The sequence below is a fragment of the Candidatus Gracilibacteria bacterium genome, from assembly GCA_041660965.1.
Lineage (GTDB): Bacteria > Patescibacteriota > Gracilibacteria > BD1-5 > JAGOOR01 > JAGOOR01.
Genome location: JBAZVH010000001.1, coordinates 57,672 through 115,342, shown reverse-complemented (window position 1 = coordinate 115,342; position 57,671 = coordinate 57,672). Strand labels below are relative to the sequence as shown.

The window sequence follows — 57,671 nt, the reverse complement described above, 5'->3', positions numbered from 1 at the left end:
TCCTCGTGGGGCACACCATGGGCATACACATGATGAAAATGGAGAAGTCTCTGAGACTGACCTTGCGATTCAAATGGGTGATAAAGTGATGGTAAATGCTGTCGGATATGATAAAAAAGGTGGAACAACTGATGATCGTATGAAACTCAATGATTTTGAGATCACTATCGGAGCGAAAATGATGATTCCTGGCTTCGAAGAGGCACTTGTGGGTGCAAAAGAAGGTGATGTGGTAGAATTTGAGGTGAATTTTCCAAAGGACTACCACAGCGAAGATTTTGCTGGAAAGAGTGCATTCTTTGTGACCACAATTCTCTCTGTCCAATATCCGCATACACCAGAATGGAATGAAGAACTTATCGAGCGAGTATGGGGCAAAAAGCTCTCATTCTCAGATTTTAAGACAGAATATCGTGAAGCGATGCTGACTGATAGAGCTGAAAAGGCACGAACTGAAGCAGAAGAAAAACTCACACAAGAACTTATTGCTATCAATCCCGTCGCAGTAGGCCCAAAAATGGTCGAGCGAGAAGTCGAAAATCTCTGGATTCACCATAATCGTGAGATAGAGAAACAGGGGATGGATGTGAAGACGTATTTAGAGCATTTAAAAACCTCAGAAGATGTATTTAAAAAAGAACATATCGAACCAGTTGCTCTCAAGCGTGTCCAGGCAATGCTCATCATGGAAGCTCTCAAGAAACACTATGCTCCTGAGATTGCTGACGATGTTGTCGTGGCTGAAATCCGAAAGGTATTTGCTCGGTACGCTCACAATGCTGATTTTGAGACCCGTGTCCTCGAGCTCGCAAAGCCAGGAACTGAACATTTCAATGATGTAAAAAACCGCCTCGAGTACCGAGCTGTTATTGATCGATTTTTGAAGTAAACCCTTTTCTCCGTCATCCGCCTAGGCGCGGATCTATCCTGTTTAGTTAAAAATAAGCCCACCGAAAGGTGGGTTTATTGCTATCTCTAAGTTAATAAATTTCTACAAAACGAGATTATTATGCTTGTTCATCCGTATATGGTTCCCAAATATGATCTACAATGTCATATTGCTCAGGTGTATTTTTGTTATTGGTATTTCGTAATGCTAAAATTCCCCCATATTTATCTTTTTTAATTTCAAAAGGTTTACCTTCTGCATCTATGAACTTCCCAGGAGTTCATGTAAGTAAAGCATTTCATACATCTAATTTTCGTATTTCCTCTTTTGTATTATCTGTTTTTCATTTTGCTACACTTTCTACTTCAGGAGCATAAGGTTTCCAAATATTATTTAATGGATCATATTGTTCAGTATGATTGGTGGTAACGTTATTTCTTAATGCTAGCGTTTTTTCGTCCTTACCTTTTTGAATTTCAAAAGGTTTACCATTTTCATCTAAATATTTTCCTGGTGTTCATGTTCGAAAAGCATTTCAGGCATCTAATTTTGTTGGGGGTGTATTTTTCTCATTCCCTTTAACATCTATTTTAGAGTCATCAGCAGACATTGCTATATCGAGTGATTCAAGTGTTTTCCATCAGAGAATCCCATCTCATTTCCCTGGGGTGGCTAATTTATTATCTTCTTGATATTTGCTTACTGCATTTATTATTTCATCAGGTTTTGAATCTTTCTTAAGTCGTAATTTTGCATACGCTTTTTGTATCATATCTTCCGTAAATCATGCCTTCTTCATCCACTCCTGTGACAATTTCATTTTTCTATCACTGTCAAGATTTCTGATAGCCTCGGCTCTTTTTTGAGGATCGAGTTCTTTTATGTCACTTGTTATTGATTTTCGCATTGCTACAAGGGCTTCTTTTCTTTTACTTTCATCTTTTAGAATGTCTTTAGTAGATATTTTTGGTTCTGAAGGGGTTTCTGCCATATAAATATATTAGAAATAAAATGACATATTTATCTTACTCTACCTTTTCCTGTAATGCAAACTTTTCGATAGAGAAAAAATAAAAGAGAAGAGAGAAAAAATTAGGACTTTTGTTTTATCATAAAAAAATCCAGTGATTGCTCACTGGATTAAATTATATTTTTTTGATATTATGCCTCGTTATTGATGATTTTATCGATAAGACCGTATTTGAGTGCCTGTTTTGCATCCATAAAGTTATCACGATCACAGTCTTTCTCGACTTGCTCTATGGGTTGACCAGTGTGTTTTGAGAGGATTCGGTAGAGTATGCCTCCAGTTTTCAGGATATGCTCGGCTGCAATCTTGATCTCTGTTGCTTGTCACTCTGCACCACCAAGTGGCTGATGAATCATAATCTCAGAATGAGGGAGGGAATATCGCTTTCCTTTTGCACCTCCAGCGAGGATGATAGACCCCATGCTGGCTGCCATACCGATGGCGACCGTGATAACATCAGGCTTGATATATTGTATCGTATCGTAGATAGCGAGACCAGCGGTGACATGTCCTCCTGGAGTATTGATATACATCGTGATGGGCGCTTTTGAATCCTGCTTTTCGAGGAAGAGGAGCTGTGCGATAACAGTATTGGCTACGTGAGAATCGATAGCTTCACCGAGGAAGATAACGCGATCCTCGAGGAGTCGTGAGTAGATATCATAGACGCGCTCGCCACTTGGTGTTTTATCGATAACTGTGGGGATAAGAGTGTCACCAATCTTTTTTGATGATTTTTTGAGTGTAGTAGATTTGTACATGAGAGAAAAAGAATATAAAAACGAAGATTATTGTTGTGATTCCTGCATTATTTTTTGAAATTCTGGATTATTCACAGTTTCTTTCACTGCTCCTTTTACATCATCGATGAATTGAGAATTGTCTGGATTTGCGACCTGAGCCACAGTCCCAGCCGTCATAGCTATACCTCCGATACCCATAGCCACGATAGCGATAATGCCTAGTACCCATGCAAGGGTGGTTTTACGACCATTGACGGTCAATCCAAGCCATGGAATCATAATAGCAGAGAAGAATATGAGAAGTAGGGTAGTCCCAGTTCCTCTTTTAGTTCTTTTTGAGAGACCATTATAAACAAAAATAAGCCCTATGAGCACTACTATACCTCCTATAACTGGCACAAATGATCCAAGGAGTAGTACAGCAATCATCCAGAGCGGTTGCTCGGAAATCTTTACGAGAGGGTAGACGTTTGCTACTGGTATCCATGACCATGCAGGATGAAGTGTTGGCTCATACTTTTTTACCAAGAGATGAAGGCCATAACACATCGAAATATACATAGCTATTCCGCCGATGAAGAGCAGCCCTCCTCCGATCATTATCCCGATAATTGAGAAAGCGTTAAAAATACTTGGTTCCATAAAAGAAGATAAAAAATAAAGCATCATTATGCTATTCTAAAAATCTCATAAACAAGACATATGATCATTATTTACTCTTTTCAAAATTTGCTAGAGTGGTGTAGTAAAAGATTCTCCGAGTTCTCCAGTTTGAAACTCAGAAAAAATCTCTATACTTCTCCTATGTCTCCATTTAAAAATCTCCTCACAAAGTGAGTTTCTCGTGTTATCGATGAAAAAAATCTGATTAAGCGTCTTGAAAGCGGGAAAAAACTCCGCATCAAACTCGGTATTGATCCCACGGCACCCATCGTACACCTTGGCCATGCTGTGACTATTCTCAAGCTTCGTGAGTTCCAAAAACTCGGTCACCAAATCATTGTCCTTATCGGTGACGCGACAGCTCAGGTCGGCGATACATCAGACAAAAATGCCGAACGACCGATGTTGAGCCGTGAAGAAACACGAAAAAATGCAGAAAGATATCTTTCTCTGTATGGGAAAATTCTCGACCTCAAAGATGTCGAAGTATACTATAATAGCGAATGACTCGATAAGGTGAATTTTTGTGGAGTAGGGGAGCTGGCAAAGCATTTTTCAGTCGCTGAAATGCTTGACCGCGATAATTTCTCAAAACGATATAAAGCAGGAGAACGCATTAGCTTACAGGAGTTCTTATATCCATTGATGCAAGGATATGACAGCGTTCTTCTTCATGCAGATGTTGAAATTGGAGGCAATGACCAATACTTCAATCTGCTTGCTGGTCGTACTCTCCAGGAAGCGTTTTGACAAGAAAAACAAGATATTATCACGATGAATCTCATTATGTGAACTGATGGTCAGAAGATGAGTAAGACGAAAGGGAACTTCATCCCGCTCGATATGACAGCCAATGATATGTTTGTAAAGATTATGGAAATACCCGATGAGCAGATTATTCCGTATTTTGAGAGCTGTACTATGACCGATATGGCAGATATTGAGAATATCAAGAAACAACTTTCACAAGGTGAACATCCACGGACTATCAAGAAGAAACTCGCTCGAGAGATTGTAGGACTCTACCACTCGGCTGATTTAGTTGATCATGCAGAGGAATATTTCGAAGCGACGATTGCAGGATGATCTCGTCCACAAGATACAGATATCCTGATGTATCATTACAAAACTGGAGAAATTCCTCTGGTGACCCTTATTCGTGAAATAGGTATGGTAGGGAACTCGACAGAAGCACGAAATGCTATTATAGGTGGAGGCGTCAAGGTGGACGAAGTCGTTATCTCTGATGTAAAAACGACAATCGTTGTTTCTGTGGATAAAAAGCTGATTCAAGTGGGGAAGAAAAAGTTTGGATATGTAGCTGAATAAAGTCTAAAAGAGTTTTTCAGACTTGCATTTTGTGATTTTCCTTTATTATCAAGGCACTTATTTAATTTTTTACTGTATTTTTATGGCAAGTATGGACGATGTAAAGGTCGGGAAGCGTATTCTCGTGGATGGACAACCCTATGAAGTGATCAAATCAGAGCATCTCAAGGTCGCAATGGGAAAGGGTATGGAAAAATGTATGATTATCAATCTTCTCACAGGTAAGACGATTCCTATGACATTTCATGCGGTGGATAAGGTCGAAGCTGCTGATATACAAATGCGAGATGCGGACTATCAGTATTTTGATGGTGCGGCATATCATTTTATGGATATACAAAACTATGAGAGTTATTTTATCAATGCTGATGTGATCGGGGATAAAAAATATTTTCTTGTCGATGGAAATAAAACGACGGTGATGTTCTGGGATGGCAACCCTATCAATGTACAGATTGATCCTTCTGTGACACTGGAAATCGTAGATACTCCACCAGGAGAAAAAGGTAATTCTGCATCCAATAATCTCAAACCTGCTACGACCAATACTGGACTCCAGCTCAAAGTGCCACTCTTTATCGGTCAAGGCGAAAGAGTGCGTGTGGATAGTAGGACGTATGAATATCTCGGGAGAGATAATACGTAATGTAATTCCAATTCCTGGCGTCATTCTGGTACTTTTGGTGGCAAAAGTACCCAAAACCATTGAAAGGAAATAAACTCGCTCTCCAGTCCGTCTCACTCTTCTCTTATTCACGACGCTCAAACAGTATTTCCTCTCAAGCTCTCATTTTCTGAGGAGCAAGAAGGAAAACAATAGGGCTTAAAATTGTGGTGTCGGATTAAAAAGAATAAGGAATCTTTTCGCAGGAATGACGGACGCAAAAACAGGAATGACGATGAGTTTATTTCTTCATCAAAAAAGTAACTGGCTTGAAGAAAAAGGCAAGAAAGGTGATGATATTGAAATAAACACTGAGTGTCAAAAAACCACAAAGAACAGAGATCCAGAGTGCAATGTTGTGATCAAAAAACTTTGTCACAATATCTTTATCGCCTTTTGTAGGGGTAGTGACTGCTTCTTTTGCTTTTTCTATTCCAAACATTTTTGCGATTTCCTGGTAGGCCGTTGTATTGGTGATAGCATCGAGAGTATTTCCTGTTTTTTTGACCGCTATTTGGCTACTAATATAGACTTCTTTGATACCTGTCACAAATTGGCTCACAGGAGTATAGATGGTCACCGAGACCCACGTAGAGAGGATAAGTCCGGCTATCAGAAGAATAAACTTCATACAGAGAAAAAAATAAAGAGAGTAAAATTCTTTAGTTGCAAGCAGGAATAGGAGTAGGTCCAGCTCTTTCAAAGGTCATCCCCGTTCTTCTATCAATATGGATTTCTCGGTAGACAAGATTACGACCGATTTGGAGGATAAGGTGCGGCGTGGCACCACCTAAGGTAGTTGGTTCTAAAATTTGCATAGTATCTCAAGTAAATTCGATGGTGAGTGTGGATCCGAGAGATGGCGCATACGGGCAAGGAAATACATTTAGTCCTAATCCTACAAGGGGCCAGGATTTTGTGTAGGAGGTTATATTGTAACTTCCTTCATCATCTTTTGCCAAGTCCGCCTTTGCTATATAATTTATAGTGTTATTGCCAAAGCTTATTTCAATTTTTCTCTTTCTTACTATTTCTCCTCACTCAGTTTTTCCGAGGAGAGTATTTGTTTTTTCTTGGTCGATGAGGCCTATGAGATTGACAGCGAGTTCTTCTATTCGTGCATTTTCTCTCCGGGAAAAGAGACCTCACCAGCTTCCGAGCGCGAAAAGCATACCAATTATTAGAATGACTACCATCATTTCGACAAGAGTAAAACCAGCATTTTTGATATTTTTAAATTGATTGTCTATCATGAATGGGGTAGAGTAAGGATATATTAACTTCTTTCCTATGTACAGGATATTCATTCTTTCATTTCTTGCAATAGTTTTCGCTACTTTTGCAGTTGAACCTTCTCAGATTATTCTCAGAGCAACAGAAATTCGTGGTGATGCTATGGTCTTGGAATGGTCACCTATTGAGTGAGCGGCACAGTATAAAGTATTTTATGATGAAGCAACTCTTGTCAATCCAAAAGCACCTGATCCTATGCTCGAGTCACCAACTACGGATAAGACTCGCATTGAAATCACGAAAATGCTCGAATGAGCAGAATACTATTTCATCGTACGATGATATGATGCACAAGATGTGGAAGTAGGAAAGACTATACCTCTGCATGCGAGCACACTCAATATACCAGTTTTTGGTCTCAAAGAAGCAAAAGTCATCGATGACCAACATATTCAACTCTCTTTTTCTCGCCCTGTCGATATAGCACAGACGCAGATAGAGATCATGAATACAGAAACAAAAAATGTCCGTGAACAAGCAGACATGCAATCTTCTGTACAAGATCTCCGAATTATTGATATTACTCTCAGAGGTAAGCTGGAATTAGGAGTTTCTCATGATGTAGTCCTCAAAAAAGTCACGAATACTGCTGGGGAAACACTTCCTCTTGATGCTAGTAAAAAAACAACTATTACATTCGCTGCAGCAGAACAAGCTCCAGTATCACCTGTTGTTGCTCCGGTGATAGAAGCTCCAACAGTCACAACTGTGGCAGTTGCTCCTCCAGTCACAGAAACGCTAGAAGAAGCCCAGACAGTAGATACATCTGCAGCAGAGACATCAGCATCAGATGTGGCACTCGCTGATCTCAAAAAAGATGTCGCAGTTATAGCGCCAACTGCCCCTGAGACGTCATCTGACAACATCGCTCTTCTTCCGCTCGAAATCGAAGAAGATATAAAGACCCCAGTCCCCATCGATAAGCTGCCTCAAACAGGGGCGCCTGCTTTTGTATTCCTTTTGATGGCACTGACTCTCGGCACTGCTCTGTCCTATAAGAAAAAGACATCAGTATAAAATGTATCAAATAACTCTAAAAAATCCTCTCAGACATGAGGGGATTTTTTTATAAAAAAACACTTTATACGAAGAAAAATGGAACTACTGTTTTGAGAATCCACGGTATCAGAGTCAAAGCAACAAGTCCTATAATGATAGCAATGATTTTTTCTTTTGCCATAGTCTTTATCTCCTCGGTACTCACACCAGAGATAGAGTATCCGACACCGAAAATGACCAAGAAAAGTACTCAGAGAATCAGACTGATAAAAAAGATGTATTTGTAAATATCGGCTACAAATTCTACGAAACCAGTTTTTGATTGCACACAACATCTATATCGTGACATCTGTCCAGAGGTGCCTCCGATGAGACCTCATTTACTGGAGAGCCCACATGGCTCACTGGTGATGGTACAAATCTCTGAGGGCATACCGACGTATTGATTGACTCCATCATAATTACTATCTTGTGCAAATCAAAAGATGCTGCTCGTTCCGATGAGTGTTATGAGGAGAAGAGTTTTTTTCATATGAATTTAATTTTCTTTAAAAGATATTGAGACCAATAATCTCTATCAAAAATGTGTATCCCAGAATGAGCATAATAGTCGCAAAGGCAGTATACATCAGTATCTTTTTTCCTTTGTCTGTCCGCTCTTCGTTACCACCAGAGGTGATATAATAGTATCCACCTATGATTATATAGATAATTGCGATAGGTCCAGCAAAGTAGAGAAAGAACTTCGCTCATGTTATGAGGACACCTATTATTCCGTTTGCCGTTCAGGTGAGATTTGATTGAAAAAATACAGCTCGATAGATCATTTCTATAAATCCTGTAACCAATAGTACTATAATACCATATCAAAGGCGATGTTTTGCTCTGTCGTTTGTTTCTTCATTTCCAGATCAAAAGAACATCATAAATCATCCCCATGTAAACATAATGACGGCTATGACGAGCATCGTCATTTCCAAAAACTGAATTACCGATGTGCTACTTCCAGATCCAAAGAAATTTTGTGGGCAGAAGAAAAAATTGCATCTTTCAACAGCATTTTCCGATATGCTTGTTGCAATTCCTCCCTGGCCGAGACTGTCTCATACTCACGTTATTTTATTATAAAATCCAGATGTTCTATAGTCACTTCCTGTAATAATTTGGTAAATAACGTCTGGGATATTGATGATAAATAGTCCGAGAAACACGAGCATAATTCTATTTTTTCCATCTGATGTTTTTTCTTCATCACCCATACTCGTGATCCACAAAAAACCGACATAGAGCATAGCAATGAGTGCGACTCAGTTGAGTACCAGTCTCGCAAAATCGAGTAAATACCACAATATATTCCTCGCTGTATCAAAGAAGTTTCCTCATCATTCCCCGATATTGATGATATTTTGGATAGTACCACGATCAGGGCTTACGATGCCCGCAGCATACACTGTTCCAAGGCATATACTTCAGACGATCAGGGCTGTTTTAGTGAGAAGGTAGGGATATGTATTTTTCATCAATATCATAAAAATGTTTTAGATATCTTGGTTGGTAAAAAATCATTCATAATCTTCTTTTTGAATAATGCCCCTTTTCTCTAATTCTTGTGCATGGAGGTACATAGGTATCATACCTTCTGCACGACCATTTTCGATAGCATTGGTCATTTGTCACATATCTCCGGATCGTATGAGATTTTTTATACCTGGATTCAGGAGCATCAATTCAAATATTGCGATACGTTTTCTTGTTCCATCTCTTCGCATCAGGAGACGTTGAGAGAGGACTCCGAGAAGACTATCCGCGAGACGTCAGTATATCTGCCTTTGCTGTTCTGCAGTAAAAAATTGTATAATACGACTAATAGTCTGTACACTTCATGATGTGTGGAGCGTGGAAAATACGAGATGACCAGTTTCTGCCAGGTTGAGAGCTGACTCTACTGTTTCTGCATCGCGCATTTCTCCTATGACGACAATATCCGGATCTTCTCGCATAGCAGCTCGGATAGCTGTAGAAAATGAATGGGTATCTCTCCCCACTTCTCTCTGAGAGAAGTTTGATTTTTTATCCGTAAAGATAAATTCTATGGGGTCTTCGATGGTGATAATATTATCTCAACGTAAATTATTTATTTCCTCAAGCATGGCGACAAGTGTTGTTGATTTACCTGATCCAGTGGGACCTGTAATCAGTACAAGTCATTGCTTAGCATGTATAAATTTTTCGATACTTTTCGGCAGTCATAGATCTTCACAGTTTTTTGCCTTTTTTTCGATTCTTCTGAGAGAAAAACCCAGTTTTCCAAGTGACCAAAAACCATTCACACGAAATGAAACCTGGTTTTTTTCCGAAATGTATCAAAAATCCGCATCATGTTGAGTTTCCAGATCATTCTTTATTTTTGGGTGAACACTTAAAAATACATTTTTGATATCGTCGATATGTTTTTCTGTCAACACTGGTTCTTCGGTGAGTGGTATGAGAATACCCTCGACTCGATAGGTAATATGCTTTCCTGTGTGTAGGTGGATGTCAGAAGCATTTGTCACAATAGAATACTCAAGTATTTTATTGACATTTGGTATTGTTTTTGCTTCATCCATAAAAAACGACCACTTTTCTTCACTTTTTACGTCTGCCAAGACAGTAGAGATATCATTTTTGTTTTTTTGTGTCAACACGAAATCGATGACATGCGGAAAGTGTTTTCTACAATATGAAAGCGCATTTTCGAGCGTATCAAATGTTTGTACTTTTTTGGAAATACCAGTTATTTCTAATACGTCGCCTGCGTCTCCTCGTACAATCACGATATCTCAGCCAGATTTTTCCAAATATTTTTGCACCACGAGTAGTCCATTCAAAAAAGCAGTTTTCACTCACTCTGTCTTTGTGAGGTCACAAATGACAATTTGAGGGGCTTCATGGGTGTATTTTAAAATCTCAGCAAAAATAGGAGGAGACGTCTTGTCATCTAAAATTCCAATCCCTGTAATGATCAGGACACCTTCTTTGTGTCAAATACTTGTTTGAGTGTATTCCATACAAGCATTTTAGCATACTTTTTTCTGAAATACAAATAAAATCACTATAATTCAGAGAGGTCGAAATCGAGGAATATCAATGCGGTAATACTGATAAGATCAATGGTAATGAGTGTGACGAGTTTATGGAGAGATAATTCTGCGCCAAGAAAGAGAAAGTCGAGAATATTCCACAATCCCCACCAATAGATGATAATCAGACTGGCAGAGAGGATATGGTACCAGGATTGTTTCTTTTTTTGAAAAAATGTTGAGAGAATATTGTGCATTATGCTCACAGTATACACGTATTTTTTTCAAATTTCAAGAGATTCTTACTTTTCTGCTTTTTTGATGCTTTCGTAGAGGATTTTTTCAGCTTTTGAGATTTTTTCGGGAATGAGTATTACGAGAGTGATAATGAGATCTCCATGTCATTTTTTTCCAATTATAGGCATTCATTCGCTCGTGAGTTGTATTTTTTTCCCATGCTGGGTACCAGCCGCTATTCTGATTTCTCGTTCTCCGAGAAGAGGGAAGCGGACCTTTTTATTGACTCATAAAACCGCTTCTGCTGGGCTTATTTTCACAGTACTATGGAGATCATTGCCCCGTCGCAAGAGACCATCTTGTGACTGTTCGACATGACAAACTATATAGAGATCACCATTATTATGTTTTCCTGCGTGCCCCTCATTGTTCATTCGAATAGTCATACCATCATCGATACCAGCTGGTATCTCGACTATTTGTGATACTTTTTTCTTGATACGACGTTTTCCGTGGCATTCTGAGCATGGATGCTCGATAATACTTCATTCCCCATGACATTCCACACAAATAACTGTTTGTTGCATCATACCAAAGATGCTTCTAGTTGCTTTTGTTACATAACCAGATCATCGGCACTGAGTACAGGTTTTTGGCTCTTTTCCGTCTTTTGTTCCGTGACCATCACAGGTTTCACAATTGGTCATACGATCGAAAGAAATATCTTTTTTTATTCCAGAAAAACTCTCAGCAAATGTGATTTTTAGGTCATATTGTATATCCTCCCCACTTTCATCCCTTCTGGTTTGTTGCTGACGACCAAATCATCCCATATTTCCAAAAACGGATGAAAAAATATCCTCAACATTGATATCGCCAAAATCAAATCCACCCATTCCACCAAATCATCCACCTCCATCAGCAGAGCCAAATTGGTCATAACGAGTTTTTTTGCTGGAATCCGAGAGAACAGCATACGCTTCATTGATTGTTTTGAATTCTTGTTCTTTCTCAGCATCGCCACCATGTCTATCTGGGTGGTGATCCATTGCTTTTTTTCGATACGCTTTTTTTATATCTTCAGCGGAGGCATTTCGTTCGATTCAGAGGACGGAATAATAGTCTTTACTCATACGAGAGGATTGTATGGTTTTTTGGTTTTTGGCAAGAAAAATTTAATTCTCCGTCATCCTGAACTTGTTTCAGGATCCAGGTAAAAGGACTCCTTGGATTATATGGATCCCCGTGTCGCACTCATTCCTTGCTTCGCAAATGAATTCATTTGCACGAGGATGACGGAGATGGGGGAATTGTTTAATTTTTCTTTGCGAGTTGTTCGAGAGCGGTCTGTTTGAGATAGTTTTCTTCTGCGGCGAGGTATTCTGCTGTATTGTGTAGTCAGTCTTTTTGCGCTTGTGTCATAAACTGTTTTGCTTCTTCCTTTTTCTTTTGGATGTCTTCATGATTTATTTCAGAATCTTTGGCTACCATATCAGCGATAATTCGTATCCCCTCAGCATCGACTTCATAGATGCCAGATCCGAGAGCATATGTTTCTGGTTCTTTCGTGCCAGCTTTTACGACTTTAAGAATACCGGGTTTTGTGACTCCGAGGACAGGGAGATGGTGGGGGAGTACCTGTATTTCTCCTTGTATGGTAGGAATAGTGACAGAATCAATCTCGATGGTGTCGAGAACTTTTCGGGTGGTGGAGATAAGAGAGAAGAGCATATGATGCTAGATAAAAAAGAAGAAAGAAAAAAGAATAAAGATGGACTTTATTTAACTTCTTTTCTACTTTCCTCAAAATCCTTAATTACTTGTTCGATAGACCCTTTGTAGAGGAAGTATTTTTCAGGGATATGGTCGAGTTCACCAGCGACGATCATAGCAAATCCTTTGACTGTATCTTCACGTTTTACATAGACACCTGGCGTACCAGTGAATTGTTCTGCGACGAAGAATGGCTGTGAGAAGAATCTCTGAATCTTACGAGCTCGAGAAACAGCGAGTTTATCATCTTCTGAGAGCTCATCCATACCGAGGATGGCGATGATATCTTGGAGTTCTTTGTATCTCTGGAGGATTCTCTGAGCAGCACGAGCAGTATCATAATGATCTTCACCGACGACACGAGGCGTGAGGACGGTAGAAGTAGAGTCGAGAGGGTCTACAGCAGGGTAGATACCGAGCTCGGCAATACTACGGTTCAAAACGACAGTTGAGTCGAGGTGAGCAAAGGTGTTTGCAGGAGCAGGATCTGTGAGGTCATCGGCTGGTACATATACTGCTTGTACAGACGTGATAGAACCATTTTTTGTTGAAGCGATTCGTTCTTGGAGAGTACCCATCTCTGTTGCAAGGGTTGGTTGGTACCCTACTGCTGAAGGGATACGACCGAGAAGGGCAGAAATCTCAGAACCAGCTTGTGTAAATCGGAAAATATTATCAATAAAGAGAAGGACATCACGATGCTCTTCATCACGGAAGTATTCAGCCATTGCGAGACCCGTCAGAGCTACACGAGCACGAGGACCAGGTGCCTCATTCATTTGTCCGAAGACCATCACGGTTTTATCGATAACACCTGAATCATTCATTTCGTGGTAGAGGTCATTTCCTTCGCGAGTTCGCTCTCCAACACCCGCCACAACAGAGTATCCTCCGTGTTCTGACGCGATATTGTGGATCAATTCTTGCATAATAACGGTCTTACCGACTCATGCTCCTCAGAAAAGTCCTACCTTTCCTCCTTTGAGCATAGGAGCGACGAGGTCAATAACTTTAACCCCTGTTTCAAAAATCTCTGCTTGTGTTGTGAGTTCTTCGTATGCTGGAGCTGCACGGTGGATAGGGAGCTTCTTTTCAGTATGTGGAGCTGGCTTTTCATCAATAGGGAGGCCGAGGACGTTAAACATTCGCCCAAGTGTACCTTCACCAACAGGTACCATAATAGGGGACTCAAGAGCTTTGACATCTGTTCCTCTCTGGAGACCGTCCACGGGGTTCATAGCAATAGTTCGTACGACACCATCTCCGAGCTGTTGTTGGACTTCGAGGATAATCCGGTTTTCATCCTGTACTTCGAGCGCGTCATAGATATTTGGGATATAACCATCTGAGAATTCTACATCGATCACGACACCGATGATGGATTTGATCTTGCCTGTATGCATAAAGAGATAAATAAAGGATAAATAAAGTTCATTGCTTTGTTTTGCACTCTAAAAAAGCATTGTCAAAAAGAGATGCGGGGATTATAAAAAGAAGTCTTATAAATGCAAATTTTTCCTCCAGCACAGAAAATAATATTGACTAAATACTATATATGCTATAATAATTTCACAGTAATATTTAAACTTTGTTTTTTTTATGAAACACCAAGTTTATAGAGGTCCTTATGATCCTGTACCAAAATGGGAAAAACGGAATCCCGTTCCACCACAAGTTCCAGAAGATCCTTGGGAACATATACCACGTACGGCCGATCAGGTTACAAAGTTGGCTTCTCCCCTTCCAAAAACACCAAATATTCAAGAATCTGCCATTACAGATAGTGAACGTTTTATTGTCTATAAGCTCATGGGTCTTCCAGAACGAGAAAGACTTATTTTGGCATGTCGTGATCCTTCAGGAGAGCAATTTTTAGCACTCAGTGCTTCTGTAATTGATGAAGTGAAAAATGTTATCGAAGGTGAGACAATTCATCCTGAGCATGTCCTTTTTTTACTAAGAAAAGAGCTAAAAATAACAATATCATAAAAATGAGCTTTGCTAAATTCTCTGGGTAAAATCCTTGTGGAGGTACTTTACTCGTTACGGGATTCTATTGAGATTTTTCACTTTTCTCAATATTTATTTTTTTGATTGTGTATTCCTTGATTGTTCTATCATCGCTTGATCAAAGACAGCTTGTTTTTGGAGTGTTTCTGCATCGACTTTTTCTACTGTATCTACAGGGCTTTTTGTGGTCTGTCCACATCCGACGAAAGCGAGAGTACTGATGGCTACAAATATGATCAATATTGTGGTGTTTTTCATAAAAAAGGAGATAAAATATAATTTATGATACTTGGTATGCATGGACCCATCGCTCAATATCTTCACGTATCTTCTTATGCTCTCCTCTGTCTTGAAGACGGAGGGCGTATTCTGTGATGTCACATCGTGTAATTCCAAAGTCTCTACAGGTCTGCAGAAGAAATATAAAAAAATCACTGAGAGTTGCCGTATCTTTTTGGAGGATAGATTTGAGGAGCTGAAAGAGTTTTGGATAGGGGAGTCAATGAGGAAGAAGCGCGTAGAGTACAGAGACGCTCCATCCAGCGATATCATAGATTTCATAGGTTTCACAGGGTGTAAAAGACTCAAGGGTATATATCTGGGAGAGAGTATTTTTTTCTTTGGTTATAATACGTCCCGTAAAATGTGTGAGCGTATCTAGTTTTGGGCTTCCTTTGGTTTCACCGTGGAATATATCTATTTTTCCATACTCACTCGAAAAACATGAGATGACCCATCTGTGTTCATCAATACGATTTTTTTTGAGGACTATAGCCTCAAGAGGATATATCATACTAATTGTTTGGGAAAATATGAATCTTGTTATCTGTGACGGAAAATTTTGTAGAGTAGATATCACTTTTTGGACTTCAGAAAAATATCTCACGTACATCACCAGATTGCTGGATGACTATATCGCTGATGATGATATTTTGGACATCGATTTGTCCTATATAAGAAAGTGATTTGACATCGCTAAAGCGTTTGGAATTTGGGACAAAAATCCATATTCGATTATCCGCGAGGATATAAACCTCTTGATAGGATGGATCAGCATAAATCTTTGTGACAGAAGGATCTGTATTGACAAATGTATTGATGCCGAGATTGTTCATCACGATACCCCGTCTTTCATACTTTGGAGCTGTCAAAATCTTCTCTGTCTTGATACTATTTGTGCCAGAAAGGAGCCAGACGCTTCCATCGATATCCATATTGATAATAGGGCTTGTCTGCGTCTCTGGCGTGATAACGAGTGATTTTCCAGTATACATATTCTCGGACTGTTTTCTATGTTTGTAGATTTGTCTTTTGTCGCTTGAGAGCAAGTAGATATTTGAATTATAGACGCTGATATCACTACTTTTGTCCCATCCTCATACTTGTTGTACACCGAGAGAGGTAAGAGTGCCTTTGTCGAAGAGATAGATTTTATCTTTATCTGTTGTGATATAGATACGTCCGTCACCATCTATATCTGAGGAGAGGGAAGAAGCACCTTCTGGGAGTGTGGATTCTTTTGTTGCCTGACCTTCCACATAGGGTCCTATGACACTTTTTTGTGTCACAAAAAAGAGTTTTTTATCGGCGACGTACATTCAAAAGGGAAGTGATTCAGTACCATTCGAAAAAGTATATACCTTTTTGTATTGCTCTGGAGTAAGAGAGATGACTTTATTAATACTTTTTTCTAGTACAGCAAGTTCTTTTTCGATTTGTTCGACATCGACTTGTAAGACATTTTTACTTTTTACTTGTTGTAAGAGCTCACGTGTACGTACTATCGCTGGTCAGAATTGTTCTGGCTTATCGAGTGCTTTTGAAGCATTGGTCATCTCGACTCGTGCTTCTGCGAGGATGTCTTTGTACTTTTGTGGTACAAAAATTGCATACTGTGATTTCAAGAGCCCAGAGAGAATAATATAGAGAAGTATTATACTGACAAGAAGTCCAGAGATCAGCATCCAATTTTGTGCCTTATCACTCAAAGAGCGGAAAACTCACTGTATTTTATCGTTCATGTTTTTTGTGTTTGTTTCAAACACGGCAGTAATCTTATGAGAGAGCGGTGTGATCTTCTCAGGTTTCCATGCGGTTCGTTCTTCATCTTCTTCACGTCATATCGCGAGAATGATGCCTTTGTCGTGATTACTCCTTTCTACACGTTCAGCCAAGAGCTCACATCGTTTGCCGATATTGAGATGATCGAGTGTTTTGGATTCTTGTTGTACGATATGGAGGTCAATCTTTGGAGCGAACACATAGATAGACTCATTAAGCTGTATTTCCCCATGAGAATCATAGGTGAAATGCCCCTCATGATTATCCATTCATTGAAATATATCTTCTGTATTTTTGGGTGATACGAGCATACCAGTGAGATTTTTCCCAAACATGGAAAAATGAATATGATTGTCTGAAATGAGTCCAATAAACAGAGATATGTCAGACTTTTTGTGCGTTGCAGAGAGCTCATCGAGATGAGCATTGAGATGTTCTAATATTTCTGTAAAAGTCACAACGGGATCTTGTTCATTTATCTCGTAGGCAAGAAATGTGTCATTGCAATATCTATGGAGCGCATCAGTGAGGGTCGAGTGAGCCGTATGACACACACAAACGAGAGTGTTTTTGGTATCTTTTTGTACAGACGAAGAAAGGGTTTCTTTGGAGAGAACGTCTGATAAATGTTGTATATAAACAGCGTGCATATTTTTAGTTTACGAATCTTCCATTTTCGTCAATATAAGTTCCAATAAAAAGACTATACAAATCAGTAAAAAACTTGTCAAAAAATTAAATGATCCATAAATATACACCAAAAAGAGTCATAATATCAGGAGCATAAAGAGGAGACCGTGACGAAAAGATCGAAAAGCATCCATAGGGTAAATATACCCTCTTCTCATAATTTTTTTCACTCCCAAGATTATCAGCCCCATGAGTGATCAGAATCCGAGTAAAAGTGATATAGACATCATCGTGACCGATAGCGCAGGGTAATATGTCGGGTCAAATCCATAATAGAGTATGGAACTCGCGATAAGACCAAAGATACAGAGGACAGTCATCAGTGACACAAAAACCCGGGTATACATTTTAGAAGAGAATTAGAGATTAAAATTTGGACTAAGACAAAGTCTAAGTAATAGGAAGGATTTTTTATCTAATATCGGTGATTTGACTGAGTTCATCAAGTATCGTCTCAGCTTCGTGAAGACTCGTCAGAGAGGCAAGCCGTTTCCGATATTCTCTTACGCCATCGAAACCGTGTAAATAGTGTACGAAATGTTTACGAATTTCAAGGCAGGATCTTTGTTCTCATTTTGTGAGTATCATTCTCTGCATATGTTCCTCCATTACCGTAATCCTCTCTTTCCAGGTTGGCACATAATTATCAGGGAGAAAGCACCAAGGATTTCCAAGTGCTCCTCGAGCAATCATAAAGCCAGCTAAAGCAAGTTCCAAGTTCAGAGTTCCAAGTTCAGAGTTTGTAGTCATTTCTCGTCACTCGTTACATGGCACTTGTATTTTTTGGATTCCATCGTTATAGTTCTTGCAATCTCCATTTCCGAGCACGGGTATTGTGAGAGTTTTTTGTAGTTCATAAATAGGTTCCCAATTCGCCTCACCGGTATATTCTTGTTGAAAAGTCCTACCGTGAACGGTGATAAGCTGTGTGCCAGCATTTTGAAGTGCCTGTCAGAATTCGATAAGTTCATCAGCATTGGTCCATCCAAGTCGTGTTTTGACACTCACTGGGATATTGAGGTTTTCGGCTAAAATACTTACAATTTTCATTGCGCGATCTTGGTCTATCATCAATCCTGAACCATAACCACATTTTACGACTTTTTTTGCAGGACATCCCATATTGATATCGACTCATTGGGCACCATAGGACTCAATCAGTTTCCCAGCTGCAAGAAAGGTGTCAGGATTATTTCCAAATATTTGAAAAATAAGTGGATGCTCTATCGGGTCATGGGTGAGCACTTTTTCTGCGAGTTTTGGATTATGAAAGAGCCCATCAGCACTATAAAACTCCGAAAAGACCACAGTCTCTGGCGCAACTTTTTTACAAATAGCACGAAAAGCACTATCGCAGTATCCATCCATCGGAGCGAGGGCCACAATAGGTTTTTTTTGAGAAGTAAGATCAGTTATCCAGGACACAATAGAAAAAATAAGAAAGAAGAAAGAAGGATTATTGTTTGATTACTTTTCATCTCCAAAAGAGAAAAAGCGTAAAACTTCATTCAGTACATAAGAGGAATGCAGGATATACCCAATTTACTGGAATCCAGGTTTCTACTGCTAACAACGAAAATAAAAAACTAAAAGTCCAGAGAAAATATGAGAGTATATTTTCTTCATAGGGCTTTTTGTAGGATTTTTTCCAGGTAAAATAATATGCTATAGTATCAATAAGACAGATGAAGAGTATAGATATGAATCCTTCTTTTGTGAAAATCCAGAAAGTTAAAATCAAAAGAGCTATACAGAGCAGTATCCAATCTTTCTTGTCCATTTCCGATACACCATATTTTAGTGAAAGTAGAAAGATTCACGCCATAGATATTCATCCTATCAATGTAATTATTGCAGACCAACCAGCATTATGTTGTAACTGGATAATAGCTGTTAGGATCGCTAAAATACTCCAGGGGAGCCATGAGAAGGCATGAGGTCGTGTGTGACGATGCAGTATATCACGGATATACACGATATAACTAATAAATGCACATATTGACCCTATAATTCCCAACACAAGAGAAGTGTCCATGAGGAGAGTATAAAAAGAATGTTCCTTTATCAAAAAAATTATATATAATCTCCTCTATGAAAACTTTTGTTCTTTTTGGCTCGACGGGTGACCTCGCAACTCGTTATGTGCTTCCAGCTCTTGGAAAACTCCTTGAAAAATGAGTCTATGACCATCTTATTTGTGTTGGCCGACGAGATTGGTCACGCGATGATTTTCGCAATTTTCTTGCTGCATACCCAGACTTATTGAATCACACGGAGACTATTTCCTATGTGCGTATCGATGTTGACAGCACAGATTATACCCCGCTCAAGACACAGATTGAATCCATCGGAGCTCTCGATGGAGAAATACTCTATCATCTCTGCCTCAGTCCTGAGCATTTTGCTCCTGTAGCCAAAGGAATCGCATCAGTGTGACTCAATACTTCCCAATCTATTTTGATGATAGAAAAACCCTTCGGTCATGATCTCGCGACAGCTATTTTGCTCAATCTAGAATTGCAAAAATATTTTGATGAACATCAGATTTATCGTGTCGATCATTATCTAGGAAAAACTTTTGTTCGTGAACTCTTTGATTATAGACTTTCTCAGGGTGAGAATTGGTATAACAAAAGAATTTCCTCTATTTTTATTACCGCTCGAGAAATTCTGACCATAGGAGATAGAGGTGTCTACTATGATAAAAATGGTGCAACGAGGGATTTTCTCCAAAATCATCTTATGCAGATGCTCGCTATTATCACGATGAAGATGCCGTGTTGCTTGGAGCGTGCAGACGATATCAGAGATAATATATTTTATGCCCTATCGAGCGTTGCCCCTCTTTTGCTTGATCCTCGTCATGATATCCTTCTCGGTCAATATATCTGATATCGTGAGACTCCTGGTGTAAAATCCGAATCTCGCACGGAGACGTATATCAAGGTCCATCTCACTATGGATCATCCGAGTTGGCTCGGGACAGATATTATCCTCGAAACTGGTAAAGCCCTGGATCGAAAAGAGAGCTCTGTACATATCGTCTATCAAGATGGCACAGAACGAATCTTTTCAGAAACGTCAGCCAATAAAAATAACGCGTATGAAACTCTGATCGAACATGCTCTCCTTCATGATGAGACATATTTTGTGCGTTGGGATAGTGTGCGTGCCGCTTGGCAAGTAGTCAATGATTTGCTTCATTGCACCGATAATTGTCCAATTCTGAAGATGTATCCGATAGGAAGCAGGGAAGTATAAGGATTTGCAAACTTATCTTTTTGTCTTTGTCACCTCATATTAGTTACTCTTTATTTTGCAATATTTGTCATTTGAGGATAATAACCATGTTTAAATCGGTTTCTTATTTTTAGTTTTTATTATTTATGGAAAAGAAAGTAAAAAAATATTCCCTCAATGAACTCATTGAAAAAGTCGATGCACTTCGGAAACATGATGATTTTGATCTTTCAACGGAACAGGATCTCGTCATCGGAATTATGAATCTGATCAGTATAGAGGAACACCTCGCTTTTACCTATAACAAGACAGGAAAGACGAAATATCTTACCATGCTTCAAGAAGTTCGTGAGATGCGCAAGACACTCCTCAAAGAAGTTATCAAAGAATACGAGGGGGAAGTATGGTGCACCTGCAAACACCTTCTCTCAACTTCTATGCGCCTGATGGAGGTGGGCACGAAACAGCTTTGAGCTGGTAAAATGAAAGAATCTGAAGCATTTTTTCAAAAATCCTACGATGCGTACTGTATGTTTTGGGCATTGGTTCTCGATATCGGGACTGGTAAGGTAGATGATGTCAAAAAACGCACAGAGAGACTCGATAATGCCCTGATAGGTGACGTCATTGATTGCTGTAAGGAGTAGATAGTTATAGAAATAGTCATAGTTATAGGAAGGAATGGTTTGAATAATAGGGGGAAATTCTAAAATATATCTTTATGAAAGTCGTAAAAATATGAGCCGTCTGGTGTGCTGGATGTATCGTGATGAAGCCGATATGGAGAGATATAGAAGTGGCAAATCCATGGCTTGAGACAACATCGTATGATATCGATGATGATGAAGAAATCGTACAAGCGTATGGAGATTTGCGAAAGCTCCCTATCTTTATTTTCTTTGGAAAAAATGGAAAAGAGATAGCTCGATTTCATGGGGAAATATCTCGCAGTGAATTCCTCAAAAAAATAGACCCCCTTAAAAATTTATAATCTTTTCTATGAAAAAAATAATCATTCTTTCTTCTTTCTTCTTTCTTCTTTCTTCTTTTGGAAATGTCCTTGCTCAAGATAATGTAGCAAGACTCTATCTTTTTTGGTGAGATGGCTGTCCTCATTGCGAAAAAGAGCGAGCATTTCTCCCCACTCTTGAAGAGAAGTACGGGGATAAATTAGTCATTCAACAGTTTGAAATCTGGAAAAATAAGCAGAATCGTGAACTTCTTCAAGAAGTCGTCAAAGGATTCGATACTCCAGTGAATAGCGTTCCTCTCACACTTATCGGAGATGCAAAAATTGTAGGGTATGGTAATGACGAGACGACAGGAAAACAAATCGAAGAAGCAATTCGATATTGTCTCACAAATACTTGTAATGATCTAGTTGCTCCCGTACTTGAGTCTCAATCCAGGGAAGAAGCAGAAAAACAATCGTCCACAGAATGAAAAAAAAGTGAATGAACAATAGGCGATGCGAGTACGCAGGTGGATGTTCCTTTCTTCTGAGTAGTACAACTTAAGGATTTTTCCCTCCCTCTTGTGACAGTGATACTGGGGACGCTTGATGGATTTAATCCTTGCGCGATGTGGATATTGATTTTCCTGATCAGTATGCTCATCGGTATGCAGGATCGACGCAAGATGTGGATCATCGGCTTTGCCTTTATCTTTGTTTCGGCGCTCTCGTATTTTCTCTTTATCACTGCATGGCTCCAGGTCATGCTCTTTATCGGATTTATCGCTGGAATTCGTGCTGCGATTGGGTTTTTTGCACTTGCGGGTGGAGGGTGGAATGTCTATACGTATTGGAAAACACGAGATAGCGGATGTGAGGTTGTTTCACCGAAAAAGCGGAAGAAAATCTCTCAACAAATCAAGGATATTATTCATGAAAAAAACATGATTATCGCTCTCGTTGGAGTGGGCGTGCTTGCGTTCTCTGTAAACCTTATTGAGCTTCTCTGTTCTGCGGGATTGCCAGTGATATTTACACAAATGCTCGCATTGAATGATCTCAATACAGTTCAACACTATCTCTATATCTTGCTCTACATTTTCTTTTTTATGTTAGATGATTTGCTCGTGTTTATTATCTCTATGGTAACACTTGAGGCGTTTGGTATCACGACAAAATATACGAAATATTCGCATCTTGTATGAGGAATCTTGATGCTCATCATCGGAGTACTCCTGATATTCCGTCCAGAAGTTCTGATGTTTGGGTAGTTTATCCTTTTTGTGGATTTGGTTGTAATTTAAATGCTACTTTTCTTTCAGGAATACGAGGTTTTAGTAGAGTATATAATCTTTGCACTACTCTCTGGATTGTGCCTCCAACACAATCAATAGAGGGGGTACATTCAAAATCAACAGTACCTCAGACGATAATATGTGTTGCTGCAGTATCTGGTAAATCTTCATAATCCAATCTGAGACCATAGAACTCGTCCATTATCATATGCGCTCCATAGCAAGATCCTCCTCGAGTATCACCAGATGATGCATCTTCTATCATTTCTTGTAAATCAGTACTTGCATCAAGTATATTTATGGTCCTTTCTAGGAGTCTCTTTTCGAGTAAAAGGTATGTATCTTCACGCAACTTACGAAGATGCATATATTTTTTGCTCCAGTTTTCTTGATTTTTTTCTGGTTTTCCAGCTTTTGGTGAAGGATTCATTTTTATATTTTATGTATTTTTCAAATAGAGTCAATGAATGGTAAAAAAATTGTTTTTATAAAAAAAATATTATTATCATACCTATGAAAACTACCGCTCTCTATTCTGATATTACTGACTGGTTTTTTTCGACACTGGAGACACTTCTTGGTACACAAAAAACTGTGACGATTGCTCTCCCAGGAGGGCATTCCCTAGATGGATGGTATGCTTCGGTGATCTGAAATGTAGATATCTGGAAGAGGATTGATGCCACTCGTCTTCGTTGGTGTTTGGTTGATGAGCGCTGTGTCCCTGCGGATAACTTAGATCGCAATGATACGTATGTTTGGGAGACATTTTTGAAACCTCTTTGATTCACATTAGACCAATTTCTCTGTCTTTGAATGCCTGAAGTGAATGCCCTCGAATATTCTGAAATAATAGGTACACCTGATATAGCGATTTTTTGACTGTGACCCGATGGACATATCGCTTCACTTTTTCCAGGACATCCAGCACTTTCGGCACAATCTGAAGGATATATCCATATCCATGATGCTCCGAAGATGCCACCTGAGCGTATTACCCTCACGATTCCAAGCATTCAAAAAATTTCACATACTGCTTTTTTTGCTGTGTGACCTGAAAAACAAAAAGCATTTGAAGATTTTCTTAATCCCATGATAACTCCTATCGAGTGTCCAGCAAAATTTCTCAATCCTGATATTATTTTTCAGGGATAGTGCTCGTTGGCTTGAGGAGTTGTGCAAATATTTCGATTGTCATCCCAGGTGTTACATCAATCCTCTTCAGCTCAAGAGTCTTTTTGGATATATCTGTTTTCCCCGTTTGTGTGGTAAATGCATAACTATAACCAGATGTTTTTATTTTGTCGAGTGTCGCATAGGTATAGCGTCACTTTGGGTAAATAAAAATATAAATAGGAGTATGAAACCATTTTTCGAGATCTTTTTTACTCTGGTCTATCTGATAGGGCATATACTCTCTTGATAATTCGGAGAGATTGGGATGATGCCAGGTGTGACTTGCTATTTCCCAGCCAGCCATTTGGAGACGACGAATATCGGATCAGAAAAGGTAATCAGACTCGTCTATTCTTGCGAGTATGAGTCCCAGCACTCAGACAAAATCGTATTCTTTCATAATAGGGTATGCTTGCGTTACTACATCATAGTGTCCATCATCAAACGTAATCATAACAGATTTGCATGGAACCATGTTTTCGTGGATATCACGAGAAGTGATAACTGTATAACCATTTTTATGGAGAAATTTCATCTGTGATTTGAATTCTTCTGGTGAGACTGAGATATCACGTGCTGCACTGTCGAGGGCAGAATAATCTCTTATGTGATGATACATCAAGGTAGTAAATTCTGTCGTATGGCATTTTGTATCTGCTGAGAGACCAAACGAAGAAAGCCCAAATAAAGAACTGAGAAATGTAATAAGAAAACTCATAAACAGAACAAATCGATAATACTGAAACATGGCGGAGAGTAGGAGATTCGAACTCCTGGTGGGTTTCCCCACACACGCTTTCCAAGCGTGCGCACTAGGCCACTATGCGAACTCTCCAGGCAGGCAGTCTGCAGTATAGGGACAATTTGTATTTTTCAAGCGAAATAATATCGGGAATACTACTTGACTCGTATCACTTTGATGCCTTCATTTTCGCCACTATTTCCTGCTTGCCTCATGAGGGGATGGCTTTGTTGTTTCATCTTATTTTCAGGTATGATAGCGCTCATTGTCTTGAGGTCATTGAGGTCGATTTCGACCTGTTGTACTTGTGTGCGAGGTGTGGCCGAGAGGAGTCCACGGACAACACGATAATTGATCTCATCCATCATCTTCACAAACATCTCATACGCTCGTTCCTGGTAGACGAGGAGGGGTTGTTTCTGATTATATCCTTCAAAGGCGACATCTTCCCGGAGCTGAGACATATTTTCGATATGTTCCATCCAGAGTTGATCGATTGCTGCGAGGTAAATCTCCCTCTGAAATTGGTCGAAATTTCTTCCCTCAAACATCTTTCCGAGAGCTATTCGCTTTTCTTCCCAGAGAGCTACTATTGCTTCTTTTATTGTTTCAAAATCTCCTGTTTCTATCTTGATTTCCTTATCGAGCATTTCACTGAGAGGGGCATTCAATCCTTCAAAATCTATTCTTCCTTCGATATCATGGAGCATCAGCATGCGCTCTGCTTCTTCTCTAAATATTTTTTGTATGACAAGATCAATATCAGATTGTGCTGTTTCATTTTTTGCAAAATCTTCGAGGAGTTTTTGGCGTTTCCCGTAGACTATAAAACGATGCTGATTGATGACATCATCATATTCGAGGACATGTTTTCGCATATCAAAGTGGTGCCCCTCGACTTGTTTTTGGATAGCTGTGATACGTTTTGTCAGTGTCTTACTCTGTATGAGCGGTTCATCTTCTGGGAGACTTGCGAAGAAAGGAGAGTTAAACATCGAAAACAGTTTATCACCCCCGAATATACGCATAATATCATCATTTGGAGAGATGAGAAATTGGCTCATACCTGGATCTCCTTGACGTCCGGATCGTCCACGAAGCTGATTATCGATACGACGTGTTTCGTGTTTTTCTGTACCGAGGATAGCGAGCCCTCAGAGCTCCACGACTCATTCACCGAGCTTGATATCTGTTCCTCGTCCTGCCATATTGGTTGCTATGGTAACCGATCATTTTTGTCCTGCCTTCCCGACGATTTCTGCTTCACGGGCATCTTGTTTTGCATTCAATACTTCATGTGGTATTTTCTTGGCAGTGAGCATATCACTGACGATTTCTGATTTTGCGACAGAGACAGTACCGACGAGAATCGGTTGACCGGTTTTATGGATTTTTTCTATTTCATTGATGATAAAAGCAAATTTTCCTTGTTCATTTTTGAACAGGAGATCCGCTCTGTCATCACGAATCATCGGTTTATTGGTGGGTATCTGGACGACATCGAGTCCATAGATTTTTTGAAATTCTTCTTCTTCTGTTTTTGCTGTACCAGTCATACCTGAGAGTTTTTCATAGAGGCGGAAAAAGTTTTGGTAGGTGATATTTGCGAGCGTCTTGCTTTCTTTTTGGATGGTGACACCTTCTTTTGCTTCAAGGGCTTGGTGAAGACCATTACTAAACCGTCTTCATTCCATGGTACGTCCTGTATGCTCATCGATGATGAGGATATCATCACCACGAGCGAGGTAATCGATATCACGGATATAACAGGCCTTCGCTCGTAGCGCATTTTCGATATGATGGAGATCATTATAGTGCTCTGAGACAAAAATACTCTCGATACCGAGCATCTTCTCTATCTTTGCGATACCATCATCCGTGAGGGCAGTGGTTTTACTCTTTTCATCGAGGGTATAATCAGTTGTTTTTTCGAGTTTGCTCGCCATTTGAGCGAATTTGAGATATTTTGAAGTTGCCTCATTATCAGGCGAGGAAATAATCAGCGGTGTCCGAGCTTCATCGATAAGAATCGAGTCAACTTCATCGATAATACCAAAAGCTTTTCGAGACATCACCTGGTCTGCGAGACTTCTTGCCATATTATCACGGAGGTAATCAAACCCCAGCTCAGTATTTGTCACGTAGACGATGTCATGATTGTATTGTTCCTTTTTTTGAGAAGTAGATTGTCCATTGGCGACTACTCCAGTTCGCATTCCGAGAGTACCATAGATAATACCCATTTCCTGGGCATCACGACGAGAAAGATACTCATTGACAGTAACGACATGGACTGGATCTCCGGAGAGCGCGTTTAAATAGGCGGCGAGAGTTGCGACAAGGGTTTTACCTTCTCACGTTCGCATCTCTGGGATATTGCCTCCATTGAGTGTCAGTGCTCCGAGGATTTGTACATCAAACGGTATCATATTCCAGACTTTTTTACTGTCATCGGGGAGGGTAAATTCTTGATCGTAAATAATCTCACAAGCTCTGCGATGCAGAGCGAGTGCTTCAAATCGGAGATCTTGGACCATTGCTTCTCGAGAAGCAATATAGGTTTTATGATTTTGTTTTATCTGGTCTGTTTTTTCTTCGAGGGAGAGGGAAGTGTCATTTTCGATACGATCTTTTTCTGTCACAAATGCGAGACGAATGGGTGCAAAACGTTCTTTGAATTCGAGCGTTTTTGCCTGGACTGCCTCGACGGTATCAATCGTTTTTTTGTATTCTTCTTCTATTTCTTTGATTTTGAGAAGGTCTTTTTGATAGCGGTGGAGGACTTTGATAGTTGGGTCGCCAAAGAGAGAAGAGATAATACTCATAAAAGGGGATTAATAGCACGGAAGAAATACTTCCATAATCCGCTCAGTATAGAGATTTCCGCCTATTTTGAAGCTGAAATAATTGACTTATTTCATATTTTATATTTATTACATATATTTTTGGTTTTTGCTCGACTTTTAGTACTTTTTTCTATACTGTCACCAGTATATTTTTACTATTTCTCCTTGGAAAAACACAGTTCTGACATTATTGATGAAATCATTTTCGCCGTCATAAAAGACGAGAGCATTACTGATAAAACAGCATTTCAAAAGCTCTGTAATGCTATTTATGCGCAGACAAAATTGGCTAAAACTATTCCGAGCATTGCCTTTATAGAGCGCTATCATGAGATGGTGAGTGATGCGAGGATCTCTCCGTCACCACGAGTTGAGCGGATATTTCGTAAGAGGGGAGTGCGCAATCAATCAGGTATTGCGGTGATTTCTCTTTTGACGAAATTTTGGTGATGTCCTGGAAAATGTATCTATTGTCCGACATTTGCTGGGCTTCCAAAGAGTTATATCCCTGATGAACCAGCGGTGATGCGTGCGCAGATGAATGAATTTGATCCAGTGAAACAAGTCTACAATCGTCTTCGGAGTCTGCGTATCACGGGTCACTGTATCGATAAATGTGATGTGCGAATTATTGGCGGCACCTGGTCTGTGTATCCGAAGCTGTATCAAGAAATGTTTATCAAGGCCATTTACGATGCCCATACGACCTACGAGGAACTGGAACCATTTATTGAAGGTACCTCGACTGGTACTGATAAATTCGCAGAATTTAAGATTAAGCAAGGTTTTAAAATGAGAGAAAGTGCGACGCTTGAAGAAGCAAAAGAACGCAATATGAAGTCTCGCTCACGGGTCATCGGTATGCAAATCGAGACTCGTCCTGACTGGATAAATGTGGAGGAAATCGAGCGACTTCGCTCATATGACGTGACACGAGTGGAGATAGGATATCAGACGACGGATGATAGAATTAACGATCTGAATAAGCGGGGACATGGCAATGCCGAATCTATCGCAGCGACCAGAATGCTCAAGGATGCAGGATTTAAAATCTGTGCTCATATGATGCCAAATCTTCTTGGCTCAACTCCTGATATTGATCGTTCTTCTCTGGCTGAAATATTTAAAAATCCCGACTATCGTCCAGATGAACTCAAAATCTATCCGATGATGGTGACAGATAAGAGCGAACTTACACAAATATGGCGCGATGGAGGATTTACTGCGTACGATGATGAGACGCTGATAGCGCTCATGGCGGATCTCCTCGAGATGGTGCCACCGTATGTCCGACTCAATCGTGTCTATCGTGATATCCCAGCCCATCAGATTCTTCATGGCTCACATCTCGCCAACCTCCGACAAATAGCAGAAGAACTTCTCAGAAGTAGGGGAGGACAGCTCATAGATACTGCTTCACGAGAAGTAAAATGAAAGGCCTTTAATACTGACGATATTCGTCTCGTAACTCGAGAATATGATGCTTCACAATGAAAGGATTATATGATATCATTTGAGGAAAACACCTCTGTTTTTGATAAAAAGAAAACTAAAGGAGCAATACTCCCCCCTGATAAGGGGGGGCAGGGGGGTTGTGAAAAAAAATATTCCAATAAAGCCCCCTTGTGAAAGGGGGATGCCTGCAAGGCAGGGGGATTGTGTAATACAAAATCCGCCTATTCCGATGCTGATGAATATCTCCCCTATAATATCGAGCTCTGAGACTATGCGAAAGAAATGCGAAAAAATCCAAGTCTTGCAGAAAAGCGTATGTGGTATGATATTCTCAAGTATAAAACACTGAAAAAGTATTCATTTCTGAGACAAAAACCGCTCCTGAATTATATTGCTGATTTTTATTGCTCGGAACTTAAATTGGTCATCGAGGTAGATGGAGATAACCATGAAGACCAACGATGGTACGACGCAAAACGTACAGATGAATTGGAGAAATATGGGATTACTGTTCTGAGATTTCACAACTTGAAAGTCATGGATGACCCAAACGGTGTTGAACGAGATATTTTGGAATGGATTAGAGGATTTTTATCTTCACAATCCTCCGCCCGCTCGACAAGCTCGGGGCACCTCCTTTCACAAGGAGGCAATGATGCGGCAACACTCTATTCACTTCTTCGTCTGCGTATACCGTCACAGTATTTTACTCATGAACCGCATTTCTTGCCAGTCCTCGAAGGAGCTGCATTGATTCGGGAGATTCATACCTTTGGTGAACAGCTCGGTATCTGAGCACGAGCTGATGATGCTATTCAGCACCAGTGACTCGGAAAGTCTATGATGCTCGAGGCAGAAAAAATCGTCAGAGAAAAATACCCAAGCATTAAAAAAATAGCCGTTATTGCGGGTGTCGGTGTACGTCCGTATTTTGAGAAACTCGGATATATGCTCGAAGGGGGGTATATGGTGAAATACCTGTAGAATAAAAGTATTGACATAGTAATAATTATAAATATAGTAAATTTACTTATTTATTAATAAATAATACTATGCCTGAAGCTGAAATGCCTAGAGTTGATACTGGAGCTGGTTTAAACTGAGATCCTCAAGATGCTCTGCAATGAGTATTATCAGATTTTGATCGTGTCCGGGCTGCTACTGCAAAAAGTGGAAGGAATACAGTATGAAGTTTATTAGAGTACTCAGTTTATCATGATTATGGTAAAGGGAATCCAAAGATTGTTTCAGACATTGAAAGTCGGACGAAAGCAATTCAAGAAATTGCTACAAAAAATGGTCGGAATTCCCAGGAAGAACTTCTGTGAGTAGATAAGCTTATCGTATGGGTAAATGAGTTACAGGACCAAAGAGAAAAAACTATACGAGCTTACTCTCTCTATCTCTATCTCGAACAAGAGATTGCTTGAATTGCAGATGAGTTAAAGGAGTCCAAAAGAGACTATATTATCTTTTTACAGGAAAAAATTGCTGAATTATCGGGAACAATAGGATCATCAAAAAATGAAAAACCTACATTGCTTAGAAAAATATTGCCTGTTGTCAGAAAATATACACTCGCGGTGACATCGGTAGTCGCGTTGTGAAGTTTGTGATATGCTAAACATCTTAAAAATGAAAATAGTCGTATTCAGGGAAATTATGATCAGGCTTCTTCGATTCTTGAGGGTGAACGTAAGAAGAACTCTTATCTTGAACGGAAAGAAACTCTTTTATTGAAAGACATTGCTTCAAGAGACGAATCTTTAAAAAATGCTAGCGATAAATTTTATCAAGAACATAAATGGCTTAATGATCAGGAGATAGAATCGGCAATATATTATGATTGATTTGCTGAGATTTATTTATTCCGTTTGGAGTTTATTCATCAAGATACAACTATTAATAATCTTTTTTATTCTTATAAGGATAAGATTCAATATATCATAAAATATCCCTTTGCAACTTGAGATATACCCATCAAGGGAAACACAAAGCTGGGTCGTGCTGACCTAGATCAATTTATCAAAGATGCAGATGACTTTTTTTATAAAAATTATCCTAATCATAAGAGAAAGGAGTGACCTCCACCAAAATTTCCTCCACCACCATACTTGCGCTAATATTTTGTACTTTGAGATTGATCTAATAGTAGAGAATACTTAAAAGTTATAGATTAGTTATGATTTCCCATTCCTCAATCTCTCCTTCCGCTACTTCAAAAATCGGATGAGCACTGAATTCATTGGAAGCTTTTATTTTTTCAAACTTTTGCGGATCTCTCATTTGGAGTTTTTTCAGAAGATGGTTTTTCTCGTATTCTACTTGCCCCTGTGTGACTGTGAGGATTATCGGCTGGAAATTCCAATCTATTTTTTCTCGGTTAAAATTATAGTTTCTTTGAGATGCTTCGTGGTACACCTCGGATAAATATTGATTAATCGCATTGAGAGGATTCTCTGTATTTTTAAATCTCAGGAGTTGAGGATGATTTTTGTATCCTTTTATATTTCCAGTGAGGACATTCTTTGCCAGCAAAGTCTCTCGCCAGAGAGCAACAAGTCATTTTGTGTCCAGATATTTTGGATGGAGAGACCAGATGCGCATAGATTATTTCCTCGTTGAGACATCCCAAATACGAGCAAATTCTTCGACGAATTTTTCTCCTTCTTTTGGGTTTTTATGAATCAGGGCATTTTTCCCGCAACACATGAGATGACTTTTCATGAGATCGATATTCGCTGATTTCAGAAGTCCGAGAGCAGCATTTATCTGTTGCCCGATGTCGGCACAGTAGGTGTCTTCTTCTATCATCTGTGTGACTTTTGCGAGGGTGCCTTGTGTCTTTTTGACAGCGAGCAGGAGCTTTTTTTTGAGGACAGGATTGGTTGATGTTTTCATAGAGAGAGAATAGAGATAGAAAGTAGAGATAGAGATAGAGCAGAAGCGAGAGAAAGGATTTCTTTTATTGAAATGATAGAGAAAAACTATACATACCCATTCCGCAGGTTCATGGGACTTTTGTGCCAGCTTTTGGTGTGCCGAGATCGATCTCAGTCTCACCAGTTTGTGGGAGCATGCCTCTGTAATTGGCAGCTCGTATGATAAGGGCAGATGAGCAATCATAGGTATTGTCTGTTTTCATGATGAGTTTTGTTGGCATACCTCACTTTGCAATGGTGGTGCGAGGTGAATACCCCCCTCTTGCCTCAACGGTGATATATTGTACTCCATCACGTATTACGACATTTGATGCCGTGTTGGTGCCTGTAGCGCTTCATCCAGAGGATTGGATCATCACGAAACCGATGATAGCGATGAGGACGAGAGCTATAACAATAGAGAGTGCCTTATTGGGTGGAGATTTTTTAGTCATAGAGTAAAAATTAAAAAAGAAGAATTAAAAATTGATAATAGGTGGTATGATGCCGAGACTTGTTAAACCAGTAATGAGAGAGAAAGCTCCGAGACCGATAACGACGATACCGACAGACTTGAAAAAGAGAGGAGCGTATCGTGACTTCGCAAATGATGCGGATCCAAATGAGAGAAGAGCGAGTACTGGAAATGTCCCAAGTGCAAAGAAGAGCATAATCAGGAGGCCCGAGAGAAATGAGCCACTTGAAAGTGCAGATATCTGCATCGATTGAGTAAACCCACAAGGGAGAAAGAATGTTCCGATACCGATGAGTAATGGCCCAGAAAACATACCTTCCCCTTTTCTAAAAAATGAAAAGATGGAACTCGGAAGTGTGATGGCACTTTTTTTGAAAACTCCTGCGAGATTGAGTCATAGGACGATCATTACAAGTGCTGCTATGAGTCCGAGTATAGAGGAAAAAGTCACACTAATTCCAATAGTACTTCCGATCATTCCCAGTATTCCACCCAAGACTGCGAATCACAGTATTCTCCCCGAATGAAAAAGAATAATGGCACTTTTCCCTTTTGTTCCGCTATATCCCATCTGTGCTGAGAGCGAGAGTATGAGCCCTCCCACGATGGCAAGGCAGCTAGAAATAGAAGCAATGAGCCCAATAATAAAACTGGTTGTCGGTGTGATGCTACCATTGACGGAAAAATTGAGAATACCTGATTTTTGCAATGCAAAGAAGAGTGCCAATATAACAAGACCTATTGGTAGTGCTTGCCAGATAAGTCAGTTATTTTCTGAACTTTCTTCCTGTTTTTCTTGGGAAAGTTCATATCCATGTTCAGATAGCAGGGGTGATAATCTCGCCATATTTTCTTCGATTGTTTCATCATTTTTGCAATCACATGTTAATGTTTGTTTCTTAATATGTACTTGCCCGACAATACCTTCTTGTTCCTGGACAATATCTTCGATAAGTATTTTACATGAAGGACAGTGGAGTCATTTTATATGATAGGTGTGTGTTTTCATAATAGAAGAGGATTATAGTTTTTTAGTCTTGACACGCAAGGAGTTTGAGACGACTGAAACACTTGAAAATGCCATCGCAAGACCTGCGAAGATAGGATTTAATAGCCAACCAAAGAGGGGATAGAACGCTCCTGCAGCGAGCGGAATACCTACCACATTATAGATAAACGCCCAGAAGAGATTTTGTTTGATGCCTCGCATGGTGATTTTTGAGAGACGAATAGCTTTGACTATTTTTGTGATATCACCATGGAGAATAGCAATATCAGCACTTTCAATAGCGACATCAGTTCCCGTTGCCATCGCAATTCCGACATCCGATTGGGCAAGAGCGGGAGCATCATTGACTCCATCACCCACCATTGCGACGATATGATTCTCCGATTGGAGTTCACGGATTTTCATGAGTTTATCTTCCGGAGACACTTCAGCAAATATTGTTTCAATACCAACCAGGTTTCCAATATATTCCGCTGTATTTTTTGCATCCCCAGTCATCATGATGATTTTGACACCGAGCTTTTTGAGCTGCGTAATGGCATCCTTGGTTTCAGATTTGAGTGTATCGGCTACCATAATCATCGCAAGAACTTCTTTTTTGTTTGCGAGAATAATAGGAGTTTTCCCTTCTTTTGTTTCCTGGTCAATCAGCGAGACGTCATATGCCAATTTCATATCGTCCATGAGTCGAGCATTACCGACAAAATATTCTTCTCAGTCGACTTTTCCCTGGAGTCACTTTCCTTTGATTGATATAAAATTCTCAACACTCACGAGGGATATATTTTTTTGCTCAGCATAAGAGACTATGGCCTCTGCAATTGGATGCTCAGAATATTTCTCGAGAGAGGCGACGATGTGTACGATTTCTTCATCTGTTTTTTGTGAGATATTGTGTATGGCTGTGAGTTCTGGCTTTCATTTTGTGAGCGTCCCTGTTTTGTCCATAATGATAGTATCGACATTATGAAGTTTCTGAAGCGTGGCGGCATCTTTTATGAGGATTCCTGCCTGCGCTCACTTTCCTACTCATACAATAATAGCTGTTGGTGTGGCAAGTCCGAGAGCACAAGGGCAAGCAATAACGAGCATACTCACAAATGAGACAATACCGAGGGAAAGGGCTGCGGAAAATCCGAGATAGGATGTACCGATGACGAGCCATGCTCCGAGGGTAAGGAATGATAATATGAGCACGACCGGGACAAATACGGATGAGATTTTATCAGCCAGAGCTTGAATGGGAGCTTTACTTCCCTGGGCTGTTTCCACCATTTTTATGATTCGAGCGAGCATAGTCTCTGCTCCTATTTTTGTTGCTTGAAATCGAAATGATCCAGTCGTATTGATAGTACCAGCGACGACAGAATCACCAATATTTTTTTCCATAGGAATTGGCTCTCCCGTAATCATAGACTCATCGACAAAAGATTCTCATTCAGTGAGTATTCCGTCGACTGGGATTTTTGCTCCTGGTTTTACGATGATGATATCGCCATGTACGACTTCCTCCAGTGGTATTTCGTATTCTTTGTTGTCTCGTATGACAAGCGCTGTTTTTGTTTGTAAATTGAGAAGTTTCTTGATAGCATCACCTGTTTTATTTTTGGAGCGAGCTTCGAGATATTTCCCGAGCGTGATAAAACCGATGACGACGATGGTGACATCAAAATAGGTATATTCTGGCAAAAGAAACGCTTCTCGTATGTCTGGGAAAAGAGTAATAATGACACTATAGACATAGGCGGTGAGTGTGCCAATTCCAATCAGTGTATCCATATTTGCGACACGATACTTGATAAAACGAGAGACACCCAGCAAAAATGGTTTTCCAATCCAGAAAAGAACTACCGATGCTACTATCATCGAGATAATATTAAAGGTTTCCATGGGCAAGGGAAGACGGGGCACCCCTACAAAGAGCTGGGATGCTATATCCCACATCATCAGTCAAAATATGAGAAATGTGATAGGGAGTACAAATTTTACTTTTTCTCATTCCGCTTCCATAGATTCATGGTTCATATCGTGCATGCCACTATGATCATGCCCCATACTCATTACTTCAGGGTTTTCTGTATCAGAGAAGCTATACCCTAGAGGTTCAAGGGTTTGGTTCATTGTGCTTATGTTTGTTTTTTGTGGGTCAAAACTAAGTACAGCTTTTTCTGTTCCAGGGTTCACTTCAATATGCTCTACCCCTGAGAGTTTGGAGATTTTTTTTGTGATAATGCTGGCACAACTGGCGCAATGCATGCCGTGTACTTTGAGTGTGGTATTCATAAAATAGAGTTAGAGGGGAGAGAAAAATATTAGATTTGGTACCATTCTTTTCTCCAGTTCTCAAATATTTCCATTGTTGTCGTAAAGAATGTACCTACAACATCAGCATTGTTGAGTATTTCTAGGCGTGAAGATTTGGTTTTGATATCATCCGTCATCATAAGACCCGCTTCATGATGTACTAAGAGGGCATTGAGGAATCGGAGATCATACTTTTCATCATAGGTTCCGAGTTTTGGGACGACTGGGTCGCGTACTTTATGTGTGTCACCATACCATGATTTTTTCCAGTTATACAACTCCTGTATGGCAACTGGTTCATTTTTGAGTATATCAGCAGTGAGGTCTTTTATTTCTTTTCTTTGAGTGATATTTTGAGCCTGTTCCGCAAGCAGCACAGCGCCTCTATGATGAGCTATCATCGCATTGATATAGCGTAAATCTAGTCCACGATCAGCACGACCAAAATCCATCTGACTCTTATCATACATAGAAATCCGATATGCCGGAGTAAGCGAATATCCAACCACGGTACCTATAATAGTCCCAATTATAATGAGAGATACGCTGAGAGTAACTGATATCTTTGACATATAAAACAATTAAGAAGTATAACCTATACCTGGGGTAGAGGTATAAAGAGTATATACCAAAAAAATATTATTGCAAAAGATTTTTCGAAAATACTCGATTTTCATCTTCCCAATGAGCTTTTTTATTTAATGTCCTTCTTGATATTTTCAAATTCCTCACGCTTTATTTCACCTTTTGCGTAGCGCTCTTTGAGAATTTCTAGGGCGCGGTCTTTCTTCATCGGTTCAGAGTAATGCTTTGCCAAAAGGATAACTCCGTAGATTACAAGACCCCAAAATAGTATCATAAAAAGAAAACCGAATGCATGAAACGGGGCATATCCATTAAAATAGTACATCATAAATTTATTGGTAAGGAAATAAACTACTCTGGAGGTGAATCATACTTCCGAAAAACAAAAAGACAAGAATAGATGACTTGTATTTATAGTATTATTATTGAGACGTAATTTTTTATTTTACTTCACATACTTGTACACATTGCAGAGTACATATCTCCTGTTTGGTATTACGACAGGCGGAAGTGCACTCATTGAAGGTTCCCCCAATATTTTGACAGGTATCCATATCAATACCCAGACATTCTCAAAATTCTTCTGACCATTGTCATCCTGATTTTTCACAAGGAGAGATTGTGACTTTTACCCCGCTGATAAGAACCTGATTTGTCAGAATAAATAACAGTGTACCAATGACGATAAAAACTCACATGAGAGGGAGAAATTTTCTCATACAAAAAAAGAGAAAGTATTAAGTTCCACGGAGTCGATATCCTTTTTTAGCGAGCTGAGCAATGATTGTTTCCTGAATTTTTCCTGCTTCTTCATCAGTGATCGTAGCATCTGTATTTTGAAGAAGAAATGAAACCACTACAGATTTTTTCTCATCCCCGATATGAGCGGGATCACGATAAATTTCTGATACATTTATATCCGAGACCCAATCATTTGACTGTTTTACAATATCGAGAACCATTTTGACAGGAGTATCTTCTGACATAATGATATTGAGTTCTCGTCTGGTTCCTGGATATTCAATAATTGGAGTGAATTTTATCGGTCTATGAATATCTGGAAGTGTCACTATCTCAAAAGCATAGACCTCAATATCTGCAATATCAAAGAGGGGAAGGAGGGTAGGACGAATAAGTCCAAATCGTACGAGCACTGTTCATTCTGGACTGATGATTTCTCCGCATGCTTTTGGTGCGAAGAGTTTTGTGTCAATCTCTGACTGGATTATCTCTCCACGAATTCCGAAGAATGTTTTCGCGTAATGTGTGAGAGTATCTTGCATTTCTTCGAGAGAATATCACCAGATAACCCCCATTCCCTGGAGGGATTCTTCTCCATCAAATATGGGACCAAATTCAAAGAATTTTCCTTCCGTGTGTGTACGATAATTTCCTGCTACGAGCTCAAGAAGATTTTCTGCAAGGTTTGCACGGAGATGTGTCCTATTCTCACTGGTATTATGGATAACGGCAGGTTTTTTGTCAGAAAATCGTGCGAATCTTTCAGCAAGTGTAAAGGGGTATGTATAAGCATCGAAGTACCCGTGATTCGCAAAAAAGTGAGAAACTTTTGTAGTGACCTCATCATGAGCATAATTTTTTGCTGTGAGAATCGGACCAGGAAGAGGGGAGATTGGCAGAGTGTCATAACCCACCATTCGCGCTACTTCCTCTACTAAATCAGCGGAAATACTGATATCACCCGTGTCACGCCAAGAGGGAACTGTGACGATATATTCAGATTTATTTTGATTTATATTAAATCCTAGTCTTGTCAGAGTATCGAGAACTATTTTTTCTGAAACTTTGGTACCAATACGATCTTCAATATAGGCATGTGTCAGAGTAATCTGTGTTGGTACTTTCGGTGTTTCATGAGCGAATCCTCCTTCGTATTTTGTGTTTTTAATATACGTAGTGAGTAATTGTTCATATCGTGCTGATGCAATTTCTGGTAATTGTGCGTCAACTCCTTTTTCAAATCGCACTGAGCTATCAGTACGGATTCAGAGCCGTTGAGAAGTTTTTCGGACACTGACTGGATCAAATGTAGCTGCCTCAATCAGGATATTTTTGGTTGTTTCTGTTGTTCCAGAATTTTTTCCACCAATAACGCCCGCAATGGCGAGGATTTTTTTCTCATCCGCTATGACCATGTCTTCATCGCTGAGTGTGTATGTTTTACCATCAAGCGCTTCGAGAGTTTCTCATTTCTTTGCCATCCGTACTGAAATAGTTCATTCTACCGTGTCAGCATCAAAGACATGCATTGGTTGCCCGAGCTCTGTCATAACGATATTGGTTAAGTCAGGAAGAAGTCCATGAAGTCCTTGATTACTTCTCTTGAGGAGAATTTGAAGTACGAGCGGAGTCTCTGGATGGTTTGGAAGAGAAAATTTTGTAAGTAAATAATTTATAACCTTGTCAGTCCCTATATTGACCTTTAATTTATTTCAATCCCCCTTCGATTCCCCCTTTCACAAGGGGGCATAGTTGAATGTTTCTTTTTCGATGCAGGCGATTTCTCGTGCATTTCAGACGACAGAAAAAAGGTCAGGGCGATTGGTGATAAATTTATTATCGAGATCAAAAACAATATCATTCATTGCGTAGCTAATATCACCTGTATATCCTGGAAGTGTGAGTGAGAGAGATCCAAACGGTTCTCCGAGGTGTTTCTCGAGGAATTCTTCGCTCCAAACGATTTCAAGTGGGAGAATGCCTTCAGCGCGAATAGATGAAAGCCCGAGCTCATCGACACTACAGATCATACCACAGCTATCTACTCCACGAATAGGGCGACGAGTGATGACGAGGTCTCCTGGAAGCACAGCATTTTCGAGAGCCACAGCAACATAATGAGCTATTTTTGCGTTGGTTGCGCCACAGACAATGGTGTGTTTTCCATTTTTCCCAGTGTCAATATCGACGAGTCCGAGCTTATCGGAGTCTGGATGAGGATTCCATGCTAGGACTTTCCCGATAACTATCTTATCATCAAAAATGTAGGAGTCGATACCCTCTACCTCGGCAGTATAGGTAGAATAGGTATGTGCGAATTTTTCGAGAGCGTCAGCAGTATATGCTGGCATAGGGCTCCAGTGTTTTGCCCAGTTAAGAGATATTTTCATCCCGATATACTATAGAAAATCTAGAGAAATGCAAAATATCTTCTTTTATAAGCTGTCTTTTTATTTCTAAAGAATATCCTCCACCTGTTTCTCATATTTCCCTCGGAGATAATTGACCGTGATATCCACCATTTTTGGTTCTTCTCCTGGTGCGAGCCATATATCATTATTGACGACGATATTAGCATATTTTTTACAGGGTTCTACATAGTTTTGGTATCCAGCTTCGACGAATTGCACATAAAAGAGGATATCATCTCCGATGCCAGGGGTTCCCATATCTGATCGTGTTTGTCACTTTCACCAGTCTCGTATCAGGCGTCTTGCCATACGATTCACTGGAGATATATCGATAAATATCCCGATATCGCTCATAGCTCGAATACGCTCATCACAAAAAGGAAAAAGACCATCTATAATGATAAAATCTTTTGGTTCGATTATTTTCCCTGGCATACGTTGAGATTTTCCTGTTGGATTATTTCCAAAATCATAGGAGGGAATTTGCACGGATTGACCTGATTTGAGGCGTTTCAAATGCTCGACAAGCAAGTCTCTATCTATGGCATCCGGTGTATCAAAATTTTTAAATGTTTTTCCCTGAAAATCGACATACAGGTTTTTCGGAAACTGATCATCAGGAAAATAATACATATCCATCGGAATCGTATTTACTCTTTCTGCTCCGATGGAGGCGATGATTTTTTCAGCAAGGTATCATTTTCCAGAGCCACTTCAGCCGATAAGAGAGATGATATGCATAGCGTATTATAAAAAACTGAGAAAATCCTGTACCATGGCTTCCATAAAACGGTCTCAATCGACATTTTTTACGACAAAAGTATGTGTCGATGGTTGAGCGATATTTCGAAGGTCGGTGACTGTTTGTCATCGAGTGTATTCGCCTTTGGTCTCTACTCGGACTGGGAGAAATTGTCCAGAAAAGAGATGCGGATAGACGAGCATAGCGACGACGCTTGCGTCGTGGACGAGAAATCCCTCAAGTCAGGCCGTTTCTCGGAATGCCATATTGGTCTCAAAAGTATGAAGAGTCAGCGCTTCAAGGAATTTTGCTTTTTTCTTGGGAAGTTTTGTGATAATGCTTTTCATTTCTCGGCGGGTGAAGATCAGCTGAGATGTCACATCGAGGGGGAGAAGGACAGTATTATTGACGTGTGAAAGTACTGTATCAGCTGATTCCGGATCGTAGGAAATATTAAATTCTGCCACTGGTGTGACATTTCCTGATACTTGAAAGGCTCACCCCATCGCTATGACTCTTCCAGTATACGTATTCTTGTCTAAATATTTTGCCATATTGGTCATCGGACCAAAGCAAAGTATTTGTGTTTCTGGATATTTTTTGAGAGTTTTCTCTATCAGGTCAGCACTTGAGAGAGGTTTTTTTGGTACTTTTATTTTTTGCAAAAATTGGCTCGCATCTCATAAGCCATCTTTCCCATGAATATGAGAAGCATTTGCACTCGGAGATATCAGAGCACTACATCCTATAGAAATATCCGTGATTCACATAAAATCACATGCTCTGAGTGCGTTCAGATATGTCAATTCTGGTCCTACATTGCCTCCAGTGGTAGTAATAGCATGTATCTGAATAAATCATTTTTTATGAAGTCCAAGTGCCCAGAGAAGTGCGAAAAAGTCGTCTGTTCCAGGGTCACAGTCGATGAGTATCTGAGGCACTTTTGCGGTATGAGTATTTATCATATCACTAGAATACACTATTTTCTTGTTTTTTGCAAACGTATTTTTGGTAAATTTCTCTTAAAAGTGAGGTTTCAGAATATGAGCAGGAAAACCCCGAAAGTAATCGCTATATCAGCTATATTAAAGACCGAAAAATACTGTACACTGATAAAATCTGTTACTGATCCAAATAGACTGCGCTCGAGAGCATTGAGAAATCATCCAGTGATGATGAGTATATATCAGATTTTCTCTCGTTCTGATAGTTGTTTCCATGATCTGAGAATACAATAAAGAAGTCCTCATAAAACAAGAGGTATAATGATATGGATATAGGGGAGTTGTGTGCTAAATGCTATTCCGGTGTTTCTAATATACGTGAATCGTATTACGTCTCCGAGGAGAGCAACATCTGGTGACCAAATATGTGCCCACCATTTTGTGAGTATATCGGCCACGGTGGTTCCTAAAATAATGAATATTATTTTCTTCATACACTCCATAATAGAGTATTTGAGATTTTTTCAAAAGAATCATAAAAAACTTTATTTTTAGTTCTTTCAAATAAAGGAGAAAAAATAGACAAAAGTATATAAAGTTGATAAAAATATATTCTTCGTATAATAAAAATATATATGACCAATCTCTCTCTAGAGTTTTCAGATTCTGATGTAATTGGTTTTTTGCAAGAATCTTTTAGGGCCTTGCATCCGCGATACTGAATCGATCAATCAGGTCACACTGAATGATTGATGTGAAAAAAAGTTGTGAGAGTCGAAGAGCCACTATGAATACGCCTTGCCAGATATTCCATAAGGGTATTAGAGTTAACAGAATTTTTTTGCCCAATAACTGAAAAACCACTTACATATATTTACCTTCGTTGATTTTGTCCAGAGCGTGGAGTAGCCATGGAGAGAGTGAGCTCGATATGATGAGCGTACCATGGAGTATCAAGAAATACTCCTCCAGGACGTTTCTCAGGACCAGTATCCATTCGGGATCCATATCAGTATTTGGATTCAGATGAGCGCTCATATACTGCAGCTATGGTGGTTATGGGCGTTTTGAATGATTTAGGTAGGATTTTACACTGTAAGTGTCCGCAAATAGCTCCTGGTTCTATTAGGCACCTTGCTTTTTCTGTAAATGGTTCAGAGTAGTTACTAGATCTTTCTTCAGATCTCCTTCAAAGTTATATTTTTCTCCTTCCATTTCAAAGACAAGTTTCCATGCGTGAAGGAATTGTCTTGTGAGTCAAAAGTGTTTTTTTGCAAAAGCATTTTCATTTTCGATTCCATACCTCTCATCGCCTAAAATAGGATGACCGATGCCGGCCATATGGACACGGATTTGATGTGTTCGACCTGTTTCGAGCGTCACTTCGAGAAGGGAATACGTTTTCTCATAAAATCGAAATGATTCTTTGACGACATAATGTGTTATAGCATGGCGCGATTCTATGGGATTTTTGGTTGTCATTTTTGTACGGTCGTGGGGGTCACGTCCGATTTCTGATTGTATTGTTCCGACAAGGTTCTTAGGTGTTCCGATTACCAGGGCAAGATAGGTTTTTTGTACTTTGTGATCGTGAATAATTTTTTGCAGCTTTCGCATCGTGATATCGTTTTTTGCTACGAGGATAAGTCCGCTTGTTTCTTTATCAAGACGATGGACGATTCATGGTCTATCTTCTCCGACTTCTCGATGGAATCCCTTGATTTGTCCAATAAGCTGATTGACGAGAGTTCATTTTTTCCCTTCTGGACTGGCGGTCGGGTGAGAATTGATACCAGCGTCTTTATTTATCACGATAAAATCATTGTTTTCAAAAACGATTTCTAGAGGACGAAAGTCTGGCTCGAGTGATGAAGGGGTAGAAGTGATTTTCATCTCTACGATATCACCCCTCTGAGGATAATATTTCCCCAGTTTTTTATATTCTTGTTTTTTCTGACACCAAACCCGTATTTGTCCTGTGGCGAATCATTTTTGAATCTGCGATCTCGAATACACCCCGTCAAAAAGAGCTGATAGAAAAACATCAGCTCGGATTGTTTGGTTATGGAGAATGGAGAAGATAAGTTGCATGAACGATTATTTTTTTTCTTCCTTGCCATCTCATTCGAAAGGGATAGGTTTACCGTCGTTGACAGCAATTCATAATTTTGCGAGCGCTATTCTCTCTGCACGAGTTGGTGTATAAAAAGGGTCTTCTGCTATCTTCTTTCTAAAACTGGCGAGGATTTCTTCATTTTTCTTTTGTTGTGACATCACCACTATTTCTGCTTGTGAGGGTAGGGTAGGATGATTATCAGAAGGAGGTGTTGATTTGGTGGTATCATCCGTTCATCAATTTTCCAGACATAATGCCGATATTACACAACAAGCAATTAGCGCTGTGAGTCATAGATTCCACTCTGTTCATCCGTGATCAGTAGTATGCTTAGATCGTTCGATAGACATAGTGTAAAATTAAGAGTATATATTCTATTCGGAAAGGTCATCAAGTCCTCAGACTATTCATGCTCCTTCTCTTTCAGTTGTAGAATGCAGAGGAAGTTCGTTCTGTCATCTTGGAGAACAACTCTCCAATCCTGCAACACCACTTAGGATTGCCAATACAGCCAGTAGTGTTCTCGATAAAGGACCACGTGACAGTATGGTCCGGTTATCTTCATTATCTAGTGTATCTAATGCCATATTGCAATAATATCTACTTATATTACTGACTATATCTACTTGTCAACATTAATTCACGTACACGTTTTTTGTATAGCTAAAGACCTCTTCTGCTTTGAAAAAACGAGTAATCTCGATATCTGCAGAATCGATAGAGTCAGAGGCATGAATGAGATTGTAGTCAATCGTACAAGAGTGATCACCACGGATCGTGCCAGGAGCAGCGAATTGGGGATCTGTAGCACCGCAGATATTTCTGACCTGTCTTACCGCATCAATACCCTCTATGACCATAGCGAGCACTGGTCCGTCAGTCATATATCGAACAATCTTTGGGAAATAAGGTTTTTCACTGTGATGACCGTAATGTTCCTTCAGCAATTCTGGAGTCATAGCGATAAATTTCATACCTACCACTTTGAGACTCTTTCTCTCGAGTCGTGAAATGATATCACCCACGATACCACGAGCGATAGTATCTGGCTTGAGGAGAATAAGTGTCTTATGTATGTCGAACTGTGTTTTACCTACTTCACTCTCTTTTTTACCTGCATTGTGCATAAAAATATAATAAGAAATAAAAATCAACGGGAGTATATATTTTTGTCTGTATTTGGCAAGAGCAATACTTGAAAAAGCCATATAATACGTGTATGATGGTGAAGTGTCTCTATTTTTGTGACTTTATGAACCTTCTTTCTCGTATTTTTTGATATTTTATTGTAGTGCTTTGTGTGGTAACTGGGACTATTTTTGCCATTCCCTATGAAGATGAAATGTATGGAAACACTGAAAAAGCTGTCCAACAAAATAGTGCAAAATATTATACAGACGCTACAAAAGGTCTCTCTATAAAACTCAATACCATAGCTCGAGAAAATCAGAGTGACCCCAATAGTGACCCTGGTCTCGCCTCACTGATAGCAAAATGCAAAGGTGGTGATCTCTTTACTACTGATCTTGATCAAATCAGTGCATCTCTGATGCCTGGGATTAACCAAGGGGAAAGGAGTAATTTTTCATATGTTCTCATAGCTTCTTCTCTGAATAAAAATATAGGAAACCTCACTCCAGCTGAATGAAAAGCCCTGGATACACTCGTCGGATGATCACTCCAGTCTCTCAAAAAACAGACAGATAGTGCTATGTCTACTGCTAAAAATATCAAAGATATAAATCTCTATACGGATGGTGATGAGAAAAATTCTCCTTTTGATCTCGTAGCTGATGTGCAAAAACTTATGAAGCTTTTTTTGAAAGATCCGCTAGAATATATGGGACTCATCAATACTATGAATGATGATGCCAATGGGCTGATAACCGGTCGTTTTGAGACTGGTAATTGGGCACAGTGAACACAGTATGAGATCGACCTAGCGAGTGATATCTCATCAGCGCTTGGTCAAAAGAAAGAGGGGTCTTCTGGTGGAGGTGGTAATAATGAATCGGATTGTTCGAGCGGTTTTTGTATTACGCTCGATATCATCACAAATGAGAGTTATTTTTCCGGTGGTGGATGAAGAAGATTTGTTGATGCAAATTTTGAGGAAATTTTTGGTTCTGCTCATGATTTTCTCATCAAAAAAGGAGATAAAAGAAATCTCGCCTGCAAAACTGCAACTTCTAAAAATCATTTTCAATCCAATAATGACTTGAACTTATTTTTCAAAAATATCTTTCGTGGTCTAGGTATTTTTGTCTTTCAAAAAACGCCTCCATTTGCAAAACCTAAAGCTGGAACCCGCTCAGAAAGAACCGCATTGCAAAAGGAAAAAGATACAGACGATGTCATCGCGAATTATTTCAAAAATTCTGGTGTCGATCCGAAACACCTCCTTCTAGGTAGAAAAGAACAGATTGTGGAATGAGCTGCCCTGAGGGGATCCACAACACCTCTTGGAGCTGCGCAAAACGTCACTGATGCTCTCAGAAAGACATGAGAAAATGACACTATAGCAAATGAATTATCTCATAACCAAAAAGCAAAAGTGAACACGACAGCGAATACGATAGCAAAAAATATCTGAGGCACGATTGAATCCACGACAAAATCATTTGGCACTATGATGCAAGATCTGCTCAAAAGTCTCACAGCATGGAAAAATAAACCACCTTGCTGAAACTAACTCTATTCTTATGCGTCCTCCGTTTTCTCATTTTCTGTGCTATATCTCTTGTTGTGTGTGCTTGGCGTATTCTTTGCCGACATTTGCTGAGGGGTGTAGTCTGAGTGATACCTCGAGTTCTCCGATACAGTCGTATAAAAAAAATATCGATACCCTCAATACCTTTATCCGTCAGCAGGCATCTACATCTTCGTGTGAGTCGGGGCAATCTCTCAGTGCTGTGTCTCTGATGCAAGAAGTCTCTGCTTTTACATCTAGGGCATGAGACGTTTTTACTCAATCATCCTCATTTCTCGATCCAGCTGGCCCTGTCAATGAACTCAAGCCACATAGAGAAAATATAGAAGAAATCGAGCGTAGCATACTCGATACGACACAATACGTCTGATCACGCTGTGCTGGATGACAAAAAATTACTGAAGATGCATTCCAAGGGAAAGGATGATATGATACCAGGTGAAGGACTATCTCGAATGTTTTGGATGAATTGGCACGAGAAACAAATGAAGTAAAACGATTTTTCGGTATTATCTGACAGGGGATTCAGGCCGATGAATATATCGATGAAGTACCATTTCCCATTGCGTCCCCTGGATTTTCAGCCGATATGTATGTGTATTTTAGCCCAAAAAAAATCCAAGAGTGTCGTGATAATAGTCCGCGCAAAAAGGCCTTTATGGAAATGCTCAAAAGTGCTTTCACGACAGGATGGAAATATCCACAAGCGATACAAGTCTGGAAAGATGCCATGGCACTCCTGCTCTATCGATGAAGCTCCCTCGCATGAGGTCCTGCCGATGCCGTCAAAGATGCCGAGATAGAACGTATCGTACAGGCAAGGAGATGATGACTCGGTAATTCTGGCATTGTGATCAATAGTCAGTTTTTCAAAGAATATTGATATCGTCCCAAAAGCCAAACTCCCCAAGAAACACAGCAAGAGATGATAAAGAGAGTATTCTTTGCAAGAACTTGATATGATTTTATCCGGAGAGTGATACCGAGTCTTGTCGCACAAGAGGGGGGAACAGGCGGATCGGGCTATATCAAAAATATCCAAACTACCGAAGAGCTGGATAAAATAGCACGATGGCGCGCTCAAGATGAAGCCAACTATGATAGATATCATAATAGAAAGAAAACTCTCGTAGATGCTGAGGCATTGGCAGAAAATGCAAATGCTGGAGTCAACACTGTAGATGGCACCAAAGAGCGTGAAAAAACATTCACCGAAATTACAAAAACAATTGACCAGGGTATAGACCCTAAACAAGGAAGAGTATAGGATAGAGAGTGTGCCCGGAAAATATTTTCACGACTCATCAAATACTCTCAATTTACTACAAATTTTTAAGAGCGAGTATAACTGTGTATTTTTTTGTAAAAAAAACTCTTGCATTTTTATAGAAGAAACTATACTATTTTTATAACGTAATTATTCATTATATATAATAAAATTATCAATTATGAAATTTGAAAAAATTGTAAAGAAAATGAAGAGAAAATGACAAAATATCTGGTCATCTCGGGATATTGAAAAGTTTATTGTCTCCGCTTCTCCTGATTCTCGGAGCACACTCTATAAGGTGGTTCACCTCCTCGTAGCGTCTGGAGTTTTGGTCTCTATTCGGAAGGGGCTCTACCTCTCAGGACAGGAACGAGGGAGCAAACCGCTCGATCCACAGGATTTTTATTGGAATATCGTTCGTAAAACTCTTGCGGATTCTTATGCGAGCCAGGGGGTTATCGTCGGGCAAAAGGCGCTTGCCCTTCTTTTAAAAGATTTTTCTCTTCCAGAGTCACTCTTGGTCTGTGTACCAAAAACCCCTAAAAAGATGACCATCCTCGATGGGTATATGATGACCACGTTGTGTCCAAAATCTGAGAAAAAATCATGACTCTATCATACTATCAAGAAATATGCTCAAAAAATAACTGTCGATAATACATCGCTCTGGGTGACTTGCCCAGAACATGCGCTTCTAGAGGCACTAACTACTCGAAATGGCTGGGATAGAGGAGATACCTCTCTTGTACTTCGTTGGCTCAAAAAAAACTCCCACACACTCCGTATGGAAGTTTTTGCTGCCCTAATACCAAATAAATATATCTCTGCAGCTAATCGCTTGAAATACCTCGCTTATGATAACAAATATGCTAAAATCTATACTATGATGGTCAAAACTATTGACCTCTACTGAGGCGGGTGTCACTTGAGTCGGGAGTTTTTGAAGATGTGATAACAGCATGGTTGGCAGCACTATGCTACCCAATCATTCATATCTCTTAAGGCACCACTTAAATCAGATGGATTATTGAAACACATCGGGGAAAATACTCCAGGATCTATAACTTCGAACTTGAGTGAAAGTATGCGACGACATGCCCCAGCGACTGCTTCCTGCAGAGTCATCACTATTTTTTTATTTGTGTATATACGTAATTCTAATTGTTCCTCTTTTCCTAAACCATGCAACCGTCTACGCAACCATGTAGATGGATATTTTTTTTCTAGGGATGGTCGAGTCCCTGGATGTTCCACAAACAATTTTTTGAGCGCCTCTGATGTAGCTGGATCCGGAGTATGCATAAAAAATAGATGAGTATCTATAATGAGACTATCAAATTATGTCTCTATGTCAATATTTATTTGTATACGAGACATGATACGAAAAAAATCTTCTCGTATTATTCTGCCTGGTAATTCTTTACGAGGAGTGTCATCGGCTCAAATGGTTCATTCGTTCATGTAAATTCGAGTGTCACGTAGGATTCACTGTTTCCAGCAGAGAATTCCAGGAGTTCCTCATTGTTTTTTATGATTTTTTGAATCGTGAGAGTCCTATTCCGTCCGTGAATAGGGATAATCTCGACTGCATCTCCGACACAGATTTTATTGTGAACGAAGACCTTTCCGTCTTCTGTATACTCACCGACAAATCGATAGTCACTTGGAGCGTTCATATGTCACTCGAGAGAGGGATCTTGAATTGCCTCACCAAACATAAAGCCAGTCGAATATCCACGATTGATCAGTTTATTCAGTTCATTCTTCCAATAGGCGACATCTTCAGGACTATATGTACCATTCGCGACACTATCCATCACTTCTCGATACGCCTTCATCACCATCGAGACATAAAAGACGCTCTTTGTGCGCCCTTCGACCTTCAATGATGTCACGCCTGCCTCCATCAGTTCTCGGATATACTCGATAGAACAGAGATCATGAGAATTAAAAAAATACGATCCATGCTCATCTTCCATGAGAATAACTTCTTTTTCATCATCTTCATTGATTCGCTCGCCTTCGTATGAATACTCTCGTCGGCATGGCTGAGCACAAGCACCGAGATTGGCGCTCGCACCAGTGAAGTATCGAGAGAGAAAACATCGACCAGAATATGCCATACACATCGCTCCATGGACGAAACATTCTATTTCTATATTTGGACAATGCTTTCGGATAGCGCGGATATCATCGAGACTCGCCTCTCGCCCGAGAATCGCACGAGTGGCACCATTTTTCTCCCAAAACTCTACTGCTTTATAGTTGAGTGTATTGGCCTGCGTAGACACATGAATATCCATATTTGGAGCGACCTCATGGATAGCGAGCATCAATCCAGGATCAGCCACGATGACGGCATCAGGACGACTCGGACCATTGAGAAAATCAGTAAATTCTGCTCTCAGCTCTTCGAATCGATCAAGATGCTGATTGTGAGCGAAGATATTAAATGTGACATAGATTTTTTTTCCAAGTCCATGAGCGTAGTCGATACTGGCTTTCAGAGAATTGAAATTGAAATTATTCAGCCGAGTGCGCAGACTAAAATCCGACATACCCATAAAACAGGCATCGGCGCCATACGCAAAAGCGAATTTCATCTTTTCAGGGCTACCAGCGGGAGCGAGGAGTTCAAAATTCATACTATTAAAGGGATTTCGTAGTTATTTCTGAGGCAAGATTTTTTATCACTTCATCGAGTGAAATTTCTGTCTGTTCCTTGGTCTTATAATTTCGTACAGCGACACCACTCGTTGCTTCTTCTTTTTCTCCCACGACGAGGATATAGTTGATACGAGATTGTTCCGCATTTCTGATTTTTTTATTGAGACCATCAGTCGAGAGATCTATCTCAGCTCGGATATCAGCAGCTTTGAGAGACGCAAGAACTTTCTCAGCGTAGTCATTGAATTTTTCACCCACTGGAACGACAATGACTTGGCGAGGTGCGAGCCAGAGAGGGAAGCTACCAGCAAAATGCTCTATCATCACACCCATAAATCGTTCAAGTGATCCAGAGATAGCACGATGAATGACGACAGGACGTTCTTTTTCACCAGCTTCATTGATATAACTGAGGTCAAATCGTTCAGGGAGATTGAAATCGAGCTGAATAGTAGCAAGTTGCCATTGACGACCGATAGCGTCCTTGAACATAAAGTCGAGCTTTGGTCCATAAAATGCTGCCTCACCTTCGATTCTTTTATACGGAAGCTCAAATTGTTTTGCAGCTTCTTCGAGAGAGGATTCAGCTGTTTCCCAGATTTGTCTCGTACCGAGATATTTTTCTGGTGTTGCTGGATCACTGACGGAGAGGGAAACCCAGTAGTCATCGACCATTCCGAGTGTGGTATAGAATTCTTTGATAATGCTCACGATAATTCCTACTTCTTGCTTGATCTGTGCGACACGGAGGAAGAGATGGCCATCATCTTGTGTGATAGCTCGCACACGAGTAAGGCCTGAGAGTTGTCCTGGCTTTTCATCACGATAGACGGTCGCTGGTTCGAAGTATCGAATCGGCATATCACGATAGCTCCACTGATTATCAGCGAAGATTTGCATATGGTGTGGGCAGTTCATCGGTTTCATACAGAAGTCCTCTCCATGACCACCCTTCACGCGGAAGAGCTCATTGCCAAATTTTGCCGCATGGCCAGAAGCTTCGTACAAATCTATTTTTGCAATATGTGGAGTCCAGACTCGTAGGTAGCCATGATGTTTGTGGAGTGACCAGATATAATCCTCGATTTCTTTTCGGATAATCATCCCATTTGGTTTGAGCATCGGCAGTCCAGAACCGACAAGAGGGGAGACGGTAAAGAGATTGAGCTTCGCACCGAGGATACGATGATCTCGCTTCTTTGCTTCTTCTTGTTGTTTTACATAGGCATCGAGTTCTTCTTTAGTATCGAAAGCGACTCCATAGACACGAGTGAGCATCTTATTCTTCTCATCACCACGCCAGTAGGCACCAGCGATACGGTCGAGCTTGAAACTATTTTCATCGAGTTCACTGGTTTTTTCGACATGAGGACCAGCACAGAGATCATCATAGGTGAGTGTTCCATTTTGCAGAGTATTCGTATACACACCAAATTGGGTCTCACCATCTCGTGCGAGATCTTCGATAAGCTCTATTTTGTAGGGATCACCAGCAAATTTTGCTTTTGCTTCATCAAGCGTGAGAAAGCTCTGCACAAATAGCTGATTTTGTTTGAGAATATGTTTCATCTTTTTCTCAATATCCTTCAAGTGTTCCTCGGTCAGAGAAAAATCACCGAAATCATAGTCCTGATAAAAACCATTATCAATGGCAGGACCGACACCACGGAGAATGGTGAGGTCTGGGAATGTCGCAGCAATCGCTTGGGACATAATGTGGGAAAGAGAATGCCTTTTAGTAGATAATTCAGCCATAGAGAGAAAAGATAAAAAAGAAAAGATAAAAGAGGTGGATTTTTTTGTTTGATTTGATTCGTAGGGGCAGAATATCTTCTGCCCGGGTTCAAGATATTGAACCCCTACGGAATCGGATGCATCAAAGGTTTAAAAATTATAAAAGAGAATTAATTTATGCAAAGAAATCAAATTCATGCCTGCCATATTGTTAAATTAAGAATTAAAAAAGAAAAATTAAGAATAGGGGGATATTTTTTTGACCTGGATTCCCGCCTTCGCGGGAATGACGGATAATGGGTATAAAAAATCTCACCCAAAGGTGAGAACTTTATTGGTGAAAGTGCTCTGAAACGATTAGTATGTTGTTCACAGTCATGTCATGGTTGTGGTCATTATAGGGAGTTTTTTTATTGTGCAAAATTTTTTATCTTTCCGCAATCCTTTTCCACATATCTCGCATTAGCATAGTTTGATTACTTATATCTACTCATATTTTTCTCCATTCCGACTCGGTTATATCTTGAAACTCCATCTTTTTGTAAAATCCATACGCATCCGAGTCTTCCTCACATACGAGACTCATTTCGACAAGTCAATTTTTCAAGAGATGACCGGATAGTACTCATAAAAGATGTGACCCGATTCATATTTTTTTTGATACAGCATGCAAGTATCCTATATGAGCTCTTTTGGTGTCGAGTTTTTGTGCAGATATCGCCCCTAACACACTATCAATCCTTCTAATATAAAACACAATAATATCTCCTGATAAAACCCTCTCCCTATATGAGTGTATTCATCCATACACATGGGGGCGTTTTTTGCGTAGATGATTCTGGGTACTATGTAGTACCTGATAACTATTTTCAAAATCATGATTTTCTGAAGATTCGCCAAGCTGAAAAGTTTCTTCCATCATATTATTTCACTTTATACTTTTCTCTCAGTCCACTTTCTGTAATACAAGCAGTATCTGCCATCGTAAAACCGAGAAGTTTGACTCATTCTTCGACCTTCTCATGTGACTGCGCCTCTACCTCGACATATTCAGGGATACCTGGATATTCATCAATATCAAACGTGATACCATCGAACGTATAGCTCTCACGTGTCTTGATAGAATCGCCATATTTCTCCAGGCCGGCTATTGCAAGAATCTTTGCCATAGCAGCAAAGTCGCTGGTCTCTACTTCGTATTCTTCATTGTGGAGCATATGATCATTTCAGACTTTCTGTTTCGCTGTCACATAACAGGTATCTCCCATTTTTCGGAGACGAATCTTTTTACCATTTGGTCCACGGAAGAAGTGGGCAACCACTGTACCAGAAAATTTCTTTTTCGCACCCATTACTTCCAATATGCGACGAATTTTAGTACCATCGATATCCAGGATTTTGACTTCTATTTCGTTCATAGATTCTATTTTCGAAAAAAATCTCTTTTTATCAACTTTTATTGATTAGCTTTGTATGCTCTATTTGCTTTTGGTAGAAACACATTCACTTTTTTACTTATTAGGACTGAATCGGCCAGAAGTGTTCTCGCAAGTGCTTCTCGTGCCGCATCTGATCCATGGTTGAGAAATACTGTTCAATTATCTTTAATTGTCTTGCGTATAAAACGAGTTAATCAAGCTACATCTGCATGTCCAGAAAATCCTCCAGCCGCAAAAGTCTCATGTCCGGGTTTTGGATCGTACATTTCTGTATCTATCTGATAAGGTTCTCAATGGAATAAATTATATCCATTACTCCCTGGTTCCCCGTGGTAATTTGCAGATATAATGAGTAATTTCTCTTGACTATACATATGAGCCAGTAGATGAGCTGATGGTCATCCGGGAGCAAAAAAACCGCAGGATGCAATAATAAGACGCTGTTTTTTTCACGGTAATCCTAATTTTTGGAGAAAATTTTGTTTTCATGATCGAGTAAGACCATTTGGCACAAGTGGCTTGAGGAAGGGCCTTACGGTGTCCTTTATCTTGCCTTTAGGGAAAAATTTAAATACATCAGCAATCGAATCCCCAAAGTATGAAATATCAAGAGCGTTAAGATCCACATTGTTATTTTTTAGACATTGGAGTATTTCATAGAGACTATAAACAGATCTTTCGAGGGCAAGTGTGATAACCACGATATCTGTTTTTTCTCTGACAGCTTTCATTATTTTAGAATCCAGTTTTCTGAGCTCATCTGATCGGTCAGCATGATGCTTGTCTCAGTAAGTGGCTTCTGAAATGCCTACATCGTAGAGATTATAGATTTTTCTAAAATCAGGATTAGTTCCAGGATATCATAATTGTGGATTTCCTACATCGCCAGTAAATCCTATTTTTTTTGATCATGCTGGAGTTGGTAAATCTATCCCTATAGCACACCCTGGTCAGGTAACTATATGCCCCGTCTCATCAAATCTAATGCGTACATTCTTAGTGTCAATTTTCATGACCGTATGCCACTTTTCTCGACTTAATTCACAAAGTGCAGCCAGAGATCTATCCACATCACATTTTGTAACAATTCATCGGTTTTTAAAATGATCAAGCATGTTTCCGTAGGTTTCCTGCATCTTTCTTCGAAAGAACACAATCATTGCTTCATTATCCATGTGTCAAATCTCTCGCTCTGGTATTTGGAGGAACATACAGAGTGAAAGTATGGCGCTTTCGAGTTTTGCTTCTCGTAATGACACTTCAGTTTGCAATTCTCGACGACTTTTTGATGTCGTATGTCTATCACCGCTCTTACTTCTTATCACACCTCTTTTAGGAATATTTACCTGAACATCATTGAGAAGTCATCGAGCTTCATTGAGCCATCTACCCATCTTAGCTTCAGGATTTTCTTCCATGCTGAGACGATAGGACTGAGTGACATTATGGGCTATAATTTCCTTATTTCCTTCTGGTATATAGATTTTTGATTCAGGATTTTGCATCCAAAATCGGGGAAGTTGTCCGACATGATCTACATGTCAATGAGAAAGGAGTAACATATCGATTCATGTCGGTATTATTATGCGTTCTCTAGAACCAGGTGTGATCCCCGCATCTACCATGATTTTGATAGTCCGTTTGTGGAAAGTATGAGTTAGAATTGTAGATGAAGGCGTAACTGTCCCTACAGCTCATAAGAAAGTTAGATTTGTTGTATGGTTCTTGTTCATAAATGTAATTTATAACAACTATTTCTTGTAAAGCAAATTATTTGTGTAATTTCTTGTAATAATTTTCCTGAAAAAGGTAGATTTTTAGATTTTTTTCCTATAATCCCTCGTATGAAATATGAAATTGTTATTGGTCTTGAGACCCATGTCCGTGTTGGCTCTATCACAAAAATGTTTGGCTCAGAACCAAATGCTGTTGCACTTGAACGTGATCCAAATATTAATGTAGGACCTGTTTCTCTTGGTCTCCCTGGAGCGCTCCCAGTGCTCTCAGAGGGTGTAGTAGACCTCGCAGTTCGTGCTGCTCACGGTTTACGTATGACAGTCAATGAATTTTCTCAATTTGATCGGAAGAGTTATTTTTATCCTGATCTCCCAATGGGCTATCAGATTACGCAACTCTTTCATCCGATTGCAGAACATGGTCACCTCGATACGTATGTTGAGGGCACTTTGAAGCGATTTAATATCCGACGAATCCATATCGAGTGCGACGCAGGTAAGCTCACTCATTCTCTCACGAAGACACTCTGTGATTATAATCGTTCTGGGAGTCCTCTGATGGAGATAGTGACAGAGCCAGATTTTCGGTCAAAAGATGATGTTCTTGAGTATCTCCGTGAACTCCAGAAGATTATGAGATTTGTTGGTGCTTCCGATGCCGATATGGAAAAAGGACAATTGCGTTGCGATGTAAATATCTCTCTTCGCCCTATAGGGAGTCATGAATTCGGAAATCGTATAGAAGTCAAAAATCTCAACTCATTTCAGATGATTGGTCGAGCGATAGACTATGAAGTAGCCAGGCAAGCAGAGCTCTATGATAGTGGCGTAGAAACTATCGATCAAGAAACCCGTGGTTGGGACGATGAAACAGGGGAGAGCCACCCACTTCGGTCTAAAGAAGATGCGATGGATTATCGTTATTTTCCTGAACCAGATTTACCACCACTTCGTATCGCTCCAGAGTATATCGCGGCTCGTACTATTGCAGAACTTCCGATCGATCGCCGACAGAAATATCTCGAATGGGGTCTTCTCGCTGATGATGCACGGATTCTCTCAGGCGAACGAGCTATGTCTGATTTCTTTGAGAAAGCAGTTGCTCTCACAAATGATGCAAAGAAATGTTCATCGCTTATTCTCACCGTCATGCTCGGTATCCTCAAAAAATCCGATGAAGACATAGATTTTACCACGCTTCGTATCACGCCAGAGTCACTCGCTCGAGTGGTTGAGATGATGAAAAATGATGAGATTTCTAGTACCAATGCCCAGGAAGTCGTTCGTATTCTCCTCGAACTCGGTGGTGATCCTGATGAAATCGTTGAGAAAAAATGATTAAAGCAGGTCAACGATACAGGGGTTATGGAGACAATTGTCGAAAAAGTCCTCTCAGAAAGTGCGGCACAAATTGCAGAATATCAATCAGGGAAGCCCAATCTCTTTGGTTACTTCGTCGGACAGTGTATGAAAGAAAGTAGGTGATCAGGTAACCCAAAGATATTTACTGACTTAATCAAAAAACGTATAGGTTAACTTTTTCTCTTAGTCTCACTTTAATTATGGCAAATAAACACGGACTCAAATGATCAGTAGTAAAAGCCCAAGCAAAAGCTCGACGGCTTTCCAAAAGTGTCAAAAAGACGACCTATCAAGTCTATATCGGCAGTGAAAATTCTCAGACTCGGAGCAATCAATCGTTTAAAAAGCGAAAACATTATCTGGAGAATAAGCAGAATTGGCCAAAAATGAAGCTTGTCTCAAAGAGTTTTCAGACGCTTCTTGATATGTGAATTGTAGATGAACGAGGTTTCTTCAAAAAAGGAAACAAAAAGAATTTTCACACAAAATCCAAGGTTGACCAGAAATGATTGGATTTTTATGGAATGCCACGAGGTAAATAACAAAGCACAAAGAAGGAATTCGCCCAGGCGAACAGGTTATTTATTCAGAAACCTATAAACTCATCAACGCATCAACTCTTAAACCATAATTAGTATGCTTACTCACTCTCTTCCCGCTCTTACTTATTCATTTGACGCACTTGAGCCATATATAGATGCTCTCACGATGGAGATCCATCATGACCGTCATCATCAGACCTATGTCAATAATTATACGAAACTGCTTGAAGGAACCGGTCTTCTGGAGAAATATTCTGCTGATATCCTCGCTCAACATCTCGACGAGGTGTTCTCAGATAAGCAACGAGGAGTCATCAATAATCTTGGTTGACATCTCAATCATAGCTTCTTCTGGACTATTCTCTCACCAAATGGGTGAGGTCGCCCTGAGGGTGCTTTGGCACAAAAAATAGATGAAACGTTTGGAAGTTTTGAGAATTTTCAGTCAGAATTTACTCAGAAAGCTCTTTCTGTGTTTGGTTCAGGATGGGCATGGCTCGTTCAAGATCAAGATAAGCTCTTAATCCTCCAACATACACCAGGACAAGATTCTCCATTTTTCGCAGGACTAAAACCCATTCTCGGTATCGATGTCTGGGAACATGCTTATTATCTCAAACATCAGAATAAACGGGCTGATTATATTGTCGCTTTCTGGAACGTAGTGAATTGGAAACAAGTTGAATTATATTTTTCTCAATAAAAAAATCCTGTGAGGGGGATTATTTTTGTATAAAAGCAAATGTTTTAGAATTCCCCAGTACCTTCAGTACTGAGATCTTGTGTTCCATCTGAAGTTTTTATCTGAGTATTT

Annotated in this window: 61 protein-coding genes and 1 tRNA gene (2 of these 62 cut by a window edge); 18 read left to right on the top strand and 44 right to left on the bottom strand. The window is 39.8% G+C overall.

The genetic code is table 25. The features are described from left to right. Positions 1–889, top strand: the 3' portion of a protein-coding gene (gene tig / locus WC753_00625) for a trigger factor (protein ID MFA6079972.1). It extends 461 nt beyond the left edge of the window; 889 of the gene's 1,350 nt are visible here — the last part of the coding sequence; its start codon lies off the left edge, out of view; it ends in the stop codon at positions 887–889. Positions 890–1,007: 118 nt separating this feature from the next. On the opposite strand, the gene WC753_00620 is transcribed toward tig, so the two are convergent. From WC753_00620 to WC753_00610, 3 genes are all read right to left on the bottom strand, one after another. Further along, on the bottom strand, positions 1,008–1,880 hold the full coding sequence (locus WC753_00620) for a hypothetical protein (GenBank protein ID MFA6079971.1): 873 nt from the start codon (positions 1,878–1,880) through the stop codon (positions 1,008–1,010). A 170-nt stretch (positions 1,881–2,050) separates the two neighbouring features. After that, positions 2,051–2,680 carry an ATP-dependent Clp protease proteolytic subunit gene (locus WC753_00615; GenBank protein MFA6079970.1) on the bottom strand — a complete coding sequence of 210 codons (630 nt, stop codon included), beginning with the start codon at positions 2,678–2,680 and terminating at the stop codon, positions 2,051–2,053. A 27-nt stretch (positions 2,681–2,707) separates the two neighbouring features. Further along, positions 2,708–3,304 (bottom strand): DUF5684 domain-containing protein, encoded by a 597-nt coding sequence (locus tag WC753_00610; protein ID MFA6079969.1) that lies wholly within the window; start codon positions 3,302–3,304, stop codon positions 2,708–2,710. A 162-nt stretch (positions 3,305–3,466) separates the two neighbouring features. Between WC753_00610 and tyrS the strand changes: the two genes are divergently transcribed. Next, on the top strand, positions 3,467–4,654 hold the full coding sequence (gene tyrS / locus WC753_00605; protein ID MFA6079968.1) for a tyrosine--tRNA ligase: 1,188 nt from the start codon (positions 3,467–3,469) through the stop codon (positions 4,652–4,654). A 91-nt stretch (positions 4,655–4,745) separates the two neighbouring features. After that, positions 4,746–5,300 (top strand): elongation factor P, encoded by a 555-nt coding sequence (gene efp, locus WC753_00600; GenBank protein MFA6079967.1) that lies wholly within the window; start codon positions 4,746–4,748, stop codon positions 5,298–5,300. Positions 5,301–5,559: 259 nt separating this feature from the next. Here efp and WC753_00595 read toward each other — a convergent pair whose 3' ends face one another. Continuing rightward, complete coding sequence (locus tag WC753_00595; protein ID MFA6079966.1) at positions 5,560–5,949, bottom strand: hypothetical protein; 390 nt, start codon at positions 5,947–5,949, stop codon at positions 5,560–5,562. A gap of 31 nt (positions 5,950–5,980) precedes the next feature. Further along, complete coding sequence (locus WC753_00590) at positions 5,981–6,571, bottom strand: type II secretion system protein (protein ID MFA6079965.1); 591 nt, start codon at positions 6,569–6,571, stop codon at positions 5,981–5,983. 37 nt (positions 6,572–6,608) lie between these two features. Between WC753_00590 and WC753_00585 the strand changes: the two genes are divergently transcribed. Continuing rightward, positions 6,609–7,628 (top strand): hypothetical protein, encoded by a 1,020-nt coding sequence (locus WC753_00585; protein ID MFA6079964.1) that lies wholly within the window; start codon positions 6,609–6,611, stop codon positions 7,626–7,628. A 64-nt stretch (positions 7,629–7,692) separates the two neighbouring features. Here the strand turns inward: WC753_00585 and WC753_00580 are convergent, their stop codons facing one another. The 7 genes from WC753_00580 to atpD form a co-directional block, all read right to left on the bottom strand. Beyond that, positions 7,693–8,142, bottom strand: coding sequence for a hypothetical protein (locus tag WC753_00580; GenBank protein MFA6079963.1), 450 nt, complete (start codon positions 8,140–8,142; stop codon positions 7,693–7,695). Positions 8,143–8,158: 16 nt separating this feature from the next. Next, complete coding sequence (locus WC753_00575) at positions 8,159–9,139, bottom strand: hypothetical protein (GenBank protein MFA6079962.1); 981 nt, start codon at positions 9,137–9,139, stop codon at positions 8,159–8,161. A 9-nt stretch (positions 9,140–9,148) separates the two neighbouring features. Continuing rightward, positions 9,149–10,660, bottom strand: coding sequence for a PilT/PilU family type 4a pilus ATPase (locus WC753_00570; protein MFA6079961.1), 1,512 nt, complete (start codon positions 10,658–10,660; stop codon positions 9,149–9,151). A 44-nt stretch (positions 10,661–10,704) separates the two neighbouring features. Continuing rightward, positions 10,705–10,929 carry a hypothetical protein gene (locus tag WC753_00565; protein ID MFA6079960.1) on the bottom strand — a complete coding sequence of 75 codons (225 nt, stop codon included), beginning with the start codon at positions 10,927–10,929 and terminating at the stop codon, positions 10,705–10,707. 45 nt (positions 10,930–10,974) lie between these two features. Then, positions 10,975–12,042 carry a molecular chaperone DnaJ gene (gene dnaJ, locus WC753_00560; protein MFA6079959.1) on the bottom strand — a complete coding sequence of 356 codons (1,068 nt, stop codon included), beginning with the start codon at positions 12,040–12,042 and terminating at the stop codon, positions 10,975–10,977. A gap of 181 nt (positions 12,043–12,223) precedes the next feature. Continuing rightward, positions 12,224–12,640 (bottom strand): ATP synthase F1 subunit epsilon, encoded by a 417-nt coding sequence (gene atpC, locus WC753_00555; protein ID MFA6079958.1) that lies wholly within the window; start codon positions 12,638–12,640, stop codon positions 12,224–12,226. 47 nt (positions 12,641–12,687) lie between these two features. Beyond that, entirely contained in the window at positions 12,688–14,085 is a 1,398-nt protein-coding gene (atpD, locus tag WC753_00550; GenBank protein ID MFA6079957.1) for a F0F1 ATP synthase subunit beta, read from the bottom strand. 196 nt (positions 14,086–14,281) lie between these two features. Between atpD and WC753_00545 the strand changes: the two genes are divergently transcribed. Beyond that, positions 14,282–14,671 carry a hypothetical protein gene (locus WC753_00545; protein MFA6079956.1) on the top strand — a complete coding sequence of 130 codons (390 nt, stop codon included), beginning with the start codon at positions 14,282–14,284 and terminating at the stop codon, positions 14,669–14,671. A 93-nt stretch (positions 14,672–14,764) separates the two neighbouring features. Here WC753_00545 and WC753_00540 read toward each other — a convergent pair whose 3' ends face one another. The 5 genes from WC753_00540 to WC753_00520 all read right to left on the bottom strand — a co-directional run bounded on the left by WC753_00540 (position 14,765) and on the right by WC753_00520 (position 19,478). Next, positions 14,765–14,950: a hypothetical protein gene (locus WC753_00540; GenBank protein MFA6079955.1), complete on the bottom strand. Its 186-nt coding sequence runs from the start codon at positions 14,948–14,950 to the stop codon at positions 14,765–14,767. Positions 14,951–14,972: 22 nt separating this feature from the next. Then, positions 14,973–15,485 carry a hypothetical protein gene (locus WC753_00535; GenBank protein MFA6079954.1) on the bottom strand — a complete coding sequence of 171 codons (513 nt, stop codon included), beginning with the start codon at positions 15,483–15,485 and terminating at the stop codon, positions 14,973–14,975. Position 15,486: 1 nt separating this feature from the next. Next, a complete protein-coding gene (locus WC753_00530; protein MFA6079953.1) occupies positions 15,487–17,403 on the bottom strand; it encodes a hypothetical protein in 1,917 nt (638 codons plus the stop codon). A 451-nt stretch (positions 17,404–17,854) separates the two neighbouring features. Continuing rightward, positions 17,855–18,868, bottom strand: coding sequence for a tRNA-dihydrouridine synthase (locus tag WC753_00525; protein MFA6079952.1), 1,014 nt, complete (start codon positions 18,866–18,868; stop codon positions 17,855–17,857). A gap of 31 nt (positions 18,869–18,899) precedes the next feature. After that, positions 18,900–19,478, bottom strand: a complete 579-nt coding sequence (locus WC753_00520; GenBank protein MFA6079951.1) for a hypothetical protein — start codon at positions 19,476–19,478, stop codon at positions 18,900–18,902. Positions 19,479–19,534: 56 nt separating this feature from the next. On the opposite strand from WC753_00520, the gene WC753_00515 reads away from it, so the two are divergent. The 4 genes from WC753_00515 to WC753_00500 all read left to right on the top strand — a co-directional run bounded on the left by WC753_00515 (position 19,535) and on the right by WC753_00500 (position 22,906). Continuing rightward, a complete protein-coding gene (locus WC753_00515) occupies positions 19,535–20,704 on the top strand; it encodes a hypothetical protein (protein ID MFA6079950.1) in 1,170 nt (389 codons plus the stop codon). 125 nt (positions 20,705–20,829) lie between these two features. Further along, the gene (locus WC753_00510) at positions 20,830–21,330 is read left to right on the top strand and encodes a hypothetical protein (protein MFA6079949.1); all 501 of its coding nucleotides are present in this window, start codon (positions 20,830–20,832) and stop codon (positions 21,328–21,330) included. A gap of 74 nt (positions 21,331–21,404) precedes the next feature. Continuing rightward, complete coding sequence (locus tag WC753_00505; protein ID MFA6079948.1) at positions 21,405–21,674, top strand: thioredoxin family protein; 270 nt, start codon at positions 21,405–21,407, stop codon at positions 21,672–21,674. 8 nt (positions 21,675–21,682) lie between these two features. Continuing rightward, positions 21,683–22,906 carry a hypothetical protein gene (locus tag WC753_00500; GenBank protein ID MFA6079947.1) on the top strand — a complete coding sequence of 408 codons (1,224 nt, stop codon included), beginning with the start codon at positions 21,683–21,685 and terminating at the stop codon, positions 22,904–22,906. Position 22,907: 1 nt separating this feature from the next. Here the strand turns inward: WC753_00500 and WC753_00495 are convergent, their stop codons facing one another. Continuing rightward, positions 22,908–23,360, bottom strand: coding sequence for a hypothetical protein (locus WC753_00495; protein ID MFA6079946.1), 453 nt, complete (start codon positions 23,358–23,360; stop codon positions 22,908–22,910). A gap of 83 nt (positions 23,361–23,443) precedes the next feature. Here WC753_00495 and WC753_00490 point away from each other — a divergent pair, with 83 nt between their 5' ends. After that, positions 23,444–24,085, top strand: a complete 642-nt coding sequence (locus tag WC753_00490; protein MFA6079945.1) for a 6-phosphogluconolactonase — start codon at positions 23,444–23,446, stop codon at positions 24,083–24,085. Here the strand turns inward: WC753_00490 and WC753_00485 are convergent. From WC753_00485 to secA, 3 genes are all read right to left on the bottom strand, one after another. Continuing rightward, on the bottom strand, positions 24,069–24,824 hold the full coding sequence (locus tag WC753_00485) for a polysaccharide deacetylase family protein (protein ID MFA6079944.1): 756 nt from the start codon (positions 24,822–24,824) through the stop codon (positions 24,069–24,071). The genes WC753_00490 and WC753_00485 overlap by 17 nt on opposite strands. Positions 24,825–24,853: 29 nt before the next feature. Further along, positions 24,854–24,941, bottom strand: a tRNA-Ser gene (locus WC753_00480). Between the two features lie 62 nt (positions 24,942–25,003). Then, a complete protein-coding gene (secA, locus tag WC753_00475) occupies positions 25,004–27,673 on the bottom strand; it encodes a preprotein translocase subunit SecA (GenBank protein MFA6079943.1) in 2,670 nt (889 codons plus the stop codon). 186 nt (positions 27,674–27,859) lie between these two features. Between secA and WC753_00470 the strand changes: the two genes are divergently transcribed. Then, positions 27,860–30,133, top strand: a complete 2,274-nt coding sequence (locus tag WC753_00470) for a tRNA uridine(34) 5-carboxymethylaminomethyl modification radical SAM/GNAT enzyme Elp3 (protein ID MFA6079942.1) — start codon at positions 27,860–27,862, stop codon at positions 30,131–30,133. A 68-nt stretch (positions 30,134–30,201) separates the two neighbouring features. Next, a complete protein-coding gene (locus WC753_00465) occupies positions 30,202–31,272 on the top strand; it encodes a hypothetical protein (GenBank protein MFA6079941.1) in 1,071 nt (356 codons plus the stop codon). A 46-nt stretch (positions 31,273–31,318) separates the two neighbouring features. Here the strand turns inward: WC753_00465 and WC753_00460 are convergent, their stop codons facing one another. The 16 genes from WC753_00460 to ndk all read right to left on the bottom strand — a co-directional run bounded on the left by WC753_00460 (position 31,319) and on the right by ndk (position 44,524). After that, positions 31,319–31,756, bottom strand: a complete 438-nt coding sequence (locus WC753_00460; GenBank protein MFA6079940.1) for a pyrimidine dimer DNA glycosylase/endonuclease V — start codon at positions 31,754–31,756, stop codon at positions 31,319–31,321. Between the two features lie 3 nt (positions 31,757–31,759). Beyond that, positions 31,760–32,050 (bottom strand): metal-sensing transcriptional repressor, encoded by a 291-nt coding sequence (locus tag WC753_00455; protein ID MFA6079939.1) that lies wholly within the window; start codon positions 32,048–32,050, stop codon positions 31,760–31,762. Between the two features lie 64 nt (positions 32,051–32,114). Next, a complete protein-coding gene (locus WC753_00450) occupies positions 32,115–32,525 on the bottom strand; it encodes a hypothetical protein (protein ID MFA6079938.1) in 411 nt (136 codons plus the stop codon). Positions 32,526–32,549: 24 nt separating this feature from the next. Beyond that, complete coding sequence (locus WC753_00445) at positions 32,550–33,554, bottom strand: sulfite exporter TauE/SafE family protein (protein MFA6079937.1); 1,005 nt, start codon at positions 33,552–33,554, stop codon at positions 32,550–32,552. Positions 33,555–33,566: 12 nt separating this feature from the next. Next, positions 33,567–35,837 (bottom strand): heavy metal translocating P-type ATPase, encoded by a 2,271-nt coding sequence (locus WC753_00440; protein ID MFA6079936.1) that lies wholly within the window; start codon positions 35,835–35,837, stop codon positions 33,567–33,569. 29 nt (positions 35,838–35,866) lie between these two features. Further along, complete coding sequence (locus WC753_00435; GenBank protein ID MFA6079935.1) at positions 35,867–36,430, bottom strand: DUF305 domain-containing protein; 564 nt, start codon at positions 36,428–36,430, stop codon at positions 35,867–35,869. A 122-nt stretch (positions 36,431–36,552) separates the two neighbouring features. Continuing rightward, positions 36,553–36,651, bottom strand: coding sequence for an SHOCT domain-containing protein (locus WC753_00430; protein MFA6079934.1), 99 nt, complete (start codon positions 36,649–36,651; stop codon positions 36,553–36,555). A gap of 232 nt (positions 36,652–36,883) precedes the next feature. Next, on the bottom strand, positions 36,884–37,162 hold the full coding sequence (locus tag WC753_00425) for a hypothetical protein (GenBank protein MFA6079933.1): 279 nt from the start codon (positions 37,160–37,162) through the stop codon (positions 36,884–36,886). 18 nt (positions 37,163–37,180) lie between these two features. Next, complete coding sequence (gene pheT / locus WC753_00420) at positions 37,181–39,574, bottom strand: phenylalanine--tRNA ligase subunit beta (protein ID MFA6079932.1); 2,394 nt, start codon at positions 39,572–39,574, stop codon at positions 37,181–37,183. A 66-nt stretch (positions 39,575–39,640) separates the two neighbouring features. After that, a complete protein-coding gene (locus tag WC753_00415; protein ID MFA6079931.1) occupies positions 39,641–40,336 on the bottom strand; it encodes a hypothetical protein in 696 nt (231 codons plus the stop codon). A 6-nt stretch (positions 40,337–40,342) separates the two neighbouring features. Next, positions 40,343–41,302, bottom strand: a complete 960-nt coding sequence (locus WC753_00410; GenBank protein MFA6079930.1) for a nucleoside hydrolase — start codon at positions 41,300–41,302, stop codon at positions 40,343–40,345. A gap of 14 nt (positions 41,303–41,316) precedes the next feature. Further along, positions 41,317–41,775 carry a signal peptidase II gene (lspA, locus tag WC753_00405; protein MFA6079929.1) on the bottom strand — a complete coding sequence of 153 codons (459 nt, stop codon included), beginning with the start codon at positions 41,773–41,775 and terminating at the stop codon, positions 41,317–41,319. Positions 41,776–42,145: 370 nt separating this feature from the next. After that, positions 42,146–42,319: a hypothetical protein gene (locus WC753_00400; GenBank protein ID MFA6079928.1), complete on the bottom strand. Its 174-nt coding sequence runs from the start codon at positions 42,317–42,319 to the stop codon at positions 42,146–42,148. Between the two features lie 87 nt (positions 42,320–42,406). Next, a complete protein-coding gene (locus tag WC753_00395) occupies positions 42,407–43,372 on the bottom strand; it encodes an RluA family pseudouridine synthase (GenBank protein ID MFA6079927.1) in 966 nt (321 codons plus the stop codon). Between the two features lie 6 nt (positions 43,373–43,378). After that, positions 43,379–43,747 (bottom strand): hypothetical protein, encoded by a 369-nt coding sequence (locus tag WC753_00390; protein MFA6079926.1) that lies wholly within the window; start codon positions 43,745–43,747, stop codon positions 43,379–43,381. A gap of 285 nt (positions 43,748–44,032) precedes the next feature. Continuing rightward, positions 44,033–44,524 carry a nucleoside-diphosphate kinase gene (gene ndk / locus WC753_00385; GenBank protein ID MFA6079925.1) on the bottom strand — a complete coding sequence of 164 codons (492 nt, stop codon included), beginning with the start codon at positions 44,522–44,524 and terminating at the stop codon, positions 44,033–44,035. A 125-nt stretch (positions 44,525–44,649) separates the two neighbouring features. Here ndk and WC753_00380 point away from each other — a divergent pair, with 125 nt between their 5' ends. The 3 genes from WC753_00380 to WC753_00370 all read left to right on the top strand — a co-directional run bounded on the left by WC753_00380 (position 44,650) and on the right by WC753_00370 (position 48,332). Continuing rightward, on the top strand, positions 44,650–46,089 hold the full coding sequence (locus WC753_00380; protein ID MFA6079924.1) for a hypothetical protein: 1,440 nt from the start codon (positions 44,650–44,652) through the stop codon (positions 46,087–46,089). A 10-nt stretch (positions 46,090–46,099) separates the two neighbouring features. After that, on the top strand, positions 46,100–47,374 hold the full coding sequence (locus tag WC753_00375; GenBank protein MFA6079923.1) for a hypothetical protein: 1,275 nt from the start codon (positions 46,100–46,102) through the stop codon (positions 47,372–47,374). 181 nt (positions 47,375–47,555) lie between these two features. Beyond that, the gene (locus WC753_00370; protein MFA6079922.1) at positions 47,556–48,332 is read left to right on the top strand and encodes a hypothetical protein; all 777 of its coding nucleotides are present in this window, start codon (positions 47,556–47,558) and stop codon (positions 48,330–48,332) included. Between the two features lie 17 nt (positions 48,333–48,349). Here the strand turns inward: WC753_00370 and WC753_00365 are convergent, their stop codons facing one another. From WC753_00365 to WC753_00340, 6 genes are all read right to left on the bottom strand, one after another. Then, complete coding sequence (locus WC753_00365) at positions 48,350–48,679, bottom strand: hypothetical protein (GenBank protein MFA6079921.1); 330 nt, start codon at positions 48,677–48,679, stop codon at positions 48,350–48,352. Positions 48,680–48,777: 98 nt separating this feature from the next. Further along, on the bottom strand, positions 48,778–50,022 hold the full coding sequence (locus tag WC753_00360; GenBank protein ID MFA6079920.1) for a U32 family peptidase: 1,245 nt from the start codon (positions 50,020–50,022) through the stop codon (positions 48,778–48,780). A 4-nt stretch (positions 50,023–50,026) separates the two neighbouring features. After that, positions 50,027–51,799, bottom strand: a complete 1,773-nt coding sequence (thrS, locus tag WC753_00355; protein ID MFA6079919.1) for a threonine--tRNA ligase — start codon at positions 51,797–51,799, stop codon at positions 50,027–50,029. A gap of 406 nt (positions 51,800–52,205) precedes the next feature. Next, on the bottom strand, positions 52,206–52,700 hold the full coding sequence (locus tag WC753_00350; protein MFA6079918.1) for a GNAT family N-acetyltransferase: 495 nt from the start codon (positions 52,698–52,700) through the stop codon (positions 52,206–52,208). A 1-nt stretch (position 52,701) separates the two neighbouring features. Beyond that, on the bottom strand, positions 52,702–53,196 hold the full coding sequence (locus WC753_00345; GenBank protein MFA6079917.1) for a CYTH domain-containing protein: 495 nt from the start codon (positions 53,194–53,196) through the stop codon (positions 52,702–52,704). A 38-nt stretch (positions 53,197–53,234) separates the two neighbouring features. Beyond that, positions 53,235–54,950, bottom strand: coding sequence for an MBL fold metallo-hydrolase RNA specificity domain-containing protein (locus WC753_00340; GenBank protein MFA6079916.1), 1,716 nt, complete (start codon positions 54,948–54,950; stop codon positions 53,235–53,237). A 111-nt stretch (positions 54,951–55,061) separates the two neighbouring features. On the opposite strand from WC753_00340, the gene gatB reads away from it, so the two are divergent. From gatB to WC753_00325, 3 genes are all read left to right on the top strand, one after another. Further along, positions 55,062–56,489, top strand: coding sequence for an Asp-tRNA(Asn)/Glu-tRNA(Gln) amidotransferase subunit GatB (gene gatB, locus WC753_00335; protein MFA6079915.1), 1,428 nt, complete (start codon positions 55,062–55,064; stop codon positions 56,487–56,489). 26 nt (positions 56,490–56,515) lie between these two features. Then, a complete protein-coding gene (locus tag WC753_00330; GenBank protein ID MFA6079914.1) occupies positions 56,516–56,857 on the top strand; it encodes a hypothetical protein in 342 nt (113 codons plus the stop codon). Positions 56,858–56,951: 94 nt separating this feature from the next. Next, entirely contained in the window at positions 56,952–57,560 is a 609-nt protein-coding gene (locus WC753_00325) for a superoxide dismutase (GenBank protein ID MFA6079913.1), read from the top strand. Between the two features lie 44 nt (positions 57,561–57,604). Here the strand turns inward: WC753_00325 and WC753_00320 are convergent, their stop codons facing one another. Next, on the bottom strand, positions 57,605–57,671 hold the final stretch of the coding sequence (locus WC753_00320) for a hypothetical protein (protein ID MFA6079912.1). It continues 413 nt past the right edge of the window; 67 of the gene's 480 nt are visible here — the last part of the coding sequence; its start codon lies beyond the right edge, outside the window; its stop codon occupies positions 57,605–57,607.